Source organism: Streptococcus sp. HPH0090 (assembly GCF_000411475.1).
GTDB lineage: Bacteria > Bacillota > Bacilli > Lactobacillales > Streptococcaceae > Streptococcus.
The window spans coordinates 199357-257027 of sequence record NZ_KE150465.1 but is presented as its reverse complement, the minus strand read 5'-3'; the positions used below and the strand labels follow the sequence as shown (position 1 = coordinate 257027).

53 protein-coding genes (1 of these 53 running past the window's edge) are annotated in these 57671 nt (G+C 41.0%); 29 read left to right on the top strand and 24 right to left on the bottom strand.

From position 1 onward, the window contains the following. From HMPREF1481_RS08950 to HMPREF1481_RS08885, 14 genes are all read left to right on the top strand, one after another. A protein-coding gene (locus tag HMPREF1481_RS08950; RefSeq protein ID WP_016466340.1) for an ABC transporter ATP-binding protein crosses the window boundary here: on the top strand, positions 1-1575 show its 3' portion. It extends 195 nt beyond the left edge of the window; the window shows 1575 of its 1770 coding nt (coding positions 196-1770); the start codon falls outside the window, past its left edge; the stop codon is at positions 1573-1575. Continuing rightward, a complete protein-coding gene (locus HMPREF1481_RS08945) occupies positions 1565-3325 on the top strand; it encodes an ABC transporter ATP-binding protein (RefSeq protein WP_016466339.1) in 1761 nt (586 codons plus the stop codon). The genes HMPREF1481_RS08950 and HMPREF1481_RS08945 overlap by 11 nt, the downstream gene beginning before the upstream one ends. Positions 3326-3424: 99 nt before the next feature. Continuing rightward, on the top strand, positions 3425-3928 hold the full coding sequence (locus HMPREF1481_RS08940) for a phosphatase PAP2 family protein (RefSeq protein ID WP_016466338.1): 504 nt from the start codon (positions 3425-3427) through the stop codon (positions 3926-3928). A gap of 118 nt (positions 3929-4046) precedes the next feature. Further along, positions 4047-4493 carry a LytTR family DNA-binding domain-containing protein gene (locus HMPREF1481_RS08935; protein WP_016466337.1) on the top strand — a complete coding sequence of 149 codons (447 nt, stop codon included), beginning with the start codon at positions 4047-4049 and terminating at the stop codon, positions 4491-4493. A gap of 4 nt (positions 4494-4497) precedes the next feature. Next, positions 4498-5172: a LiaF transmembrane domain-containing protein gene (locus HMPREF1481_RS08930; protein WP_016466336.1), complete on the top strand. Its 675-nt coding sequence runs from the start codon at positions 4498-4500 to the stop codon at positions 5170-5172. A gap of 106 nt (positions 5173-5278) precedes the next feature. Next, on the top strand, positions 5279-5467 hold the full coding sequence (gene rpmB / locus HMPREF1481_RS08925) for a 50S ribosomal protein L28 (RefSeq protein WP_001140948.1): 189 nt from the start codon (positions 5279-5281) through the stop codon (positions 5465-5467). Positions 5468-5619: 152 nt separating this feature from the next. Continuing rightward, positions 5620-5985 (top strand): Asp23/Gls24 family envelope stress response protein, encoded by a 366-nt coding sequence (locus tag HMPREF1481_RS08920; RefSeq protein ID WP_000216443.1) that lies wholly within the window; start codon positions 5620-5622, stop codon positions 5983-5985. Positions 5986-5987: 2 nt separating this feature from the next. After that, positions 5988-7655 carry a DAK2 domain-containing protein gene (locus tag HMPREF1481_RS08915; protein ID WP_016466335.1) on the top strand — a complete coding sequence of 556 codons (1668 nt, stop codon included), beginning with the start codon at positions 5988-5990 and terminating at the stop codon, positions 7653-7655. 125 nt (positions 7656-7780) lie between these two features. Further along, positions 7781-7987, top strand: a complete 207-nt coding sequence (locus HMPREF1481_RS08910) for a hypothetical protein (protein WP_025170070.1) — start codon at positions 7781-7783, stop codon at positions 7985-7987. Continuing rightward, a complete protein-coding gene (locus tag HMPREF1481_RS08905; RefSeq protein WP_000709296.1) occupies positions 7984-8178 on the top strand; it encodes a hypothetical protein in 195 nt (64 codons plus the stop codon). Before HMPREF1481_RS08910 ends, HMPREF1481_RS08905 begins: the two co-directional genes overlap by 4 nt. After that, positions 8165-9049 carry an ABC transporter ATP-binding protein gene (locus tag HMPREF1481_RS08900; RefSeq protein WP_016466334.1) on the top strand — a complete coding sequence of 295 codons (885 nt, stop codon included), beginning with the start codon at positions 8165-8167 and terminating at the stop codon, positions 9047-9049. The genes HMPREF1481_RS08905 and HMPREF1481_RS08900 overlap by 14 nt, the downstream gene beginning before the upstream one ends. A 1-nt stretch (position 9050) precedes the next feature. Beyond that, the gene (locus HMPREF1481_RS08895) at positions 9051-9788 is read left to right on the top strand and encodes an ABC transporter permease (protein ID WP_016466333.1); all 738 of its coding nucleotides are present in this window, start codon (positions 9051-9053) and stop codon (positions 9786-9788) included. Beyond that, entirely contained in the window at positions 9788-10885 is a 1098-nt protein-coding gene (locus HMPREF1481_RS08890; RefSeq protein ID WP_016466332.1) for a sensor histidine kinase, read from the top strand. The genes HMPREF1481_RS08895 and HMPREF1481_RS08890 overlap by 1 nt, the downstream gene beginning before the upstream one ends. Next, a complete protein-coding gene (locus HMPREF1481_RS08885; protein WP_016466331.1) occupies positions 10886-11485 on the top strand; it encodes a response regulator transcription factor in 600 nt (199 codons plus the stop codon). Between the two features lie 62 nt (positions 11486-11547). Here the strand turns inward: HMPREF1481_RS08885 and HMPREF1481_RS08880 are convergent, their stop codons facing one another. The 8 genes from HMPREF1481_RS08880 to HMPREF1481_RS08845 all read right to left on the bottom strand — a co-directional run bounded on the left by HMPREF1481_RS08880 (position 11548) and on the right by HMPREF1481_RS08845 (position 21920). Then, a complete protein-coding gene (locus HMPREF1481_RS08880) occupies positions 11548-13122 on the bottom strand; it encodes a hypothetical protein (RefSeq protein WP_016466330.1) in 1575 nt (524 codons plus the stop codon). A 70-nt stretch (positions 13123-13192) separates the two neighbouring features. Next, positions 13193-14413, bottom strand: coding sequence for a DNA cytosine methyltransferase (locus HMPREF1481_RS08875; protein WP_016466329.1), 1221 nt, complete (start codon positions 14411-14413; stop codon positions 13193-13195). A gap of 23 nt (positions 14414-14436) precedes the next feature. Further along, the gene (locus HMPREF1481_RS08870) at positions 14437-16269 is read right to left on the bottom strand and encodes an AAA family ATPase (protein WP_016466328.1); all 1833 of its coding nucleotides are present in this window, start codon (positions 16267-16269) and stop codon (positions 14437-14439) included. Continuing rightward, entirely contained in the window at positions 16250-17341 is a 1092-nt protein-coding gene (locus tag HMPREF1481_RS08865; RefSeq protein WP_016466327.1) for a DNA cytosine methyltransferase, read from the bottom strand. Before HMPREF1481_RS08865 ends, HMPREF1481_RS08870 begins: the two co-directional genes overlap by 20 nt. 81 nt (positions 17342-17422) lie before the next feature. Continuing rightward, positions 17423-20074 (bottom strand): valine--tRNA ligase, encoded by a 2652-nt coding sequence (locus HMPREF1481_RS08860; RefSeq protein WP_016466326.1) that lies wholly within the window; start codon positions 20072-20074, stop codon positions 17423-17425. A 29-nt stretch (positions 20075-20103) separates the two neighbouring features. Further along, positions 20104-20673, bottom strand: coding sequence for a GNAT family N-acetyltransferase (locus HMPREF1481_RS08855; RefSeq protein WP_016466325.1), 570 nt, complete (start codon positions 20671-20673; stop codon positions 20104-20106). Continuing rightward, positions 20651-21238 carry a flavin reductase family protein gene (locus HMPREF1481_RS08850; RefSeq protein WP_016466324.1) on the bottom strand — a complete coding sequence of 196 codons (588 nt, stop codon included), beginning with the start codon at positions 21236-21238 and terminating at the stop codon, positions 20651-20653. Before HMPREF1481_RS08850 ends, HMPREF1481_RS08855 begins: the two co-directional genes overlap by 23 nt. Before the next feature lie 286 nt (positions 21239-21524). After that, on the bottom strand, positions 21525-21920 hold the full coding sequence (locus HMPREF1481_RS08845; RefSeq protein WP_004250587.1) for a helix-hairpin-helix domain-containing protein: 396 nt from the start codon (positions 21918-21920) through the stop codon (positions 21525-21527). Between the two features lie 213 nt (positions 21921-22133). On the opposite strand from HMPREF1481_RS08845, the gene HMPREF1481_RS08840 reads away from it, so the two are divergent. The 5 genes from HMPREF1481_RS08840 to HMPREF1481_RS08820 all read left to right on the top strand — a co-directional run bounded on the left by HMPREF1481_RS08840 (position 22134) and on the right by HMPREF1481_RS08820 (position 28439). After that, positions 22134-22886, top strand: a complete 753-nt coding sequence (locus HMPREF1481_RS08840) for an isoprenyl transferase (RefSeq protein WP_016466323.1) — start codon at positions 22134-22136, stop codon at positions 22884-22886. A gap of 7 nt (positions 22887-22893) precedes the next feature. Further along, positions 22894-23697 (top strand): phosphatidate cytidylyltransferase, encoded by an 804-nt coding sequence (locus tag HMPREF1481_RS08835; RefSeq protein ID WP_016466322.1) that lies wholly within the window; start codon positions 22894-22896, stop codon positions 23695-23697. Positions 23698-23718: 21 nt separating this feature from the next. Next, positions 23719-24975: an RIP metalloprotease RseP gene (rseP, locus tag HMPREF1481_RS08830; RefSeq protein ID WP_016466321.1), complete on the top strand. Its 1257-nt coding sequence runs from the start codon at positions 23719-23721 to the stop codon at positions 24973-24975. Between the two features lie 16 nt (positions 24976-24991). Further along, the gene (locus HMPREF1481_RS08825) at positions 24992-26845 is read left to right on the top strand and encodes a proline--tRNA ligase (RefSeq protein WP_016466320.1); all 1854 of its coding nucleotides are present in this window, start codon (positions 24992-24994) and stop codon (positions 26843-26845) included. A 214-nt stretch (positions 26846-27059) separates the two neighbouring features. Beyond that, the gene (locus tag HMPREF1481_RS08820; protein WP_016466319.1) at positions 27060-28439 is read left to right on the top strand and encodes a glycoside hydrolase family 1 protein; all 1380 of its coding nucleotides are present in this window, start codon (positions 27060-27062) and stop codon (positions 28437-28439) included. Between the two features lie 71 nt (positions 28440-28510). Here the strand turns inward: HMPREF1481_RS08820 and HMPREF1481_RS08815 are convergent, their stop codons facing one another. The 13 genes from HMPREF1481_RS08815 to HMPREF1481_RS08755 form a co-directional block, all read right to left on the bottom strand. Then, positions 28511-29185, bottom strand: coding sequence for a rhomboid family intramembrane serine protease (locus HMPREF1481_RS08815; protein ID WP_016466318.1), 675 nt, complete (start codon positions 29183-29185; stop codon positions 28511-28513). Next, a complete protein-coding gene (locus tag HMPREF1481_RS08810) occupies positions 29169-29708 on the bottom strand; it encodes a 5-formyltetrahydrofolate cyclo-ligase (protein ID WP_016466317.1) in 540 nt (179 codons plus the stop codon). The genes HMPREF1481_RS08815 and HMPREF1481_RS08810 overlap by 17 nt, the downstream gene beginning before the upstream one ends. 3 nt (positions 29709-29711) lie before the next feature. Beyond that, the gene (locus tag HMPREF1481_RS08805; protein ID WP_016466316.1) at positions 29712-30842 is read right to left on the bottom strand and encodes an N-acetyldiaminopimelate deacetylase; all 1131 of its coding nucleotides are present in this window, start codon (positions 30840-30842) and stop codon (positions 29712-29714) included. A 61-nt stretch (positions 30843-30903) separates the two neighbouring features. Next, the gene (gene dapD / locus HMPREF1481_RS08800; protein WP_016466315.1) at positions 30904-31602 is read right to left on the bottom strand and encodes a 2,3,4,5-tetrahydropyridine-2,6-dicarboxylate N-acetyltransferase; all 699 of its coding nucleotides are present in this window, start codon (positions 31600-31602) and stop codon (positions 30904-30906) included. A gap of 63 nt (positions 31603-31665) precedes the next feature. After that, positions 31666-32598 carry a DMT family transporter gene (locus tag HMPREF1481_RS08795; RefSeq protein ID WP_025173306.1) on the bottom strand — a complete coding sequence of 311 codons (933 nt, stop codon included), beginning with the start codon at positions 32596-32598 and terminating at the stop codon, positions 31666-31668. 9 nt (positions 32599-32607) lie between these two features. Then, complete coding sequence (gene pbp1b / locus HMPREF1481_RS08790; RefSeq protein ID WP_016466313.1) at positions 32608-35154, bottom strand: penicillin-binding protein PBP1B; 2547 nt, start codon at positions 35152-35154, stop codon at positions 32608-32610. 124 nt (positions 35155-35278) lie between these two features. Beyond that, positions 35279-36178: a UTP--glucose-1-phosphate uridylyltransferase GalU gene (galU, locus tag HMPREF1481_RS08785; RefSeq protein ID WP_016466312.1), complete on the bottom strand. Its 900-nt coding sequence runs from the start codon at positions 36176-36178 to the stop codon at positions 35279-35281. A gap of 21 nt (positions 36179-36199) precedes the next feature. Beyond that, a complete protein-coding gene (locus HMPREF1481_RS08780; RefSeq protein ID WP_016466311.1) occupies positions 36200-37216 on the bottom strand; it encodes an NAD(P)H-dependent glycerol-3-phosphate dehydrogenase in 1017 nt (338 codons plus the stop codon). A 148-nt stretch (positions 37217-37364) separates the two neighbouring features. After that, complete coding sequence (locus tag HMPREF1481_RS08775; RefSeq protein ID WP_016466310.1) at positions 37365-39023, bottom strand: ABC transporter permease; 1659 nt, start codon at positions 39021-39023, stop codon at positions 37365-37367. Next, entirely contained in the window at positions 39013-40104 is a 1092-nt protein-coding gene (locus tag HMPREF1481_RS08770; protein ID WP_016466309.1) for an ABC transporter ATP-binding protein, read from the bottom strand. Before HMPREF1481_RS08770 ends, HMPREF1481_RS08775 begins: the two co-directional genes overlap by 11 nt. Positions 40105-40116: 12 nt before the next feature. Continuing rightward, positions 40117-41163: an ABC transporter substrate-binding protein gene (locus HMPREF1481_RS08765; RefSeq protein WP_016466308.1), complete on the bottom strand. Its 1047-nt coding sequence runs from the start codon at positions 41161-41163 to the stop codon at positions 40117-40119. Between the two features lie 115 nt (positions 41164-41278). Continuing rightward, positions 41279-42049 carry a response regulator transcription factor gene (locus HMPREF1481_RS08760; protein ID WP_016466307.1) on the bottom strand — a complete coding sequence of 257 codons (771 nt, stop codon included), beginning with the start codon at positions 42047-42049 and terminating at the stop codon, positions 41279-41281. Continuing rightward, entirely contained in the window at positions 42042-43691 is a 1650-nt protein-coding gene (locus tag HMPREF1481_RS08755) for a sensor histidine kinase (RefSeq protein ID WP_016466306.1), read from the bottom strand. Before HMPREF1481_RS08755 ends, HMPREF1481_RS08760 begins: the two co-directional genes overlap by 8 nt. A gap of 150 nt (positions 43692-43841) precedes the next feature. Between HMPREF1481_RS08755 and leuS the strand changes: the two genes are divergently transcribed. From leuS to pepC, 10 genes are all read left to right on the top strand, one after another. Beyond that, a complete protein-coding gene (gene leuS / locus HMPREF1481_RS08750) occupies positions 43842-46343 on the top strand; it encodes a leucine--tRNA ligase (protein ID WP_016466305.1) in 2502 nt (833 codons plus the stop codon). Positions 46344-46537: 194 nt separating this feature from the next. Then, the gene (locus tag HMPREF1481_RS08745; RefSeq protein WP_016466304.1) at positions 46538-47230 is read left to right on the top strand and encodes a GNAT family N-acetyltransferase; all 693 of its coding nucleotides are present in this window, start codon (positions 46538-46540) and stop codon (positions 47228-47230) included. An 11-nt stretch (positions 47231-47241) separates the two neighbouring features. Continuing rightward, positions 47242-47664, top strand: a complete 423-nt coding sequence (locus HMPREF1481_RS08740; protein ID WP_016466303.1) for a GNAT family N-acetyltransferase — start codon at positions 47242-47244, stop codon at positions 47662-47664. A 277-nt stretch (positions 47665-47941) separates the two neighbouring features. Continuing rightward, complete coding sequence (locus HMPREF1481_RS08735) at positions 47942-48805, top strand: ABC transporter ATP-binding protein (protein WP_016466302.1); 864 nt, start codon at positions 47942-47944, stop codon at positions 48803-48805. Then, a complete protein-coding gene (locus HMPREF1481_RS08730; protein WP_016466301.1) occupies positions 48805-49659 on the top strand; it encodes an ABC transporter permease in 855 nt (284 codons plus the stop codon). Before HMPREF1481_RS08735 ends, HMPREF1481_RS08730 begins: the two co-directional genes overlap by 1 nt. A 166-nt stretch (positions 49660-49825) precedes the next feature. Then, a complete protein-coding gene (gene ruvB, locus HMPREF1481_RS08725) occupies positions 49826-50824 on the top strand; it encodes a Holliday junction branch migration DNA helicase RuvB (RefSeq protein ID WP_016466300.1) in 999 nt (332 codons plus the stop codon). Beyond that, a complete protein-coding gene (locus HMPREF1481_RS08720; protein ID WP_016466299.1) occupies positions 50805-51377 on the top strand; it encodes a nucleotidyltransferase family protein in 573 nt (190 codons plus the stop codon). Before ruvB ends, HMPREF1481_RS08720 begins: the two co-directional genes overlap by 20 nt. Positions 51378-52307: 930 nt before the next feature. Then, positions 52308-52508 (top strand): hypothetical protein, encoded by a 201-nt coding sequence (locus tag HMPREF1481_RS08710; RefSeq protein WP_016466297.1) that lies wholly within the window; start codon positions 52308-52310, stop codon positions 52506-52508. A 66-nt stretch (positions 52509-52574) separates the two neighbouring features. After that, the gene (locus tag HMPREF1481_RS08705; protein WP_016466296.1) at positions 52575-53297 is read left to right on the top strand and encodes a pseudouridine synthase; all 723 of its coding nucleotides are present in this window, start codon (positions 52575-52577) and stop codon (positions 53295-53297) included. Positions 53298-53404: 107 nt separating this feature from the next. Further along, positions 53405-54739, top strand: a complete 1335-nt coding sequence (gene pepC / locus HMPREF1481_RS08700) for an aminopeptidase C (protein WP_016466295.1) — start codon at positions 53405-53407, stop codon at positions 54737-54739. Positions 54740-54804: 65 nt separating this feature from the next. Here the strand turns inward: pepC and HMPREF1481_RS08695 are convergent, their stop codons facing one another. The 3 genes from HMPREF1481_RS08695 to HMPREF1481_RS08685 are packed head-to-tail and all read right to left on the bottom strand — an operon-like array spanning position 54805 to position 57562. Beyond that, positions 54805-55716 (bottom strand): PTS system mannose/fructose/sorbose family transporter subunit IID, encoded by a 912-nt coding sequence (locus HMPREF1481_RS08695; RefSeq protein WP_004250646.1) that lies wholly within the window; start codon positions 55714-55716, stop codon positions 54805-54807. Between the two features lie 14 nt (positions 55717-55730). Continuing rightward, positions 55731-56543, bottom strand: coding sequence for a PTS mannose/fructose/sorbose transporter subunit IIC (locus HMPREF1481_RS08690; RefSeq protein ID WP_016466294.1), 813 nt, complete (start codon positions 56541-56543; stop codon positions 55731-55733). A gap of 29 nt (positions 56544-56572) precedes the next feature. Continuing rightward, positions 56573-57562, bottom strand: coding sequence for a PTS sugar transporter subunit IIB (locus HMPREF1481_RS08685; RefSeq protein WP_016466293.1), 990 nt, complete (start codon positions 57560-57562; stop codon positions 56573-56575). Positions 57563-57671 lie beyond the last annotated feature (109 nt).

Here is a 57671-nt window from a genome sequence, read left to right as displayed (position 1 = left end):
CTTTTAGCCTTTCTATCATCTGTCACAGTTGGATTTTTTGCAGCTCGCGTTGCAGCATCCTACACGGCTCATCTGCGTAGTGATATTTTTAATCGTGTCTTGGATTATTCTCAGACAGAAATCAAACGGTTCTCTATTCCTAGTCTGTTGACTCGGACGACCAATGACATTACGCAGATTCAAATGCTCTTTACGATGGGGCTCCAAGTGGTCACTCGTGGTCCTATCATGGCTATCTGGGCCATTGGTAAAATCCTTGGCAAGTCTGAGTACTGGCTCTGGGCAGTAGTGGTGGCTGTTATCGTCAATGTTCTGATGACAACAGTTCTCATGACGCTTGCCTTTCCAAAACAATCTGTCATCCAGAAATTGACAGATAAACTCAATAGTATCACTCGTGAAAGCTTGACAGGGATTCGAGTAGTTCGTGCTTACAATGCTGAAGATTATCAAGATGAAAAATTCGAAGCAGCCAACGATGAAGTCACTCGCCTCAATCTCTTTGTCAATCGATTGATGGCGATTATGAATCCAATTATGATGGCGATTTCGAGTGGCTTGAGTCTAGCCATTTACTGGATTGGTGCCTATATCATCAATGATGCTAGCCTGACAGACCGTCTACCACTCTTTAGTGATATGGTGGTCTTCATGTCTTATGCTATGCAGGTCGTGATGGGCTTCTTGCTTATGGGTGCTCTCTTTATCGTGCTTCCTCGTACCTTGGTTTCTGCAGGACGTATCAATCAAGTGCTAGACTTGCATTCTTCTATTGAAAATCCTAGTCAACCACAGACGGCAGATTCTTCTATTCAAGGTCAAGTGGAATTCCGTGATGTCACCTTCCGCTATTCTAAAAACTCAGAAGCAGTTGTGGAACATGTTAGCTTCAAGGCAGAAGCTGGTCAAACAGTTGCCTTTATCGGATCAACTGGTTCTGGTAAATCTACGCTTGTGAACCTCTTGCCTCGTTTTTATGATGTATCAGATGGGGAAATTCTAGTAGACGGCGTCAATGTACAGAATTATGATTTGGAAGACTTGCGGAATAAAGTCGGCTATATCCCACAAAAAGCTGTTCTCTTCTCAGGAGATGTCAAGGGGAATCTAGACTTTGGTAAGAGTCCAGAAACTCCGCTAAGCGAGACTGCTATGTGGCAAGCTCTGGAGTTGGCCCAGTCTAAAAACTTTATCGAAGATAAGGAAGCAGGTCTAGCTTCAGAAGTGGCTCAAGGTGGGACTAACTTCTCAGGAGGTCAAAGACAACGTTTGGCCATTGCGCGTGCCTTGACTCGTAAACCAGAAATTCTCATTTTTGATGATTCGTTCTCAGCTTTGGACTACAAGACTGACCGTATCTTGCGCCAAGAACTAGCTGAAAAAACCCAATCTATGACCAAGTTGATCGTTGCCCAACGCATCTCAACCATCATGGATGCAGACTTGATCTTAGTCTTAGATCAGGGTAAAGTCGTGGGACAAGGCACTCACAAAGAACTTCTTGCTACTAATGAAGTTTACCAAGAAATTGCCTATTCACAACTATCGAAGGAGGAATTGGAACATGGAAAATAAAAAAATGTCCTTTTGGAAACAATACAAACCTTTTCTAGCAGGTCTCCAACTTCCTCTACTAGTTGCAGTTGTGGCTGCTGTATGTTCAAGTATCATCACTGTTTATGGACCAACTAAGATTAAGGAAATCACCAACTTGATTTCAGATGGTTTGGCTACAGAAATCGATTTGGTAGCTGTGTCAAGTATCGCCAGCTTTTTAGCTGTTTTGTATGTGCTTGGTGCCATTCTCAACTATACGCAAGCCTATATCTTTTCAACGAGTATCCAACATTTTTCAAAACGCTTACGGACGGCTATCGCTGAAAAAATTAACCGTCTGCCACTTGCTTATTTTGACCGTCATTCTCAAGGAGATACTCTCTCTCGTGTAACCAATGACGTCGATACGGCGTCTCAGTCCCTCAACCAAAGTCTGGGAACGGTTCTCTCAGCTAGCTTTCTACTGATCGCTGTTTTGATTACCATGTTTGGCATGAACTGGATTTTGGCATTGGTAACCGTTGTTTCAACACTTGTAGGTTTTGCTGCGATTTCAGTGATTATGGCTAAGTCACAAGGTTATTTTAAAGCCCAACAAAACAACCTAGCAGCTGTCAATGGTTATGTGGAAGAAATGTACTCAGGTCACAATGTGGTGACCAGCTATAACGCTGTGGATACTACTAAAGAAACATTCGCAGGATTGAATCAAGACCTACATGATAGTATTTGGAAATCTCAATTTATTTCTGGAATCATGATGCCAGCAATGATCTTTGTTGGGAACTTTAGCTATGTTTTGGTAATCATCGTCGGTGCAGTCCTAGCTCTTGAAGGACATATCAGTATTGGTATCATCGTAGCCTTCATGGTTTATGTTCGTACCTTCTCACAACCCTTATCACAAATTGCTCAAGGGATTACCAGCTTGCAACAGGCTGGTGCAGCTATGACCCGTGTCTTTGAGTTTCTAGGAGAAGCTGAGATGGAAGATGAATCTCATAAGGAAACACAATTGTCTGGTATGAAGGGTGAAGTAGTCTTTGACCAAGTTGCCTTTGGCTATACACCTGAGAAAACCATTATCCATGACTTTTCTGCGACAGCTCATGCAGGGCAAAAGGTTGCCATTGTTGGTCCGACTGGAGCTGGGAAGACGACTATTGTTAATCTTTTGATGAAATTTTATGAGATTGATAAGGGAAGCATTCGCATTGATGGTGTGGATACCAAGAAGATGAAACGTTCAGAAGTGCACGATGCCTTTTCAATGGTCTTGCAGGATACTTGGCTCTTTGAAGGAACCATTCGTGATAATCTCATCTACAACCAAACAGGGATTAGTGATGAACGAATGATTGAAGCAGCAAAAGCAGTAGGAATCCACCACTTTATCATGACTCTACCAGATGGCTACGATACTGTTTTAGATGATACAGTGACCTTGTCAGTCGGACAGAAACAGCTCTTAACCATTGCTCGTGCCCTTCTCAAGGATGCACCGCTCTTGATTCTGGATGAAGCGACATCTTCAGTCGATACACGTACAGAGGAGTTGATTCAGAAAGCCATGGACCGTTTGATGGAGGGACGTACGTCCTTTGTCATTGCCCATCGCTTGTCAACTATCCGTAATGCTGATTTGATTCTTGTCATGAAAGATGGAAATATCATCGAGCAAGGCAATCATGAGGAGCTTATGGCTCAGGGTGGTTTCTATGCTGACCTCTACAATAGTCAATTTACAGAAGATGAAGTAGAAGAATAAACTAAAAGAAGGCTTGACGGCCTTCTTTTTCTACACTATACTAGAGTAGGAGAAGCTAACAGGCTTCTTGTGTAAAATCTAAAAATAACGAGAAAATATATGAAAAACTATCAAGAGTGGTATGACAAGAGGAAATCAAGTCTTCTTCGACATCCACAAGGATTACAATTGATGCGAGTCTTTAATCGCATGATGACAGTTCTGATGCCCTTGGCATACTTGACCTTACTGGGAACAAGTTTTATAAGTAAGGGATTGGGGAACGACCTTTATACTTATATCTTAGTGCCGGCTTCTGGCTTTGTCCTATTGACGCTTGTTCGTAAGTGGATCAATCAACCCCGTCCTTATGAAGCTTGGGAAATTATCCCGCTACTGGACAAGGACAGTTCTGGCAATTCAATGCCTAGTCGCCACGTCTTTTCAGCCACCATCATTTCCATGGCTTGTCTGCACACAAATCTGCCTGTGGGCTTGATTTTATTGGTATTATCAGCTCTTCTCGGTCTGGTGCGAGTTTTAGGGGGTGTTCATTATCCCAAGGATGTTTTAGTTGGCTACGCCTGTGGACTCCTCTGGGGAATTCTCTTCTTTATTTTGTAAAAAGCAAAGCAAGTGGGCTTGGGCTCGTAACCACTTACGGGTCAAAAGTGACCACTTGCTTTTTTGCCCTTGTAAAGTCTTCTGGCCTTTGGTATAGTAGATGCAGAAAGGAGATAGGATGAAGTTACGAATCGAGATTGATAGTGAATTAACTGAGACAGAGATTGTCATCAAGGCTGCAGCCCTGACAGATGAAATAGCTGATTTGCAAAGACTCTTGCAAGAAACCAAGGCTCCTAGGTTGATCTTTTATAAGGGGACGGGTGAGTACTACTTAGACTTGTCAGAAATTCTCTTTTTTGAGACAGAAGGTAGCAAGATTTACGCCCACACCCAGAAAGAAGCCTACGAGGTTCGGCTCAAGCTTTATGAGTTAGAGTCCATCCTGCCTCGCTATTTCAGTCGGGTATCCAAGTCGACCATTGCCAATCTTCGGCAGGTCTACTCGGTGGACAAGTCCTTCTCAGGGACAGGCACTATTTCCTTTTATCAGACCCACAAGGAGGTTCATGTGTCACGGCACTACCAATCCCTCCTAAAAGAAAATCTAAGAAACATGAGGTAAGAACATGAAAAAGAAAGTATTTGGTATTGTGTTGCTAGTATTGGCAGCCTTAGTATTGTTGCAGGGGAATTTTGGGATTCCTTCACTTGAAGGGAAAATTTGGCCCTTGATTGGTATTGGATTTTTTGCCTACCAATCAATTGAAGCTTTGCTTCGCCGTCGTTTGACATCAGCAGTTTTTACAGCTTTCATAGCCCTCATGATTGCTAATCATTTTTATGACATTTTGCCAATTCCAAATCAGTCACTGTTTTGGGCTGGAGTGCTAATCGTTCTCGGGGTTGGTATGCTAACTAATTCTAGTAAAACATGGAACGGGAAAAAATGGTGGTATGACGGTGAAAAGACCATTCTTACAGAAAAGGAAGTTGCCTTCGGTAGCGGCACCTTTTACAAGCAGGACCAAGATTTGGTAGAAGACGAGTTTGAAGTCGGCTTTGGGAATGCCAAGATTTATTATGACAATGCAGAGATGTTAGGGGATAGCGCAACCTTGAAGATTGAAGTCGGTTTTGGGAATGCAGTTGTCTATGTTCCCCAACACTGGAGAGTGGATCTGAAGGTGGAGACTTTCTGTGGAGCAGCCAAGGCAGATGCTCCTGTAGCCCCAACTAGCAAAACCTTGATTATCCGTGGAGACGTTGCGTTTGGGAAACTCGGTATTGTCTACGTCAAATAAAAAAAGTCTTCCAATTCCCTTGCCAAAAATAAGAAAGTGTGATAACATAGTACGGTATGTGGTGCTAGCACATCCGCTATATTAGATCTAATAGGAGGAAAACACAATGGCTAAAGTATGTTACTTTACAGGTCGTAAGACTGTATCAGGAAACAACCGTTCACACGCGATGAACCAAACTAAACGTGCCGTAAAACCAAACCTTCAAAAAGTTACTGTTCTTATCGATGGTAAACCTAAAAAAGTTTGGGCTTCAGCTCGTGCTTTGAAATCAGGAAAAGTAGAACGCGTTTAATAAACATGAAAAGACCTACAGGGTCTTTTTCTTTTGCTCGAAAGCTAAAATCATTTGAAAAATCAAGCAAAAATCCGATGATACATCATTCTGCTTTTACAGTTGCGCTGAAATATGATAAAATAGAGTATCAACTAGTTGAGGTAAAAAAAATGACTGTAAAAATTAATACAAAAGATGGTCAAGTCGAACTAACAGATGATGTGATCGCTACTGTTGTAGGTGGTGCAGCAACTGAAATTTTTGGTGTAGTCGGTATGGCTAGTAAAAATGCCCTCAAAGATAATTTCCAAGCCCTTCTAGGTAAAGAAAATTATTCAAAAGGTGTAGTCGTGAAAGCAGCTGAAGACGGTAGCATTGCAGTTGATGTATATACTGTTTTGAGCTACGGTACAAAAATCAGCGAAGTTTCAAAAAACATCCAAGAGCGTGTTCGCTTTAGTTTGGAAAATCAACTTGGAATCACTGCTCAAACTGTGAATGTCTACATTCAAAATATCAAAGTTGTAGGAGAATAATCGTGTCAAATATTACTACAAGCTTATTTCAAGAAATGGTACAGGCTGCTTCAACTCGTTTGAACAAGCAAGCCGAATATGTCAATTCATTGAACGTCTTCCCAGTTCCAGATGGAGATACAGGAACAAACATGGGAATGACCATCGAAAATGGAGCTAAAGAAGTAGCTGACAAACCAGCATCAACAGTTGGAGAAGCAGCAAGCATCTTGGCTAAAGGTCTTTTGATGGGTGCGCGTGGAAACTCAGGAGTTATCACTTCTCAACTTTTCCGTGGATTCTCACAAGCTATCAAGGAAAAAGATGAACTTACAGGTCAAGATTTGGCCCTTGCCTTCCAATCTGGTGTAGAAGTAGCCTACAAGGCTGTTATGAAGCCAGTTGAAGGAACTATCTTGACTGTATCACGTGGAGCTGCCATCGGTGCTAAGAAAAAAGCAGAGCAAACAGATGACGCAGTTGAAGTTATGCGTGCAGCCTTAGAAGGAGCTAAAGCAGCTCTTGCTAAAACTCCTGAAATGCTTCCAGTCTTGAAGGAAGTTGGAGTTGTGGACTCAGGTGGTCAAGGTTTGGTCTTCATCTATGAAGGTTTCCTTTCAGCTCTTACTGGTGAATACAGCGCGTCTGAGGACTTTGTTGCGACTCCGGCAAACATGAGTGAAATGATCAATGCAGAACACCACAAGTCTGTAGCTGGACATGTGGCAACAGAAGACATTACCTTTGGTTACTGTACTGAAATCATGGTTGCCCTCAAACAAGGCCCAACTTATGCTAAAGACTTTGACTACGAAGAATTCCGTAACTACTTGAACGATCTTGGAGATTCTCTACTTGTTGTCAATGACGATGAAATCGTTAAAGTTCACGTCCATACAGAAGATCCAGGACTTGTCTTGCAAGAAGGTCTTAAATACGGTAGCTTGGTTAAGGTTAAAGTCGATAACATGCGTAACCAACACGAAGCACAAGTAGAAAAAGAAGCAACTCAAGTTAGCAAGCCAGCTGAAGAAAAAGAATATGCCCTTATCGCAGTAGTAGCTGGACAAGGCTTGGCAGACATCTTCCGTGCCCAAGGTGTGGACTATGTCATCGAAGGTGGACAAACTATGAACCCTTCGACAGAAGACTTCGTCAAGGCTGTTGAGCAAGTTAATGCTCGCAACATCATCTTCTTGCCAAATAACAAAAACATCTTCATGGCAGCTCAATCTGCAGCTGAAGTTTTAGAGCAACCAGCTGTTGTAGTAGAAGCTCGTACAATTCCTCAAGGCTTGACTAGTCTTCTTGCCTTTGACCCAAGCAAATCAATCGAAGAAAACAAAGAACGCATGACTGCAGCCCTTGGCGATGTCATCAGTGGTAGTGTAACAACAGCCGTTCGTGATACAACTATCGATGGTTTGGAAATCCATGAAAATGACAATCTTGGTATGGTTGATGGTAAGATCCTCGTATCAAACCCTGATATGCACCAAACCTTGACTGAAACATTGAAACATATGTTGGATGAAGATAGTGAAATCGTAACCTTCTATGTCGGAGAAGACGGAAGTGAAGAATTGGCAAATGAAATTGCTCAAGAAATCGCAGAAGAGTTCGAAGATGTTGAAGTAGAAATTCACCAAGGTCAACAACCAGTTTACCCATATCTTTTCAGTGTGGAATAAAGATTAAATAATAGAAAAAAGAAAGTTGAGAAATCAACTTTCTTTTTTTGTGACATTTGTCATATTTCCTAATGACAGAAGCTTCTAGTGATTCTACCTTCAAAGAATTATACTAGATGTATCAAATGGAGGAAGAAAAAATGAAACATAAAGTAATTGTCGCAATGAGTTTAGTAGCAGCAGGAGTCATGACTTATCTCATGTTTTCAGGATTGGACGAAGGCTTCTATCATTTTCCTTGGGAGTTATTTGCAGGATTTGGTATGATGTCTTGGTTGATCCGAGAAGGTTTGAAATTGGTCTCAGATGTGAAAAAGGAGTTTGAAAAATGAAAAAAGCGATTCTCTATCTCTTTATTGCACTATCACTAGTGGTATGGTTGGTCGAAATGTTTACAGGGTGGTTTGACCAAGCCTTCCTTCACCAAGTCATTCGCGGTGCTTGGGGTCTAGGATTTATGATTTTTATCGCCTTTCCGATGGGGAAGGAGTGGTTGAAAGGAGAATATCATGAACATGATTAAGGTAGAAAGCCTAAATAAGAACATCAAGGGCAAGGCTATATTGAAGGATATTTCCTTTGAGGTAGCAGAAGGCGAATGTGTTGCCTTGATTGGTCCAAATGGTGCCGGTAAGACAACACTCTTGGACTGTTTGCTTGGAGATAAACTAGTCACCAGCGGTCAAGTATCCATCCAAGGCTTGCCAGTGAAGAGTTCTCAGTTAGACTACACCAGAGCCTACCTCCCTCAAGAAAATGTCATTGTTCAGAAATTAAAGGTTAAAGAGTTGATTGCTTTCTTTCAAAGCATTTATCCAAATCCCTTGAACAACCAGGAAATCGATCAACTATTGCAGTTTGACAAGCAACAAAAAGAGCAGTTGGCGGAAAAATTGTCAGGTGGACAAAAGCGTCTCTTTTCATTTGTCTTGACCTTGATTGGCCGACCAAAGCTTGTCTTTTTAGATGAGCCAACTGCGGCCATGGATACTTCAACCCGTCAACGTTTTTGGGAAATTGTCCAAGACTTAAAAGCGCAGGGAGTCACCATTCTCTATTCGTCTCATTATATTGAGGAAGTAGAGCATACAGCGGACCGGATTTTGGTCTTAAATAAGGGAGAGTTGATTCGTGATACGACACCTCTAGCCATGCGCAGTGAGGAGATTGAAAAGCACTTCATCCTACCTCTAGCTTACAAAGAAGTCGTCGAACAGTCTAACTTGGTTGAAAACTGGTCACAAAAACAAGATGCCTTGCAAGTAGTCACACGCGAAGCAGATGCTTTCTGGGAACTGTTAGTCCAGGCAGGCTGTAGGATACAAGAAATTGAAGTCAATAACCGTAGCTTGCTAGATACAATCTTTGAAGAAACACAAAAGGGAGATGACTAAGATGAAACGATGGATCGCACTAAACAAGATAGAATTTCTATTGACCAAACGACAATTAGTCTATTATCTATTATCCGTAGGGATGCCGACGGCCTTCTATTTATTCTTTTCAGGCATGTACCAGGATACACCAGATGGGCCAGCTAATTTTATGCGAGACTACCTTATCTCTATGACGGCCTTTTCCATGATGTCGACAGCTATGTTTTCATTCCCAGCTGTTTTACATACCGATAAAATCAACAACTGGCAGAAAACATTACGCCATACTCCAGTAAATATGGTAGAATATTATCTATCAAAGATAACAAGTATGATGGTTGATTATTTGGTTTCAATCCTGGTTGTTTTCTCAGTTGGGCACTTGGTCAGAGGTGTGGATATGCCTCTAGGAAGCTGGATTGGGGCTGCGCTCTTGCTGATTGCGGGAAGTATAGCCTTTGTAGCGCTTGGCTTGATCCTGACACTCTTACCGTCTAGTCAGCTGATGTCTGTCGTGGGCAATCTCCTCTATCTAGGATTGGCTGTTTTAGGCGGACTCTGGATGCCCATCTCTTTATTTCCAGACTGGATGCAAGCAATCGGTAAGTGCCTGCCAACTTATCAGTTGATGGAGTTGCTCAAGACCTTCTTAAACGAGGGTGGCATCAATTTATCAGCCACAGTTTATCTACTTGTTTTTTCAGCAGTTTTATTTGGTTTGACTATTTATCTTCAAGGTCATAAGGAGAATGCTTAATGCTTGAAAGACTGAAAAGCATACACTATATGTTTTGGGCCAGTTTGATTTTTATGGTTTTCCCCATCCTACCTGTAGTGACTGGGTGGCTTTCTGCCTGGCATTTATTGATTGATATTCTATTTGTAGTGGCATATTTGGGTATTTTAACAACTAAGAGCCAGCGCCTATCTTGGCTATATTGGGGCCTCATGCTGACTTATGTAGTTGGGAATACTGCCTTTGTTGCTGTTAATTATATCTGGTTTTTCTTTTACCTTTCTAATCTCTTAATTTATCATTTCAGGGTGCGGAGTCTTCGTTCTCTGCATGTCTGGACTTTTCTCCTTGCTCAAGTTCTTGTTGTTGGACAACTCATGATGTTTCAGTCAGTCGAAACTGAGGCTGTAGCCTTTGAGCTTGGGATTCTTACTTTTGTCGATTTGATGACATTGGGCTTGGTTCGGATTCGCATTGTGGAGGATTTGAAAGAAGCTCAGGCCAAGCAAAATGCCCAGATAAATCTATTGCTTGCTGAAAATGAACGCAGTCGTATCGGTCAGGATTTGCATGATAGTCTGGGGCATACCTTTGCCATGCTGAGTGTCAAGACAGATCTGGCCTTGCAGTTATTTCAGATGCAGGCCTATCCACAGGTGGAGAAGGAATTAAAAGAAATTCACCAGATCAGCAAAGATTCCATGAATGAAGTGCGTACCATCGTGGAAAATCTGAAATCAAGGACCCTAGTATCAGAGCTTGAGACTGTCAAAAAGATGCTAGAGATTGCTGGGATTGAGGTTGAGGTTGATAATCAGTTGGACAAGGCTAGCTTGACCCAGGATGTAGAGTCGACAGCTGCCATGATTTTGCTAGAACTGGCGACCAATATTATCAAGCATGCCAGAGCTGAAAAAGCCTATCTAAAACTGGAACGTACAGATCAGGAATTGGTCCTGACAGTTAGAGATGACGGGAAAGGTTTTGCAACTGTAAAAGGAAATGAACTCCATACAGTCCGTGACCGTGCAGCAGCCTTCTCAGGTCAAGTAGAGCTGGTCAGTTTGAAAGATCCCACAGAGGTGCGCGTGCATCTGCCTTATAAGGAGAGAAAGTAGATGAAAGTATTAGTCGCAGAAGATCAAAGTATGCTGAGAGACGCCATGTGCCAGCTCTTAAGCTTTCAACCAGATGTGGAGACCGTCTTGCAGGCGAAAAATGGAGCCGAGGCTATCGAGGTTTTGGAGAAAGAAGCAGTAGATATTGCCATCCTTGACGTGGAAATGCCAGTCAAGACGGGACTAGAAGCGCTCGAGTGGATCAAAGAAGAAGTGCCTGAAACCAAGGTGGTTATCGTTACGACCTTTAAACGCCCAGGTTATTTTGAACGAGCGGTCAAAGCAGGAGTCGATGCCTATGTCTTGAAAGAGCGGAGCATTGCCCAGCTTATGCAAACCCTACATACGGTGTTAGAGGGACGCAAGGAATATTCCCCAGAGCTGATGGAAGTCATGATGACCCATCCCAATCCCTTGACCGAACAAGAAGTCGCTGTTTTACGTGGAGTTGCCCAAGGCCTCTCCAACCAAGAAATTGCGGACAAGCTCTACCTCTCAAACGGCACCGTCCGTAATTACATGACCAATATCCTCTCCAAGCTAGGCGCCAGCAACCGAACCGAAGCAGCCAAAACTGCCGAAGAAGAAGGCTGGTTGTGAGGGAGAAGAAAGAAAAAATCTCTTAGAAATAGATCTAAGAGATTTTTTTATGTAGTTCAGGTCTATTTTGCTACCCAGCCAATGGCATCGTGTGGTGGGTTTTTGGTATCAATCCAGATGAATTCAATCCCGATTTCTCCGTTTTTAAACTTGGTCAATCGAATTCCGTTGATTTCTAGCTCATTGAGTCGTTGACCTGTCAAGACTTCTCGCTCTTTCAACTGAAAAACACCACGCAAGATCCAATTCCCAAGAATTTCTTGCTTATCAGTTGACTGAATCGCCTTACCAGCTTCTTGGTTGATATAGGCATTGATGACATCTCCAGAAGGTAAGAAGCGTAGTTTAAAGGTTCTTTCTTCTTTAGACAGAGCCAGTTTTTTAGAGTCAGGTTCAAAGGTTCCAAATCCTGGTCCGAAGAAGTCTGGTCTTTCATCATGGAAGTTCTTGGAGTCAGGCAGGGGAATGTAAACCTCGCTAACTGGACGATAGACGAGTTGTTCAATTTCTTTAATGAGTTTTTCATTGCCAGTATTGTGGACGAAGTTAATCAAGTCCTCACGAATCGCCTTCATCTGAGCTTTTTCATCCTTGCTAGTCCATTTTTTCAAGAGGATTTCTTCTAGGGAGAAGGTCACAAAAGCTAGTTCTTCTGGAGCCAGACTGTCCTTAAATTTATCCTGAATCTTTAGAATCCGTGGCAGACGATCTTTTTTGGCTAGTTTTGAACCACCGTTAAAAGCATTGAAACCAGAGTTTTCTTCCACATTTCCATATTTGTCTGTGATAACCCAAGACACCGTTTCTAGGATATGGGATTGTTCCTTTTCAGCGGTCAGTAAATGAAGGTTTTCAAAGAGAGAAAAAGGATCTTCGATGTAATGAACGTCCCAAGTATCTACCACAATGTCTTTATTATTAAAAGTCATGTGGAGCTGGCTGTCAGCTGCTGTGTACTTGTAATGATGTTGCCCATCCGTAAATCGAAAATTGGTCGGATTGTTTTTGGTAGTTGAGCCCTCAATGACTAGATTATCAATATCGACTGGTAAATAAGTCGTTTCTCCGACAAAAATCTTTGGATTTTCTCCCTTTGGTGTTGGCATCAGAACGTGGTAAACAGCTTCAACATTGACCGAGTCAGAGTTGAAACCCTTGATTTGTGCCTTAGAAGACTCGATTCTCTGATTTCTCAAAGTCGCAATCTTTCTAGCTAACTCTTCATAGCGTTGATAGTTTTCCTTGTCTGCAGCTTCTTTATCTGCTGAAATATCTGCATGAAATTTGATGTCACCTAATAAGTCCGTCCAAGATTGAGAATCTTTTTTGAACTGAGCGATTTTTTGGTCTCCTGAATTAATCCCAAAAGACTTGATACCCACTAAGTATTTATGATTTTCATCCACAACGACGGAAGCATCATAGGAAGTATTGGCGATATCTTCCCCTACGGCATTAAAGGCTTTTTGAAAAACAGTCTCCTGGAATTTGGAGTTAACTATCGGAGCAACATACTGTTCTGTTTGTCTCTCGTCTTCGGATTCTGCCTTTTGAGAGAAAGCTTGGCTCAAGCTAGCGAAGTTGGTAATTAAGGTTTTGTATTTGTCTTTTTGTTCAGACTTTAGATGTTCCCACATAAGCACCCTCTTTTCTATTTTCAGTATATCAAAAGAAGATTAGTTTTTCACTAATCCTCTTATATATTCGTTAATTAATACTGTAAAATTCGAGTTTGCCTTGTTTTTTGACAAATCTCAAATACTCTTCGTCTGACAGAAGGGCTAAACCATCGTCATAAGCCTTGATTTTTTCAAGAGCTTGGTCATAGTTATCCGCAAAGTCTTTGACATAGGACTGCCCTTCAAACTGGCCGTTCATCTTGGTATAGATGATGGCAAATTTTCCTGAGCGGGCAAGTTGAGATTGACCTTGGCTTTCATTTAAAGCCTTAGCAACATTCTCCGCGATGCGTTTAATCACGGGTACGACCACACTGTTTCCAGCCTGCTTGTATAGCTGACCGTTAGAAACCCCTTCTGGGATTTTAAAGGATTTAGGATATCCTTGAACATTAAAGGTTTCTTTGGGAGTCAACTTCCGAATCTCGCCACTGTCCGTCAAAATCAATGGAACGTTATGTCCACCTGTTCCCATATTGGCTGTTAGGGTAGGGACAACACCGTTTTTGTTTTCACGGACATACTGACGGCGCCACTGGTAAACTGTATCTTGACTGGTGACTTCAAACTTCAACTGGTCATAGAAATTTTGCTTGCCTTCGCGGTAGTAGTAGACCTCGTCTAGCTGATCACCAAAGTTAATCACATCCTGAAGACTCGTAGTCAGCTTGATTTCCTCGGGGAACTCAAACAAGTCATAGGCTTCCTTGGTATCAAAGCCAACAATGTAAATACGCTCACGGTTTTGAGGGATATTTCCATAGTCTTTCCCATTGAGAACTTTCCACTTGATGAAGTAGTTGTTCTCAGTCAAGGCTTCACGAATAACCTTGAAGGTATTGCCATGGTCATGACCGACCATGTTTTTGACGTTTTCAATAAAAATAGCACGAGGTTTACATCCCTCAATCATGCGAAGCAATTCAAAGAAAAGATCCCCACGATCATCATCAAAGCCCTTGCGATAACCCGCAATACTAAAGGCTTGGCAAGGGAAACCTCCCATAATCACATCCACTCGCTCAGCTGGAATGTCCTCTGGCTGAACATCGTGAATATCACGACCATCCAAATAGGTATCTGGATGGTTTAACTGATAAGTCTGCCGCGCATACTTATCAAATTCATTGGCATACACCACTCTGAACTCGTTGGTCTGTTCAAATCCCAACTCAATTCCCCCAACACCTGAGAAGAAAGCTGCAATATTGTACTTCTCAGGTCGGTTCGAACTTACAGAATTTGTCATGTAGTAACCTGCTTTCTAAAATGTTAAAATAGTTTTTCTAATTGGTCTTTAATTTTTGAAAACATATCAGAATCTTTTAGTATCTTTGAGGTAGCTCTTCTCTGTTCTTGAAAGATATCATCTGATTTTATGTCTTCTAATCCCAATTCTTTTTGAGCTCTCTTTTTAAAGTATTCTTTCCCATTTTGATCATTAGAAAAGTCATAATTGTCTTTTTCAATTTTATCGCATAATCTAGCCAAATAAGCTTCTGGGGTTATGAATGGAAGATAAGAGACATATTTAGACCAAAAATTTATAAAATTTCTTTGTTTATCAATTAATTCAGTATCATTTATTTTACCTTTGTTTCCTGAAACTTTGAATTTAATTGAACATCCTGTTATCTCTCGGATAATTTTATCAAGATTTCCATTGTCTGCTTCAGGAATTTTATCTGATATAACAACACCATTTTTAAGATAACTCTTTAAAACATCTGATTCACTTACCTTAGTATTTTGATCTCCATCAAGCCAAAAATAATGATTATTGGAATCCAGAAATGATGAATTCAAAATATGATTGCTAATTATTTGATTTGCTCCACCTGGGATATATCTTACAATTAAATTCTTTTTAAGATTCTCACTACCTGAATGAGAAATAACAAAATCTAAAATATATTTAGCTAATCTATCCTCAACATAAATCATCTTTTTATCATCATACACATCACCTAATTCAAAGAATGCATCTTGATAGTCAATGTTTTCGATAATATCTACCTTTCCTCCATTTCTCACTAAAAGCTTCACAGCTTCTCTAGGAAAATCCTTAATAAGTTGTGTGGAATGTGTAGTAATAATGATTTGATGTTTTTTCTCTGAACATTCTTGAAGTAAAAATTCTTTAAATTTATAAATTGCACTCGGATGAAGTGAGATTTCAGGTTCATCTATTAAAATTAATGAATTTGATTTAGCATTGATAATATCATTTACTAATAAAATTATTCTAGCCTCACCCGTTCCTGCAAACGCTTCAGAGTATTCCCGCCCAGATTTTTTCATCCAGATTGTTTTAGAAGCTTTTATACCATCGCCTTTTGAATATAACCTATGAGTTAAGATTTGAATATCAGTATAAGACTCATCCATTATTTCACTAATGATTTCACAAACTTTATCATTAACTTTGACATTATCTATAACCATTTCCTTCTTATACCTTGTATAGCTAGTTGTGTTATTCTTTAAAATATCAGCAACTGGTTTAGATCTTAATCTAATAAAGTCTTGTTTACTGCGTTGTGTAGAAATTTTTTTAAAATTATAATGATAGAAAAACAAATCAAAAGCAGAAACATATTCTTTACAGTCACAAAAGACCACATTTTTTTCAATTCCATCCCATCTATCTGTCGAAGAACTTCCTATATATTCATTTTTTAGTAATTTTTCCATACCGTATTGTTTTTGAGGAGCATATGGTTCCCAATAATCTAATCCCTTTGCTGTACCAGAGCGTCCCTTAAGCACCTCTACACTTCTGGATGCCTTTTCATTGAAATATGAATAGATTAAACATTGTTTTCCTTCCCCTTCATCGATATAATCAACATTTGTACTAAACCAATATTCAGACACACTTTTATTGGCTGGAGAGCCGTATAGGGCTTGTAGAATTGAAGTTTTATTCACTCCATTTTTACCAACCAATAAAGTAATAGGGAAGTCAAAATTTATTTTTGAATTTAATGATAAACTCTTGTAATGAGGAAATCGTATATAATCAATATAAGGATAAAATTCATTTTTATTATTAGAAAATTTTTTAGCTATTCCTTCTAAATTCTTAATTATCTGATTGTCCATTTGCTATCTCCCTATAAACTGACATAAAATAATTTCCACTAGCTTGAGCTAATTTCACTGGAACTGCATTACCAATTTGCTTAGCTAATTGACCTCTATTTCCAACAAAAATATAGTCATCATCAAAAGACTGTAATCTTGCTGCCTCTCTTGCACTTAAAGCTCTATTTTGAGTTGGGTGCCCAAATCTACCTTTTGAATATGACATGCATCCTCCCGTAATAGTAATGGAAGGTTTGTTGATATCTAATATTCCATATACGTCACTATGACCCGAACGATTTTTATGACAATTTAATTCTAAAGATTCTGGCAAAGAGGTTCTACTTCCTCCGTTATTTCTAATATGAATAATTCTCTCAATATTTAAATTAGATAGTTTATTTGCAACATGATTATAGATGCCTTCTCCAATATATTCTTCACCACCTTCAATTGGAGGTAAGTCCATTATTATATCTGCATTAATCCATGGAAGAAGGCCTAATTCTGGTATATTTGAATGAGTTTTGCAAGGTAGCCCCAAAGTTAAACTTGAGTTATCAAGAATTTCTTTTCTAAATCCATGTAGTACTAATCTTTTTCTTGTTTGTGGTACTCCGTAATCAGCTGTATTTAAAATATCATAGATAACACAATAATTATTATCAATTGATTTCAAAAACTTTTTAAATATTTTTTCATTTCTTGTTCTAGTCATACCCACAACATTTTCCATTAATAAAAAATCAGGATTCAATTCATTAATCAATCTAAGAAATTGAAAAACAAGTTGATTTCTCTCATCATTTTCATTATTGGTACCAATAGTCGAAAATCCTTGACATGGTGGACATGCTACTAGCATTAATTTATCGCCTAAACCAACATTAAGATGCTGTTTTATTTCATCTCCTGATACTAATTTGATATCTTTATCTATAACATAGACTTCAGGATTATTTAGTTTATAAGTTTTAACTGCTACAGAATCAATTTCAACAGCAACTTGAACATTTATACCTGATTTTTTAAGTCCGCTGGTAGTGCCACCTGCACCGCTAAATAAATCAATAGCAACAATTTTCCCCATAATATTCTCCTAAAGTTTCTTATTTTCATTATAACATTATCAAATGTAAAACCCAACCCGATAGGGTTAGGTTTTTTAACATTATTTCACTAACTTCTTCATCTCATCAATACGTGCGACTGTCGCATCGTATTTCGCTTGGTAGTCGGCTTGTTTATCGCGTTCTTTTTGGACGACTTCTGGTTTGGCGTTGGCTACGAAACGTTCGTTAGAGAGTTTCTTGCCGACCATGTCCAGTTCTTTTTGCCATTTAGCTAATTCCTTGTCGAGACGAGTCAGTTCTTCTTCGACATTGAGGAGGTCTGCGAGTGGCAAGTAGATTTCTGCTCCAGTGATGACGCTTGACATAGCGAGTTCAGGTGCAGGGATATTTGATGAGATTTCCAGGTGTTCTGGATTTGTGAAGCGTTTGATGTAGTTGACATTGCTGTTAAAGAAGGCTTCCAAGTCGCTATCGCTAGTTTTAACAAGGATGGTGATTGGCTTGCTAGGTGCTACGTTTACTTCTGCACGCGCATTACGAACAGCACGAATCAAGTCTTTAAGGCTTTCTACACCCGTGTGAGCAGCAAGGTCTTCAAAGGCTGGGTTAACAGTAGGGTATTCTGCTGTAACGATAGAGCCTTCTGAGATTTGACCAAAAATTTCCTCTGTCACAAATGGCATGATTGGGTGAAGGAGACGAAGGATCTTGTCCAAAGTATAAAGGAGAACAGAACGTGTGATGACTTTCTCTTCTTCGTTATCGCTATAAAGGACTTCCTTAGTCAACTCAACGTACCAGTCCGCAAACTCATCCCAGATGAAGTTGTAGAGGATGTGGCCAGCGACACCAAACTCAAATTTGTCAAAGTTTTCAGTGACCTTACCAATCGTTTCGTTGAGGTTGTGGAGAATCCAGCGGTCTGTGACATTTCCAGCTTCCTTGTTAACAACTTTTTCCACATTGGCAGTTGCTTGCTCAAGGGTCAAGCCTTCATTGTTCATGAGGATGTAGCGAGAGATGTTCCAGATCTTGTTAATGAAGTTCCATGAAGCATCCATTTTCTCATAAGAGAAGCGTACGTCTTGCCCTGGTGCAGAACCGTTTGAAAGGAACCAACGAAGGGCATCGGCACCGTATTTCTCGATGACATCCATCGGGTCAATTCCGTTACCGAGGGATTTCGACATCTTGCGTCCTTGCTCGTCACGAATAAGACCGTGGATAAGGACGTTTTGGAATGGCTGACGGCCAGTGAATTCCAAGGATTGGAAGATCATACGAGACACCCAGAAGAAGATGATGTCGTAACCTGTTACCAAGGTTGAAGTTGGGAAGTAGCGCTTGAAGTCTTCTGAGTCGACATCCGGCCAGCCCATAGTTGAGAATGGCCAAAGGGCAGAACTGAACCAAGTGTCCAAGACGTCTTCGTCCTGAGTCCATCCGTCACCTTCAGGAGCTTCTTCACCGACGTACATTTCACCCTCAGCATTGTACCAAGCAGGGATTTGGTGACCCCACCAGAGCTGACGAGAGATTACCCAGTCGTGAACATTTTCCATCCATTGGAGGAAGGTATCGTTGAAACGAGGTGGGTAGAATTCTACCTTGTCGTCTGTATCTTGGTTGGCAATCGCATTTTTAGCCAATTGGTCCATCTTCACAAACCATTGAGTAGACAAGCGTGGCTCAACCACGACACCTGTACGTTCTGAGTGACCAACACTGTGGACACGTTTTTCGATTTTGACGAGAGCACCGATTTCTTCCAATTTAGCAACGACTGCCTTACGAGCTTCAAAACGGTCCATGCCTGCAAATTCGAAGGCCAAGTCATTCATAGTTCCGTCATCGTTCATAACGTTTACTTGTGGCAAGTTGTGGCGTTGACCAACCAAGAAGTCGTTTGGATCGTGGGCAGGCGTGATTTTCACGACACCAGTCCCAAACTCAGGATCCGCGTGCTCATCTCCAACGATAGGGATGAGTTTATTAGCGATAGGAAGGACGACGTTTTTACCAATCAAGTCTTTGTAGCGTGGGTCTTCTGGATTGACTGCAACCGCAACGTCCCCAAACATGGTCTCAGGACGAGTTGTCGCAACTTCAAGAGCGCGTGAGCCGTCTTCCAGCATGTAGTTCATGTGGTAGAAGGCACCTTCAACATCCTTGTGAATCACCTCGATATCAGAAAGGGCTGTGCGAGCTGCTGGGTCCCAGTTGATGATAAATTCACCACGGTAGATCCAGCCTTTCTTGTAAAGGTCCACAAAGACCTTACGAACGGCTTTTGACAAACCTTCGTCAAGGGTGAAACGCTCGCGAGAGTAGTCTACAGAAAGCCCCATCTTGCCCCATTGTTCCTTGATGGTAGTGGCATATTCGTCTTTCCATTCCCAGACTTTCTCGAGGAATTTTTCACGACCGAGGTCATAACGGCTGATGCCCTCACCACGCAAGCGCTCCTCAACCTTAGCCTGAGTCGCAATCCCTGCGTGGTCCATCCCTGGAAGCCAAAGCGTATCAAAGCCTTGCATACGTTTTTGACGGATGATGATATCTTGGAGAGTCGTATCCCAAGCGTGACCGAGGTGGAGTTTTCCAGTTACGTTTGGTGGTGGAATAACGATTGAATAAGGCTTAGCCTTTTTATCGCCTGAAGGCTTGAAAACATCTTCGTCAAGCCATTTTTGGTAACGACCAGCCTCAACCTCGGCTGGATTGTATTTAGGTGAAAGTTCTTTAGACATGTGTGTGTCCTTTCTAGTTATTTCTATTTTTAATGTTGACCTTTAGTTTCCCACTCACTCTTCAGCAAGCCATATCTCAAATCATCACAGCGATTGCCTTGGGCATCTTTGCGGTCTCTTATGCGAGCTTCTAGAGTGAAGCCAAGCTTCTCTGCGACTCGTTGACTTTGGACATTGTAGCCAAAGCAAGACAGTTCTACCTTGTGAAGCCTCAATTCTTTAAAAGCTAGGTCAATCAAGGTACGTGCCGCTTCGGGTACATAGCCTCGACCCCAATAGTCTGGGTGCAAGGTATAGCCAATCTCCAGCACATCGTCTTCGTGGCGATGGTTGAAATCAACAGAGCCGATGATTGTATCAGTTCCTTTAACCACAATGCCGTAACCTGCTGGAAGATTGTCCTTTTCATTGCGCTCAGGAAGGATATGCTCTAGGTAATAAATCTCATCTTCCAAGGTCTTGACGGGTGGAAAGCCTGCTGGGTAAGAAACTTCTGGGAGACTAGCGTAGGTGTAAATATCCTCAGCATCCGCTACTGTACGGACTCGTAAGATCAGTCGCTCCGTTTCGGTTCGTTCAGGTAATGTTGCTCTTGTCATCTTTTTTCCTCGCTTTCTTAATGAAGCTTCCCATAGGATCGACTCGGTCGTCCAGATAACGATAAACACGCTGGTGGCCGTCCCCCATAAAGTAAGTCGGTGCAAAACGGTCATTTTTAAAATGCCCCTTGTCATCTAAGAGCTCTGGATCAGCTAGTCGCTCGAGAATCTTAGCAAAGATATGGCAGATGCCATCTTCTTCGATAATCCGATCTACCTGGCAATCCAATACGACTGGACAGGCCTCCAAAATCGGAGCCTGAGTCCGTTCAGAAATCTCATAGTCAAGCCCCAGGTGTTTCAATTTCTCCCGATGACTGATAAAGCCAGCCTGCTCCATCTCAAGCATGAGGTTTTCGTCAGGGATGTTCACAGTGAACTGTTGATAATGCTTAATCTGGTCTGCCGCATTTTCCTCAGCACCAACACCGATGACCAGCCAATCTCCTAGACTATAGGAGGAACTGCAAGTCGTAATATTGTGCCCAAAGTTCTGGTCCTGATATCCTAAGATGAAGATAGGAAAACCAAAGTAAAGTTTGCTGGTGTTAAAAGATTGTTTCATGACAACTTCCTTTTGCTAGGCCGCAATAAAAAAATCGCCCCTGTCATCAATCTGACAGGGACGAATGTGTTTAATCCGCGGTACCACCCAATTTCGGGCAGATGCCCGCATCTCTCGTCTTTAAAACAAAAAGACATTATTATTTCATTGTTATCCATTAGCAACCAGTTTTGACACATTTGTGGACTTCTCAGCACCGCCACTTTCTGTAAAATGTGGGACTCAAAACACCTCTAATGGCTTTATTTTAACAAGTTTTTGACGGAAATGCAAGGGACAAGAAAGATTACTTGAACTTGATGCCGTTTTCTTTTAATTTCTTGATAGTAGCTGGACCGATTCCTTTCAAGGCAAGGAGTTCTTTTTCTGTCCAGTTTTTGAAGTCAGCAGCAGACTTGATCCCTTCATCGTAGAAAGTTTTAGCACGGTCAAGTGGAAGTCCACCTAGGTCAGCTGCGAAATCTTCAACAGAAGTTGTAAGCTTGTGGGCTTGCTCTTTAGTTGCTTCTACAGCTTTTTCTACTTGCTTAGAGACAGCTTTTCCTGCTTCACTTGCTGCTTTTTCAGCATGCTTCACAACTTTTTTTGTTTCTTCGACAACCTTGTTTACAGCATTTGAAAGTGCACCTGAACGACGAAGGCTGTTTCTTAATTGTTTTTTACGTTGTAGTTTTTTTGACATGATAAGATCCTTTCAATAAAAAACCCCTGTGACTGAACAAGGATAAATCTTTATGTTTTATTGTATCAACTTTCTTTAGGAAATGCAAGGCTTGTTAGTTTAGAAAGATAGGAGTTATATAGGAAATTCCGCCTTAGAATAAGAAAAGATGTTAGAAGAAATGCGAAAAATATGGTATAATGAAACGATAGATTTTTGAATAGGAATACAATCATGTTTGGATTTTTAAAAAAAGATAAAGTTACAGAAACACCAGCGGTAGTGCCAGCTCACATCGGAGTTATCATGGATGGGAATGGTCGTTGGGCTAAAAAACGCATGCAGCCACGTGTCTTTGGGCATAAGGCTGGGATGGATGCTCTGAGAACAGTAGCCATTGCTGCTAGTGATATGGGTGTCAAGGCTATGACAGTTTATGCCTTTTCAACTGAAAACTGGACTCGTCCAGACCAGGAAGTTAAGTTTATTATGAACCTTCCGGTTGAATTTTATGATAAGTATGTCCCTGAGTTGCACCAAAAGAACATGAAGATTCAAATGATTGGGGAGACTGATCGTTTGCCTAAACAGACTTTTGAAGCTTTGAAAAAGGCAGAAGAGTTGACCAAGTTAAACACAGGTTTGATTCTCAATTTTGCCCTTAATTACGGTGGACGAGCTGAAATTACACAAGCAGTCAAGTTGATTGCGCAGGATGTTTTGGATGCCAAGGTGAATCCAGGCGATATTACAGAAGAGTTGATTGGGGAATATCTCTTTACGGGACATTTGCCGAAAACCTTGCGTGATCCAGATTTAATCATCCGAACTAGTGGCGAGCTTCGCTTGAGTAATTTCTTGCCTTGGCAAGCAGCTTATAGTGAACTTTATTTCACAGATGTCTTGTGGCCTGACTTTGATGAGGAAGCCTTGAAGGAGGCTATTGCAGAGTTTAACCGTCGCAATCGTCGATTTGGAGGAGTATAGGAACATTATGAAAAAGGACTTAATAAAGAGGACTATATTTGCCGCTTTGGCCCTAGCTATCTTTATCCCACTCTTGATGGTTGGAGGTCTTGGCCTACAGATTGTGATGGGAATTTTAGCCATGCTTGGAGTTCGTGAGTTGCTCCAGATGAAAGGTTTAAATACTATGACCCCTGAGGGTTTGTTGACCTTGCTAGCAACTTTCGTACTAACTATTCCCTTGGAAAACTATCTGACCTTTTTGCCCGTAGATGGAAATGTCGTCGCATACAGTGTTGTAATTTTTGTTATGCTTGGAGCGACTGTCTTCAGCAAAAACTACACGATTGAGGATGCCGCTTTCCCAATTGCTATGAGTTTCTATGTTGGCTTTGGATTCAACGCTTTAGTCGATGCTCGAATCGCTGGCTTGGATAAAGCACTCTTGGCTCTCTGTATCGTGTGGGCAACAGATAGTGGTGCTTATCTCGTTGGAATGAATTTCGGCAAGAGAAGATTGGCTCCAAGAGTTTCTCCTAACAAATCAGTTGAAGGAGCTTTTGGTGGGATTATCGCTGCTATGCTTGTCACACTCATCTTTATGTTAGTGGATAGCACAGTTGCCCTTCCTTATGGCATTTATAAAATGATGCTCTTTGCCATTTTCTTTAGTATTGCAGGTCAATTGGGTGATTTGATTGAAAGTGCCATGAAACGCCATTTTGGAGTCAAGGATTCAGGATTCTTTATCCCAGGTCATGGTGGAGTACTGGATCGTTTTGATTCTATGCTAGCAGTTTTCCCTATTATGCACCTCTTTGGCTTATTTTAAGGAAAGGTGAACAGAAATTAAATGATAGGATTACTAACCTTTATCCTTGTTTTTGGAATTATCGTGGTGGTTCACGAGTTCGGACATTTTTACTTTGCCAAGAAGTCTGGCATTCTGGTTCGTGAATTTGCCATTGGAATGGGTCCAAAAATCTTTGCCCATATCGGGAAAGACGGGACAGCTTACACGATTCGTCTCCTACCACTGGGTGGTTATGTCCGCATGGCAGGTTGGGGCGAGGATACCACAGAGATTAAGACAGGAACTCCTGTTAGTTTGACTTTGGCTGAAGATGGCAAGGTTAAGCGTATCAATATTTCTGGGAAGAAGGTCGACCAAACAGCACTTCCGATGCAGGTAACCCAATATGACTTTGAGGATAAACTCTTTATCACTGGTTTGGTTTTGGAAGAGGAAAAAACGTTCTCCGTAGACCATGACGCAACTATTGTGGAATCTGATGGAACGGAAGTTCGTATCGCTCCGCTAGACGTCCAATATCAAAATGCGACTGTCTGGGGCAAGTTAATTACCAACTTTGCAGGCCCCATGAATAACTTTATCCTAGGAGTTATCGTCTTCTGGATTTTGATTTTCATGCAAGGTGGTGTTCGTGATACACAAAGTAATAACTTTAGTATCATTCCTGATAGCGCGATAGCAAAGGTCGGCCTTGAAAATACGGCCAAAATCACTAAAGTCGGTTCACACGAAATCAGTAACTGGCAAGATTTGATTCAGGCAGTGGAAGTAGAGACCAAGGACAAAACAGCACCTGTTTTGGATGTGACAGTCTCTGAAAATGGAACTGAAAAACAAGTCAGTGTGACACCTGAGGAAAGCCAAGGGCGTTATATTCTAGGTGTTCAACCGAGACTTAAATCGGATATCTGGTCTATGTTTGTAGGTGGATTCACATCTGCAGCTGACTCAGCCTTGCGCATTCTTAATGCCTTGAAAAACTTGATTTTCCAACCGGATTTGAATAAACTGGGTGGTCCTGTGGCTATCTTTAAGGCAAGTAGCGATGCTGCTAAGAATGGACTTGAAAACGTCCTGTTCTTCTTGGCTATGATTTCTATCAATATTGGAATTTTCAACTTAATTCCTATCCCGGCACTTGATGGTGGGAAAATCGTGCTCAACATCATTGAAGCTATTCGTCGCAAACCACTGAAACAAGAAATTGAAACCTATGTTACTCTAGTCGGAGTTGTGATTATGGTTGTCTTGATGATCGCCGTTACATGGAACGACATCATGCGAACCTTCTTTTAAGAATTAGAGGAAAAATATGAAACAAAGTAAAATGCTAATCCCAACGCTTCGCGAAATGCCAAGCGATGCTCAAGTTATCAGCCACGCTCTTATGTTGCGTGCTGGTTATGTTCGTCAAGTATCAGCAGGAGTCTATTCTTACCTGCCACTTGCTAACCGTGTTATCGAAAAAGCTAAGAAAATCATGCGTCAGGAATTTGACAAGATTGGTGCGGTTGAGATGTTGGCTCCAGCCCTTCTCAGTGCCGATCTTTGGCGTGAGTCTGGCCGTTATGATACCTACGGTGAAGACTTGTACAAATTGAAAAACCGTGAAGGATCTGACTTCATCCTAGGTCCCACTCACGAAGAAACCTTCACAGCGATTGTTCGTGATTCTGTCAAGTCTTACAAGCAATTGCCACTAAACTTGTACCAAATCCAACCTAAATACCGTGATGAAAAACGTCCACGTAATGGACTTCTTCGTACGCGTGAATTCATCATGAAAGATGGTTATAGCTTCCACGCTAACTACGATAGCTTGGATGTGACCTATGATGAGTATAAGGCAGCTTATGAGCGTATCTTCACTCGCAGTGGTTTAGACTTCAAAGCCATCATCGGTGATGGTGGAGCTATGGGTGGTAAGGATAGCCAAGAATTTATGGCCATCACACCTGCTCGTACAGACCTTGACCGTTGGGTGGTGTTAGACAAGTCTGTCGCATCATTTGATGAGATTCCTGTAGAAGTGCAAGAAGAAATCAAGGCAGAATTGCTCAAATGGATGGTTTCTGGTGAAGATACTATTGCTTACTCAAGTGAATCAAGCTATGCAGCTAACTTGGAAATGGCAACGAACGAGTATAAACTAAGCAACCGTGTTGTAACTGAAGATGAAGTGGCTCGCGTGGAAACACCAGGTGTCAAATCAATTGATGAAGTCGCAGCCTTCTTGAATGTTTCTGAAGAGCAAACCATCAAGACCTTGGTTTATATCGCAGATGAGGAGCCAGTTGTGGCCCTACTCGTTGGCAATGACCAGCTCAATGAAGTCAAATTGAAAAACTACCTTGGAGCAGACTTCTTAGAACCTGCAACCGAAGCGGAAGTCAAAGAATTATTGGGAGCTGACTTTGGTTCCCTTGGCCCAGTAGACCTTCCAGAAAATGTTAAGATTATCGCTGACCGCAAGGTACAAGATAGCCGTAATGCGGTTGCTGGTGCTAACGAAGATGGTTACCACTTGACTGGTGTCAATCCAGGTCGTGACTTCACTGCCGAGTATGTGGACATCCGTGAAGTTCGTGAAGGTGAAATTTCTCCTGACGGACAAGGTGTTCTCAACTTTGCGCGTGGTATCGAGATTGGTCATATCTTCAAACTTGGAACTCGTTACTCAGCAAGTATGGGTGCAGATGTCTTGGATGAAAATGGCCGTGCTGTACCAATCATCATGGGTTGCTACGGAATCGGTGTCAGCCGTCTCCTTTCAGCAGTTATGGAGCAACACGCTCGTCTCTTTGTTAACAAAACGCCTAAAGGGGAATACCGTTACGCTTGGGGCATCAACTTCCCTAAAGAATTGGCACCGTTTGATGTGCACTTGATTCCGGTCAATGTTAAGGACGAAGCAAGTCTTGAATTGACTAATCACATCGAAGAAGCCTTAGTCAACAAAGGCTATGAAGTATTGACAGATGACCGTAACGAACGTGTCGGAGTTAAATTCAGCGATAGCGACTTAATCGGTCTTCCAATCCGTATCACTGTTGGTAAGAAAGCAGCCGACGGTATCGTAGAAGTGAAGATCAAGGCGACAGGAGATACAATCGAAGTTCATGCAGATAACTTGCTTGAAACCCTTGAAATCTTAACCAACAAATAAAATCTATAATCAGAAGAAAAACAAGACAAAAATGTAACTAGTTTTTGCCTTGTTTTTTCTGTATAATGAGAGAAAGTAAGACTCAATGAAAATCAAAGAGCAAACTAGGAAACTAGTCGCAGGCTGTACTTGAGTACGGCAAGGCGACGTTGACGCGGTTTGAATTTGATTTTCGAAGAGTATAAACATTAAAAGCGTAAAAAGAGGTAGTACTATGCTAAAATTTCCAAAGGATTTTGTCTGGGGTTCCTCAACTTCTGGACCACAGACAGAAGGACGAGTGCCTGGTGACGGCAAAGGAGATAATCTCTGGGATTATTGGTACCAAGTAGAGCCAAATCGCTACTACAATGGGATTGGCCCTGACAAAACGTCTACCTTCTATGAAAATTGGGAGAAGGACATTGAACTTTTGTTAGAAACAGGTCATACAGCCTTTCGAACTTCTATCCAGTGGTCTCGTATTTTTCCACAGGGCCGTGGAGCAGTCAATCCTCAAGGGGTGGCTTTCTATCGTCAGGTTTTTGAAGCCATCAAGGCCAAGGGGATACGTCTTTTAGTCAATCTTTATCACTTTGACCTGCCTTTTACCCTTCAAGAAGATGGAGATGGTTGGGAAAATAAGGCGACTATCAATGCTTATGAAGACTATGCTCGTTTCTGTTTTGAGACTTACGGTGACCTTGTGGACCAATGGATTACCTTCAATGAGCCTATCGTTCCTGTAGAGTTTGGCTATTTTTATGATGCCCATTATCCACATAAGGTGGATGCCAAAGCAGCGGTTAAGGTTGCCTATCATACACAACTGGCGAGCACTCTTGCAGTTAAGGCTTGTCATGAAGTCTTATCAGGCTCTAAGATTGGGATAGTCCTCAACTTGACACCAGCCTATCCACGTAGCCAACATCCTGCCGACGTGAAAGCTGCTCGTATTGCGGACCTCTTCCAGGCACAATCTTTCCTAGATCCATCTGTTTTAGGAGCTTATCCAGAAGAGTTAGTGGAAATTTTGTCTGAGCATGACTTGTTACCAGAATACACAGCCGAAGAGTTGGAACTCATTCGTGAGAACACCGTTGACTTCCTAGGAGTCAACTATTATCAGCCTTTGCGTGTTATGGCGCCGCGTTTTGCTAAGCATCCTGACAGCCCACTCTTGCCTGAGCATTTTTATGAACCTTACGTTATGCCAGGTCGTAAGATTAATCCACACCGCGGTTGGGAAATCTACGAGCAAGGAATTTATGACATTGCCCAAAACATCAAGGAAAACTACGGCAATATCGAGTGGATGCTGACCGAGAATGGGATGGGTGTTGAAGGTGAAGATAAGTTCCGTGAAAATGGGATGATCCAGGATGACTACCGTATCGACTTTGTCAAAGGTCACCTTAGTGAACTACATCGCGCTATTGAAGATGGTGCCAACTGTAAAGGCTACTTGATCTGGACATTTATCGATTGCTGGTCATGGCTCAATAGCTATAAAAACCGTTATGGTTTAGTCGAGCTTGACCTTGAAACGCAAGAACGCCGCTTGAAAAAATCAGGCCACTGGTTCAAAGAGCTCAGTGACAACAATGGGTTTTAAGCAACTTTTTATATAGATTCAAAAAACCATTGGAACTTCTCAATTTGAGAACTTCTAATGGTTTTCTTGTTTTATAATAGTCCGATAAAAAGTAGTAGAGCTGACAGAGTGATAAAGGCTAGGGTTGCTAGACCACGTTGGCCTGGATTGTATATCTTTCGTTCTCCTCGAACTGGGAATACGATAGCTAGTAATGCGCCACCGACAGCCCCACCTACGTGTCCAGCAAGGCTGATTCCTGGCATTAAAACGCTACCTACTAGGTTGATAACTAAGAGGGAGAGGTAGGATTGCCCGAGCTGTTGGAGATAGGGATTGCGTGAAGCATAACGAAGAACGACAATAGAGGCGAACATCCCGTAGAGGGCAGTTGAAGCACCCGCGGTAATAGCATTAGGGCTAAAAACGAGGACAAAGAGATTTCCCATCATACCTGATAGAAGATAGATAAAGAAAAACTGTTTAGAGCCAAAGATCTGCTCCATCTGACGTCCCAAAAAGTAGAGCGACAGCATATTAACAAAAAAGTGCTGCAAGCCAATGTGAACAAAGGTGGCCGAGAATAAGCGCCAGATTTGTTCAGGCATAGCCTTGATTGCAGGAGGATAAACAGCTCCGAACTGGTACAAGGTAGCTGCACTTGTGTAATTGAACCCGCTAGTTAGAAACATGATGATAAAAACTAGGGTTGTCACGAGGAGAAAGAAGCTCGTGGTTGGATAACGACGATCAAAAATCTCTTTCATAGATGAGTACCTCCTCAACTGGAATATCGTAGTAATCCGGTTGAAAATCCTGAATCTGGCATGGATAAATCGTACTAATGGTATGGCCTGGGAAATGCTCCAAGTAGCGGTCGTAATAGCCACCACCGTAGCCAACCCGATAACCAGAAGTATTGAAAGCTAAACCAGGAACATGGATCAAGTCAATCTGAGAGGGCTCAAAGACAATAGCTTTCCCCTGTGGTTCAAGGAGACCAAAAGAGTTTCTTTCGAGTTTCTCTGGTTCATATAGAACCAAGTCCATTTTCCCATGTGGATAGGTTTTGGGAGTGAGGATAGTCTTTCCATCTTTTTGAGCTTGTTCGATGAGTTCAGCTGTCTGAAATTCATGGGGAAAAGACAGATAAGTGGCGATAGTTTTTGCTTCCTTATAGAATGGATGTTGAAGGAGCTGCTCTGTGAGCCAATCGTTCATGCTCTGCTTTTCTTCCTTGGATAGAGACTTAAGTCCTTGCAAGACCTGCTTGCGTAAGCTTTTTTTCATAGTTTACTCCGCAGCTTTCTTTGCTAAAAAGCTTGATACAGCTTCGACACCGATAGCTAGAGCTTCTTCCTTAGGGCTCATCTTTGGATGATGAAGGGCGTAGGGACTATCAATACCTAGCCAGAACATGACACCAGGAACCTTGGAGAGAAGGTAACCGAAGTCTTCCCCTGTCATGGCAGGTTCAATATCGATTAGTTCAATCCCCTCTTTTTCATCAAAGAAAGTCATCAACTCCCGGGCTAATTCAGGGTTGTTTTCGACTGGCAAATAACCTCCCTGCTTGAGTTCAATCTCTACATCCATATCAAAAGCAGCTGCTACACCTTCAGCGATAGCTTTGACACGTTTTTGAACTAAGAGACTCATATTGTGTGTAAGAGCTCGAATGGTTCCATGCAGGAAGGCTGTATCAGCGATGACATTGTTGGTTGTCCCAGCTTGAAAGGCACCGAAAGTGACAACAGCTCCCTCGATAGGATCGACATTACGGCTGACAACCGACTGAACTTGAGTCACAAAATAGCTAGCTGCAACCAGAGCATCGTTGGCTTCATGTGGAAAAGCAGCGTGACCACCTTTACCCTTGAAACGAATCTTGACTTCGCAAGTTCCTGCAAAGAGTGTATGCGTATTGGTCGCAATTTGTCCAACTTTTAAGTCTGGACGAACATGAAGTCCATAGAATTGATCAGGCAACCAGTCACCAAAGGCATCATCTTCATACATGAGCATACCACCTGCTTCATTTTCTTCTGCAGGTTGGAAGAGAAAGAGGAGATTGTTTTTGGGTTGGTTTTCTAGAGCACGTTCGAGAGTTCCAAGGGCAATGGTCATGTGAAAATCGTGCCCACAAGCATGCATGCGATCTGGATGTTGAGAGGCAAAAGGAAGGCCTGTTTGTTCAACGATTGGGAGGCCATCAATGTCTGTCCGCCAACCAATGGTACGTTCTGGCTGACTTCCTTGTAAGTATACTAAAATACCTGTTCGCCAGGTACGAATCTGAACAAAATCCTTGTCAGCTGTTAATTTCTCAATGACATTAAGTAAATAAGCATGAGTCTTGAATTCTTCTAAACCAATCTCAGGAATTTGGTGAAGATCGCGTCGAATTTGAATCAAATCTAACATATCTATTTTCCTTTTACTAATACGATAAAGAGGCTGGAAAAGTTTCCGCCTCTGTTACTAATTACAAGGTGCGAAGCGCATCTTCTAGCGCTGTTTTTTGTTGGGTTTTGCTATCGATTTCTTTGATAATACGAGCTGGAACGCCTGCTACCACAACATTTTCTGGAACATCTTGAGTAACGATGGCACCTGCTGCAACAACAGAACCACTACCGATTTGAACACCTTCGATAACCACAGCGTTAGCACCGATGAGGACATTGTCACCGACACGAACAGGCTCAGCACTAGCTGGCTCGATGACACCTGCAAGAACAGCTCCGGCACCGACGTGACTGTTTTTACCGACAATAGCACGTCCACCTAAAATAGCTCCCATATCAATCATAGTGCCAGCACCGATTTCTGCACCGATGTTGATAACAGCTCCCATCATGATAACAGCGTTGTCGCCAATCTCAACCTGGTCACGGATGATAGCGCCTGGCTCGATACGAGCATTGATGTCGCGTTTATCAAGGAGAGGTACAGCAGAGTTGCGAGCATCTTGTTCAACAACATAGTCCTTGTTTTCTGTTAGTCCATCGAGAAGTGGAGCGATATCTTTCCAGTCTCCAAAAAGAACATTTCCAAGCTTGATAACAGAAGCAGGGATGACTCCAGCAAGTTGCCCTTCAAAGGTCACTTTTACACTTGTCTTTTTCTCAGCATTAGCGATAAATTGGATAATTTCTTGTGCATTCATTTTTGTAGCAGTCATAGGTGTCTCCTCACTCTTTGTAATGCTTACTATTCTACCAAAAAAGGCTTCAATTTTGAAGCCTTAAGTGTTAAAAGAAGATTCTTTCATTTTGTTTTTTGATTCTTCAACGGATAAGAAGATCATGGGAATAATAATCAAGATCATAGCCAGAAGCAGATACCCATCTAGGACCAGACCTAGAAATAGAACGCTTAGAATAGCTGATGACAAAGGTTCGCTTGCACTGACGACTGACACCACCAAAGGAGAAACGAGCGAGACAGCTTTCATGGATAGGAAGAAAGCAAAGGCTGTTCCCAAAAAGGCAATGGTCAAACAAATCAAGATACTCACCCAATCAAGCTGAAAGCTAATTCTATAAATAGGGTAGAGAAAATTGCTAAAGAGCCCAGCCAGCATCATTCCCCAGCCAACAGTTGGCACAAAACCGTATTTTCGAGCGAACGGCTGAGGCAAGATGACATTAAACATAACTCCCAGAGCACTGAGAAGCCCTGTCAGCAATGCGAGGGGAGTGATGGATAGTTTAGACAGATCGCCTTTAGTAGCCATCAGAAAGACCCCGAGCATAGCAGTCAAAACATAGAAAATTGCTTTTTTAGAAGCTTTTTTCTTGTAGATAATACGGTTGTATATGAGAATGAAGACGGGACTGATAAATTGTAAGATAGTTGCCGTTGTTGCATTAGAGTATTCTACACAGAGATAGAAGAAATACTGAACGGAGAAAATTCCTAAGATAGCATAAGCCAGAAAAGGCAGATAGTTGTTGCGGTTTCTCCAAAGGTCGAATAACTGTGAACGAAACTTAAAGCCAGACAAGATGAGTACAAAACTACCTGCAAGACTTAGTCGCATAGAAGTGATCCACCCAGAGGAGACTGGATAATGCGTAAAGAAGAATTCTCCTAAAATGCCACAGATACCCCATATTAATCCGGATAGGAGGGAGTATATGGTTCCCTTGAAAATATTCTTTTGATAGTAATTCATATAGAAAGGCTAGCGTTGTAGTCTATTTGAAGAAGAGCTGTTGCTACCGCTCGTAGTATTGTTATTATTACTGCTGTTATTGTTGTTGTTGCTATTACCGTTATTATTACTTCGATTGTTATTACTGCTACTATTGTTTGAATTACTGTTATTAGAATTTGATGATCTTGGTAGACTTCCCAAAATAGTATTCCAAGCATTTTGGTAGTCAGCATCGCTACCACCGATGGCAAATTTGTAGGTAGTAGTCGGAGCACCAGCTTGGTTTGCCCAGTAGCTTGTTACCATTTCACCAGTCACATTAATCTCTTTACCATTGATGGTAACCTTACCTGGTTTTTGACCAGTTGATTTGAGGACTTGAGATGAAGTGACGCTTGAGTCGAGACTAAAGCGCTCAGAACCCCAAGCAGAAGGAGAAGCTTGTTGAATAGCGTTTACGAGGTAAGCCATATATTTAGCATTACGGTAGTGTCCTGCACCTTTACCAAGCGGTCGGTTATCATCGTGACCAAGCCAACCACCAAGGGTCAATCTTGGAGTTGAAAGCATGAGCCACATGTCACCATCTTCATTGGTCGTACCAGTTTTACCAATCCAATCAGCACGGGCTAGACTTGGGTTGATAGAAGCAAGGTCACTCTGGAAGCTTGAAGTCACTTGAGAAGAAATAACATCTCTAAGCAAGCTTTGCATAATGGTTGCAGTTGCTTTAGAATAGACTTGTACAGGTTCGTCTTTGTGCTCGTAGATAACTTCGCCGTTGGTTTTTTCGATTTTCGAAATCATGTATTTTTTATGGTAAACACCGTTATTGGCTAAGGTTTGGTATCCATTTGTATGCTGAGCTACAGTAACTTCGATTCCCCCCCCCATAGGAAGACTTTCAATACCGTATTCTGGAATCTCATAGCCCATTTTTTCCATGTAGGAACGAACATCGACTCCCTTTTCACGGAGCGTACGATAGGTCCAGTAGGCAGGAATGTTCCATGAATAATTGAGAGCTTCTTTCAGACTCATCATAGCAGTACCCGAACTATTGACATACATGATAGGATTTCCGTTAGAGAAGTTAGTTGGGTAGTTAGATAAGATGCTTGCACTTCCCATCAAACCTTGGTCAATCGCAATACTGTAGGCTAGGATTGGTTTAGTAGTTGAAGCAGGAGACCGTTTAGTATTAAAGGCGTGGTTGTTTTGGTTGCTTTGATAATCACGACCACCGACAAATCCTAAAATGGCCCCTGTTTGGTTATCCATCAAGACATTTCCGACTTCTGGTTGACCAGTATTATCATCGACAAGGTAGCCATAGTTTGCAACAGCATCTTGCATGGCAGAATGGATAGCTTTATCGATTGTAGTTGTGATACGGTAACCGCCATTTTGAATCTCTTTTTCAGCCAATTCATGATAAGATTTTTGGATAGATTCATTTTTGAGCTCTTGTTCAGAAACGTTATCTTTTTTGACCAGATAATCGTACATGAGGTTCGTCGCCTCATCAAGCGCAGTGAAGTAGAGAAAGCCTTTAGCTGTTACATTGACACTTTCTGCTGGCAAGAAGTCTTGCTTAATATCGTACGCTTTATAGGTTTCGTAGTCTTCTTGGCTGAGAACTCCAGTTCGGTACATATTGTAGAGAACATCTTTGGAGCGCTTGATTCCAAGTTCCATATCTTCTTCACTCTTCATTTCACCAGTCGCTTCATAAGGAGAGTAGGAGATAGGACTTTGTGGCAATCCTGCTATAAAGGCTGCTTGAGGAATCGTTAACTGATTGGCATCAACTCCAAAAATACCTTTGGCTGCTTGTTGAGCACCTGCGATATTTTGACCTTTATTATTACGGCCAAAAGGAGCGACGTTGAGATAGGTTGTCAAGATTTCATCCTTGCTCATTGCTCGCTCTAAGGCTAAGGCATCCACGATTTCACTAGCTTTACGAGCAAGTGTAGGAGCATCACCCACTACTTGTTGTTTGATGAGCTGTTGTGTCAGAGTAGATCCACCACTAGAAGAACCAAGGCCGATAAAGTTTCCGAGGCTGGCACGAATGACCGCTTTAGGAACGACACCATTGTGCTCTGCAAAGTGTTCATCCTCGGTTGCAACGATGGCTTGCTTGAGATTATCTGAGATGGCATCGGATGCGACAGATGTTCGCAAAAGATCGCTCTCGATGGCACCAATCATGGATCCATCAGCATAGCGAATCTCAGAAATGGATGGGATATCGTTCACCTGTTTAACCAGTTCCTCCGTCTGAGGAACAGTTACTTTGTCAAATAGAGACACTGCATAACCCAAAACAACCCCAGTACCTAAAAGTCCACCAAGAAAGGCGATGATAAATAGGGTATTAAAGGTTGCCTTGATTCCCAATAAGATATTAGCAAAGATTGTCCAGATATTGGTCTTGGTTTGTTTTTTCTTCTTTTTCTTAGAATTTTTTCGACCAATTTTGCTCAAGTCTATTTTTTTTAGTTTTGTTTTGAGGGACTGAAGGAAAGTCAGTCCTTTTTCTTTAAATTCTAACAATTTATTCTTCATTTCTTTCCTCACTCCTTATTATTATACCATAAAAGCAATTATTGCAAGAAATTAGGCTTAGGCAAGATTTGGAGGTGTTTAGGCAGTAAAAAAACCAGGAACATTTTGAACCTGGTTTCATCAATTATTTATCTCCTGAAAGCTCTTTTCCAAGATCAATCAAGTAGTCTTTCAAGTGATCTTTGACTTGAGGATGTTTGAGGGCGTACTCGATGGATGTCTTCATAAATCCAAACTTGTCCCCGACGTCGTAACGAGAGCCTTTAAATTCGCGAGCAAATACACGTTGAGTTTTGTTAAGTGTATCGATAGCGTCTGTTAGTTGGATTTCATTTCCGGCACCTGGTTTTTGATTTTCAAGAATACCGAAAATTTCAGGTGTGAGAAGGTAACGACCGATGATGGCTAAATCACTTGGTGCATCCTCAGGTGCTGGTTTTTCAACGAAGGTTTCAACACTGTAAAGTCCATCTTTTCCTTCGCCTTGAGGGGCGATGACACCATAGGCAGAAACTTCATCATGTGGGACAGGCATTACGGCGATAGTAGAGGCATGAGTTTCCTCGTAATCATTCATGAGTTGCTTGGTCAATGAAACAGCGTTGTCATCTGTGATATCCATGAGATCATCCCCTAGCATAACCACAAAAGGTTCGTTCCCGACGAAAGCTTTGGCTTGTAAAACGGCATCTCCGAGGCCACGTGGATGTGTTTGACGGATGAAGTGAAGACGCATACCAGTTGTTTCGTCAACTAGTCTCAAAAGATCAGTTTTTCCTTTTTCCTTGAGGTTGTATTCTAGTTCAAAGTTTGAATCAAAATGGTCTTCGATAGAGCGTTTTGATTTCCCTGTTACAACTAGAATGTCCTCAATACCAGATTTGAGAGCTTCTTCAACGATGAACTGGATTGTTGGTTTATCCACGATTGGCAACATTTCTTTGGCCAAGGCTTTGGTTGCGGGCAGGAAACGAGTTCCAAGTCCCGCAGCAGGGATAACAGCTTTTCTAACTTTTTGCTTCATGAGCATCCTTTCTAACGGTGATTATGACCACTCGTTTTCCGCTTTGAACTCAGTACTCATGAGTTCAGTAACGGCATCCTTAATATTAACATTTTCATAAATAACTTGGTAGATGGCTTGGGTGATTGGCATATAAACTCCAAGTTCTTGCGCCAATTCGTAAGCAGCTTTGGTTGTTGAAATTCCTTCAATGACCATTCCCATATTTGCTTCGATATCTGCCAAGGCTTCACCACGACCAAGAGCATCTCCAGCTCGCCAGTTACGTGAGTGGACAGATGTTCCGGTAACAATCAAATCCCCAACTCCAGAAAGTCCGCTATAAGTCAGTGGATTTGCTCCAAGTTTAACCCCTAGACGAGTGATTTCCGCAAGCCCGCGCGTGATAATGGCAGCCTTTGCATTGTCTCCAAAGCCAAGTCCATGAAGGGCACCTGCACCAACAGCGATGATATTTTTAAGAGCACCAGCTGTTTCCACTCCAATCACATCTGTATTGGTATAAAGACGGAAGTAATGGTTGCTAAAGAGAGCCTGAACATACTGAGCAGTTTGTAAATCTTTGGATGCAGCCGTGATCAAGGTAATATCACGGACGATTGTTTCTTCTGCATGGCTAGGACCAGATACAACTACAATTTCACTGCGGAACTCTTGAGGGATTTCTTCTTCAAGAATGGTTGAAAGACGTTTGTGACTATTTGGCTCGAGACCTTTTGAAGCATGCATAATAACCACTTTATGGTCCAAAACAGCAGCTACCTGTTGAGCTACCAATCTTGTCACCTTAGTAGGTACCACAAACAAGACAGCATCAACACCCTTCAAGGCTTCTGCCAAATCATGATAGGCCACAATTTTATCGTCTAATACAATATCCTTAAAATAGCGTTTGTTAGTATGTTGTGTATTAATTTCATCAATTTGGTCAGGAATATTACCCCAGATACGCACTTCGTGTCCGTTGTCATTAAGAACTTGTGACAGTGCAGTACCCCAAGAACCAGGCCCTAAGACAGCGATGGTTTGTTTGTTCATATTTTCCTCCTTCTGAGAAAGCACTTTCCTATATTCTACCATAAAAAGCACTAACTTGCATTAATATTATTTATTAAGAATTAACTTAGTAAGAGAGTATAAATAAAAAAACAGCCAATAAGAAATTTGGCTGTTTTTAGGAGAAAAACTAGAGTGTAATACTATTGTTTTTAGAAATTTTCATAAATAGTAACAATGAAGTAACTGTCAAGACAGTGAGGATAGTTGACAAAGCAGCTGCCACGCCATAATTTCCACGAAGTACTTCAGTGTAGATAGCTACGGTCATTGTTCTAGTCTTCACATTGTACAAGAGAATCGAAGTAGAAAGTTCTGAAATCATTGTTACCCATGATAGGATTGCACCTGAGATGATACCTGAAAGCATCATTGGGGTAGTGATTTTAGTAAAGGTATTGAGACGACTACTTCCTAAACTTTCTGCAGCTTCTTCAATGCTCGGAGAAATCTGTTGCAAACTAGCAACTGAAGAGCGAATAGTATAAGGAAGTCTTCTTACAGATAGGGACATAATTAAGATGAAGGCTGTTCCTGTGATCATAAGGAAACCACTTCCGAAGATACCTGTATTGAATGAAGAAATAAAGGCAATACCGAGAACTGTTCCTGGTACGATATAAGGTACCATACTAAGACTATCGATTAGATTCGTAAATAGGTTGCGCTTACGAACTGCAAGGTATGAGATGAAGGTCGCAAAGACAACAACTAGAATCAAGGCAAGTAGAGGAATGCGAATGGTATTGAAAATAGCAGATCCCATACGGTTAAAGGCTGTCTTATAGCTATTTAATGAATATCCTTTGACAAAAACCATACCTGATGTCTTAAGGAATGATGTGTAAATCAAGTAAACTTGAGGCAATACAGAGAATAAGATAATGCCATAAACAGTCACATAAATAGCAGCCATCTTTCCTTTTGTCGTTTTCTTAGGTTCGATTGGATGAAGCGAGTTCATACTGAAGCTGAAACGATTTGAAATGTACTTTTGAATGAGGAAGATAGCAAGTGCGATTGTAATAGCCATGATTGCTAGAGCAGATGCGAAAGCTGAGTTGCCTCCAACCTCACTGATAAACTGAGTATAGATTAATACCGGGAAGGTACGATATCCCTCACCAATCAGCATCGGAGTACCGAAGTCTGAGAAAGCTCTCATAAAGACTAGGAGTGCTGCTGCTAGTAAAGTTGGGACCAAGAGAGGTAAAATGACTTTTACAATACGTCTAAAGCCGAAAGATCCCATGCTTTCCGCAGCTTCCAAGAGGGAATTGTCAATACTCTTCATAGTTCCAGCTACATAAAGGAAGACGAGAGGGAAAAGTTGAAGAGTGAAGACAAGTACAATACCTTGGAAACCATAAATGTCAAAACTTGGCAGGTGTAGTGTGTTGGTTAAAAATTTTGTGATTACTCCGTTTCTACCAAGAAGTAGAATCCAAGAGTATGCACCAACAAAAGGAGCTGACATAGATGCAATGATAATCAAAATTTGCAAAAACTTCTTACCTTTGAAGTCGTACATTGAAAAGAGATAAGCTAGTAAGGTACCAACAACGACAGAAGTAATTGTGGCGGTTACGGAAACCTTAAAACTATTAATGAGTGTCTCAGAATAATAAGATTTGCTAAAGAATGTAACAAAATTTTCTAAAGAGAATCTACCTTCATGTACCAGTGCTTGCTTTAATACAGTCACAATAGGGTAGACCAAGAAAACCAAGTATGTAAGGAAAATGAAGAAGGAAGATGCAGTCCAGATGTTTAGTTTTTTACGCTCCATGGCTGGCTCCTTTTATGAGATTACGCAAACCGTCTTCAGAGAAGACATTGAGTTTTTGAGTATTAATTCGTAAACGAACACAATCTCCTTTTTCTAAATCTTCTTCGAAAGTTGATTCTTCACTTACTTGAAGTTTTGGAGCAAATCCTGTTTCAATGAAGTATTCAGTGTTAAGTCCAAGGTAAACACTATCGGTGATTGTTCCATCGATTGGGCCATTTTCATCACGGATAAATTCTTCAGGACGAATGCTGACACGGATGTTTTGTTCGTCAACTTGGTCAAGAGCTGGCATACGAAGAGAATAGCCATCTTCGAAAACTATATAAGCTCCGTCAGCTTGTTTTTCTAAACGAGCAGGAATTATATTTGTTCTACCAATAAATGTTGCAACAAATTCATTTGCTGGTTTATGGTAAAGCTCTTTTGGACGACCGATTTGTTGAATAACACCATCCTTCATAACAGCAATTTGGTCAGAAATTGCCATGGCTTCTTCTTGGTCATGAGTTACGTAGACAGTTGTAATACCAACTTCGTGTTGGATTTCTCGAATAGCTTGACGCATATCTAAACGAAGTTTGGCATCTAGGTTACTTAGGGGTTCATCCATGAGGAGAACGCTAGGATTAACAGCTAAAGCACGTGCTAAGGCAACCCGTTGTTGTTGACCACCACTAAGTTTATCTGGTCTACGATCAGCGTACTGAGCAATTTGCATCAACTCAAGGTATTTATTCGTTTGTTTGATGAGTTCCTCTTTTGGAACTTTCTTTTGCTTGAGACCGAACGCTACGTTATCACGTACTGTCAAATGTGGGAAAATCGCATAGTTTTGGAATACCATTCCGATGTTACGTTTGCTAGGCTCCATGTTATTAATTTTGGTATCATCGAAGTAGAATTCTCCTCCTTCGATACTATTGAATCCAGCAATCATACGAAGCAAAGTTGTTTTCCCGCATCCTGAAGGCCCAAGGAGAGTGAAAAGGCTCCCCTTAGGAATTGTAACATTTAAATTTTCGATAACGGGTACGTCATTGTAAATTTTCTTAGCATTAATAATTTTAATCTCGCTCATAGTCAACCCCTATTATTGTTTAGATTGGATATCTGTAAAGATTTCGTTGTATTTCTTAACAATGTCTGATTTGTTTTTGATGACATAGTCATAGTCTTCAGTTAGTACTTTGATTTGTTCGATTGGTTTCATATTTTCGCTAGTTTTAGCATTTTTACGAACAGGACGATTAGTAGTTGTAGTACCTAGAGTATCTTGTACGTCCTGAGAAATGATGAAATCGATAAATTTCTTAGCGTTTTCTTTATTTTTTGCGTTTTTGATAATAGCAGCACTTGCTGGTAAGAAAACAGTTCCTTCTTTTGGATAAACAACTTTAATGTTAGCACCGTCGTTTAGAAGTTTAACTGCAGGATCTTCATATGAAAGACCAACAGCCATTTCTCCATCTGCCACTGCCTTATAAACACCAGATGAACTTGATCCGATTTTACCATCGATTAGGGTAAAGAGATCTTTGACATAAGTCCAAGCTTTGTCATCTGTATAGCCACCCTCAGCTTGTAGCATGTTTGTTAGTTGAGCAAAAGCACTAGAAGAGTTAGCAGGGTCAGCTGTTGCAATTTTCCCTTTGAGCTCTGGTTTGATAAGATCGCTATATCCTTCGATATTCATACCCTTAGTTAAGTCAGGATTTACAATCAACACACTACCATCCAATGTATAAGGAGTTGAGTAGCCGGTTGTATTTTGATATTCTTTTATCACATTTTCATTTTCTGGAGAAACGTAATTTTCAAAGAGTTCTCCGTGAGTGGCATATTGAGTATAGGAACCACCAAAGATGACATCTGCTACAGGCGCTTCTTTTTCAGACTCTAGCTTTTTAAAGAGTTCACCAGTTCCTGCTTGAATGAGTTCAACTTTAATGCCATATTTTTCTTCAAAAGCAGGAATTGTTGCACCAATTAACCCTTCTGAGTTTGGTGAATAGACTACAAGAGTATCGCTTCCTCCATTTTCAGTTGCTTTATCCCCTGAAGAATCGTCAGAAGAGCAGGCAGTCAGCCCTAAAATAGCAAGTCCACAAGCAGCAAAATACATCCATTTCTTTTTCATGATGGATACCTCCAAAGTTTTTGTTATATCTATTTTAAATAAATGTAAGCGTTTTTAAAACTCAAAATTCTATCCTATTAGGGGAAAATTCTCTACAAAAAAAGAAGAATAGTTTCTATACTATTCTTCCAATAGTTTTTAATTCTTTTGGAGAAATATGAAAATATTTTTTAAAAACTTTTCCAAAATACTTATAATCTGAGAACCCCACTTGTTCAGAAATTTGGCTAAGAGGATAGTCAGGCTGTTGGATCATTTTTTCAACCGCTTGTTTTAAACGATATTGCAAAATATATTCGTTCAAGGTAATAGGAAAATCTTCTTTGATAACTTTATATAGATAACTTTCACTATAGCCTAAATTATCTGCAATGGTAGAAATGGTAAAGTGTTCGGAGTAGTGCTGGTGTATAAATTCGAGAATTTGTTGAATCAATTGGTTTTGAGGATTAATTTTTTGAAGAGTGGTGACAAAGGTCTGATAATCTTGTGAAAATGGATTGTTTTGATGTTGATTCATCTGAAGACGCAGTGTAATTTTTTCTAGACACTCTGTTAATTCAGTGACGTTTATAGGTTTTGATAGAAAATCTACAGCTCCAAATTGCATAGCCTTTTTTGCATTTTGGAAATCATCGTAGCCAGATAGAATTACTTTTTCATAGGAAATAGACTGTGTGGCTTCAAACATCATGAAAGCATCCATGATTGGCATGGTGATGTCTGTTAGCACAATATGTGGTTTTAGTTTTTGAATCAGTTCCATTCCTTCTTGTCCATGACTAGCGGTTCCTACAACTTGAATACCTAAAGTAGAGTAGTCTACAGCAATCTCAAGCCATTTTCGAATTAGATGTTCGTCTTCGACAATGATAAGTTTAAACATGTGTTCTTCCTTTCGTTACAAATTTTACCCAGGTTTCACCTTTGGAGTTGACTCCCAAATCTAATTCGACATTATCAAAAAAGTTATTCAATCGTTTATAACTATTGACAATACCGTGTTGTGTATGTGGGCTATTCAGAGATTCTAAGATATGTAGACGTTCTTGTTTAGTCAACCCCCCGGCGTTATCACTGACGATAAAGGTTAGTTTTTCCTGATCTTGAGTGATTTTTATAGAGATGGCGAGATCTATACGATACTGCCTTCCGTATTTTAGAGCATTTTCTACAAGGGGTAATAGGAAAAGTTTTGGGATGACTTGGGAATATAGTGTCTGAGAACAGTCAATATGATAAGAAAATTGTTCAAAGCGGATTTGATGAATCTTTAGATAAGCTTCGATAATTTCTAAGTCTTTCCCAAGAGTCGTTTCTTTCTCTAATTCAGTCACGCTGTATCGCAGGATGCGTGTGAGATTTTGAATAAGGTCTTGTGTAATACTGGCATCAATCATACTTGTGATTTTAATAGTTTCCAAGGTATTGTATAGGAAGTGAGGATTAAACTGAGCTTCTAGCATTTTTCTTTCAAAAACCCACTTTTCCTTTTCAATGGTCAACATCTTTTGATGAAGCTCGTCCAACTCTTGTAGCATATCGTTAATTTTCTCAGCTATCAGTTCAAATTCATCCTCAGTATGGAGAGTAAGTTTCTTTTCTTTTTTCTTAGGAATTTCATGTAATTGAAAGACTAAACTTTCAATAGGACCAGCATTATGGGTTGCGATTTTATGGGCGATTCTCCTAGCCTGCCAAAAATATAATAGAAAGATACAAAGTGTTAGTATGGAAGCAAGGCTAAGTAAGCTAGGAATAGGAAAGAATGATTGGAAAGTGTAAATTGAAAAAATTGAATCAACTTTACGTTTTTCAATCAAGATTGGATTCTCAACGAACCAATGTGTTTTTGAACGGAGCGATTTCTCATCAAATTTTTCTAGAGTTGATTGTGTAAATTGATTAGTATTACTAGAGTATATATTACCAAAGGAATCTGTGATGATGTATTTTGAATTAATTAAGGGGATGCTTGATACGAAATCATTCTCATTCACAAAGGAAATACTATATGCTATTGCTCGTTGATTTTGAATTATAGGCATAATAAAGACAGCATAATGTTGCTTGTCCATCGATAGAGCAACTTTCTCTGAAATGGACCCTTGGGTAGTGTTTTGAATTAATAATTTTAAATAATAGGGAGCTAAAAGAGTTTCTTTATGATTGCGATTGGTGCTAAATAAAAGTTCACCAGTCTCATCGAGAATGACAAAATCAGAACTGAGTTTTAGTTGAGCTTTTGTTTCATAAAATAGACTAAATAATTCTCTATCAGTGTGTTTACCTTCTATAAATTCTGGAACCATTTTTTTATTCATGGTTTCCAATAATTCATAATTTGCTTGTTTCATGTCTTGAACATGTTGAGTAATTTGTTGAGTATCCTTAGCTAGTTGCTGCTTTTGAAGGAAATAGGAAAATCCAAATAGAAGGATAAGGAGTAAGAGAGAAGTCGCTAGGGCAGCTAAAGAACTACGGTGAAGAATCTCTTTTTGGAGAGAATTTTTGAAGGAATGGGGCATAATTCACCTCTTTGGGAAGAGTCTGTTAAAGTAAGTATAGCAGTATTAAAAATGGAAGGCAAGGTCAAAAAAGAAAAGAGTTAAGAATAAAGAGGCTAATTCCCTCTAAAAATGGTATAATAGGAGCATCACGAAAATTGGAGAGACAGCATGAGTTTTTACAATCATAAAGAAATCGAGCCTAAGTGGCAAAAGTACTGGGCTGACCATCACACATTTAAGACAGGAACAGATGCTTCAAAACCGAAGTTTTATGCGCTTGACATGTTCCCTTACCCATCCGGAGCTGGTCTTCACGTAGGACACCCAGAAGGATATACAGCAACAGATATCCTTAGTCGTTTCAAACGTGCGCAAGGCTATAACGTCCTTCACCCAATGGGATGGGATGCCTTTGGTTTGCCTGCAGAGCAATACGCTATGGATACAGGAAATGACCCAGCGGAATTCACAGCAGAAAACATTGCCAACTTCAAACGTCAAATCAATGCGCTTGGCTTCTCTTACGACTGGGACCGTGAAGTCAATACTACAGATCCGAACTACTACAAGTGGACGCAATGGATTTTCACCAAGCTTTACGAAAAAGGTCTGGCTTATGAAGCTGAAGTGCCAGTAAACTGGGTTGAGGAACTAGGAACAGCTATCGCCAACGAAGAAGTTCTTCCAGATGGGACATCTGAGCGTGGTGGCTATCCAGTTGTCCGCAAACCAATGCGCCAATGGATGCTTAAAATCACTGCCTATGCGGAACGCTTGCTCAATGACTTGGATGACCTTGACTGGCCAGAGTCTATCAAGGACATGCAACGCAACTGGATTGGTAAATCAACTGGTGCCAATGTCACTTTCAAAGTAAAAGGAACAGACAAGGAATTCACCGTCTTTACGACACGTCCTGATACCCTTTTCGGTGCGACCTTCACTGTCTTGGCGCCTGAGCATGAACTAGTAGATGCTATCACAAGTCCGGAACAAGCTGAGGCTGTAGCGGACTACAAACACCAAGCCAGCCTTAAATCAGACTTGGCTCGTACAGACCTTGCCAAGGAAAAAACAGGGGTTTGGACTGGTGCCTATGCCATCAACCCTGTCAATGGCAAAGAAATCCCAATCTGGATTGCCGACTATGTCCTTGCTAGCTATGGAACAGGTGCTGTTATGGCCGTACCTGCCCACGATGAGCGTGACTGGGAATTTGCTAAACAGTTTGGTCTTCCAATCGTAGAAGTCTTGGAAGGTGGAAACGTAGCAGAAGCTGCTTACACAGAAGATGGCCTTCACGTCAACTCTGACTTCTTGAACGGTCTCAACAAAGAAGAAGCGATTGCCAAGATTGTAGCTTGGCTAGAAGAAAAAGGCTTTGGTCAAGAAAAGGTTACCTACCGTCTCCGCGACTGGCTCTTTAGCCGTCAACGTTACTGGGGTGAACCAATCCCAATCATTCATTGGGAAGATGGAACTTCAACAGCTGTTCCAGAAAGTGAACTCCCACTTGTCTTGCCAGTAACCAAGGACATTCGCCCTTCAGGTACTGGTGAAAGCCCATTGGCTAACTTGACAGACTGGCTTGAAGTGACTCGTGAGGATGGTGTCAAAGGTCGTCGTGAGACTAATACTATGCCACAATGGGCAGGTTCAAGCTGGTACTACCTCCGCTATATCGATCCACACAACACTGAGAAATTGGCTGACGAGGATCTCCTCAAACAATGGTTGCCAGTCGATATCTACGTAGGTGGTGCAGAACACGCCGTGCTCCACTTGCTTTACGCTCGTTTCTGGCATAAATTCCTCTATGACCTTGGTGTTGTACCTACTAAGGAGCCATTCCAAAAACTCTTTAACCAAGGAATGATTTTGGGAACTAGCTACCGTGACCACCGTGGAGCTCTTGTAGCGACTGACAGGGTTGAAAAACGTGACGGTTCCTTCTTCCATGTGGAAACAGGGGAAGAGTTGGAGCAAGCACCAGCCAAGATGTCTAAATCTCTCAAGAACGTTGTCAATCCAGACGATGTGGTGGAACAATACGGTGCGGATACCCTTCGTGTCTATGAAATGTTCATGGGACCACTTGATGCTTCCATCGCTTGGTCTGAAGAAGGCTTGGAAGGAAGCCGTAAGTTCCTTGACCGTGTTTACCGTTTGATTACAAGTAAAGAAATCGTTGCGGAAAACAATGGTGCTCTTGACAAGGTCTATAACGAAACTGTTAAAGCTGTCACTGAGCAAATCGAGTCGATGAAGTTCAACACAGCTATTGCCCAACTCATGGTCTTTGTCAATGCTGCCAACAAGGAAGACAAACTTTATGTAGACTACGCCAAAGGCTTTATCCAATTGATTGCTCCATTTGCGCCTCACTTGGCAGAAGAACTCTGGCAAACAGTCGCAGCAACAGGTGAGTCTATCTCTTACGTAGCTTGGCCAACATGGGATGAAAGCAAATTGGTTGAAGACGAAATTGAAATCGTCGTCCAAATCAAAGGTAAAGTCCGTGCTAAACTCATGGTTGCGAAGGATCTTTCACGCGAAGAATTACAAGAAATCGCTCTAGCTGACGAAAAAGTCAAAGCAGAGATTGATGGCAAAGAAATCGTGAAAGTAATTAGTGTCCCTAATAAACTCGTGAATATTGTCGTTAAATAACGAGTTTATTAGTCCTATCTGCCACCTTCAATAGTCCACTGGACTATTGAAGCCAACTAAATTGGTTAATATCGTTATTAAATAAGAAATGAATCCTTCAGAGTAGAATCTGGAGGATTTTTTGTAGATTACCTGTGAGATGTGATATACTATTCACATCTTTAAACTTATAAGATTGAGACAAGGAGAAAACTATGCCTGTGAATGAATATGGTCAGATGATTGGTGAACCTGTAGACGACACACCTGGAGTTTTGCCTTCACTTGTACGGATAGAAGGGCGATATACGATTATAGAAGCTCTATCGGTGGAAAAGCACGCGGAGGATTTATTAGCTGTCTATGGTCCAGATAGCCCTCGTGAGATGTGGACCTACCTTTTTCAACCACCTGTGGCTAATCTAGAAGAGTTAATGGTAGCTTTAAAGCAGATGATTGAGCAAAAGGATCGCTTTTACTACGCGATTATCGATAAAGCGACTGGTAAAGCACTGGGTACTTTTTCGCTCATGCGTATTGACCAAGCCAATCGCACCATTGAAGTTGGCTCGGTGACTTTTTCTCCGGCTCTCAAACAGACCAGGATGGGAACAGAAGCTCACTGTTTGCTAGCCCGTTATGTCTTTGAAGAACTCAACTACCGCCGCTACGAGTGGAAATGCGATGCTCTAAATCTGCCATCAAGACGAGCAGCAGAACGTTTGGGCTTTGTCTATGAAGGCACCTTCCGCCAAGCTGTTATCTATAAAGGTCGTACTAGAGACACGGATTGGATGTCTATGATCGATAAGGACTGGCCAAAGGTTAAAGCACGATTTGAAGCGTGGTTAAAATCTGAGAATTTTGATGAAAATGGGCAACAGTTGAAATCTCTTAGAGAATGTTAGAAAGGTTTGTTATGATTAAGATTACAAATGAAAGATCTGTTTCAATTAATGACGTTTTGCATCTCTATCAGGCAGTTGGTTGGACAAACTATACCAATCAGCCACAGATGTTGGAGCAGGCCTTGTCTCATTCGCTAACGACTTATCTTGCGCGTGATGGTGAGGAAATCGTTGGTTTAGTGCGTCTGGTTGGAGACGGTTTTTCATCCGTTTTTGTCCAGGATTTGATTGTTTTGCCTAGCTATCAGCGCCAAGGAATTGGTAGTAACTTGATGAAAGAAGCCTTAGCTGACTATAAAGATGCCTACCAAATACAACTAGCGACTGAACAGACAGAAAAAAACTTGGATTTTTACCGTTCTCTGGGGTTTGAAACCTTATCTACTTATGATTGTACAGGAATGATTTGGGTAGATCGAAAAAAATTTAAATAATTCTTTTATCTTAAGTTAACTTTAAGTTTACTCATGTATCATGTAATCATTAAGTAAAGACCTCCTAACTTTATTTAATAGAAATCCTAAACTTTTCTTTTTCATAATAATCTCCCTAAAGAAGCCACCAAATCAGGTGGCTTTTTTTATGTTCAAATGCAGAAGTTTTAAGGTAGAATTGACCACATAATCATCCATTTCGACCACATAGCACCAAACTATATTTTTTCTTTTTCCTTTTTGTTAGACTGAAGGTGTAAAAAAGGGGGAAGGAAATATGATTTTACAAGCAAAAGACCTCACTAAGAACTATGGAGACCATACAGCAGTAAAAGATATAAATTTAGAGTTTAAAAAAGGAAGTTTTAACGCAATCTTAGGACCTAATGGGGCTGGCAAATCGACCACGATTTCAATGTTAATCGGACTTAAAAGAGCAACTAATGGTCAAATCATCTATGCGCCCAATACTCGGATTGGAGTTGTTTTTCAAGCAAGTGTATTGGATGAAAAGTTGACGGTCAAAGAAAACCTAGCCATTCGCGCTCAGCAGTATAAGGGGATTAAAGGTGGTCGTGTGGAAGATTTAATCAATCAACTAGGGTTGACTGCTTTTCAGAAACAACTTTATGGAACTTTATCAGGAGGACAGAAACGTCGAGTTGACATTGCTCGGGCTCTCCTAGCCAATCCCGAAATTTTATTTCTAGATGAGCCTACGACTGGACTAGATATTCAGACTCGCAAATCCATTTGGGATTTATTGTATCGTCTACAAAGAGATGAAGGGATGACTATTATCTTAACGACTCATTATCTGGATGAAGCAGATGAGGCAGATCAACTTTATATTATAGATCATGGAAAGGTTATTGCCCAAGGTTCTGCTGCTGAAATTAAAAGTGAGTACGCTTCCAATCTTTTAAAAATTTGTTTTAAAGACAAGCAGGTGGAGAAATTCTTACCTAAAAATATGCCTGTGGAAAAGGAAAATGAGTTTGAGTATAGTCTTTATCCTAAGAGCCAATTGGAAGCTATTGATTATTTGACCCAAGTTCGTGAGAAGATTGCTAGCTTTGAATTTCGTCCAGGAACTATGGATGATGCCTTCATAGCCCTTACAGGAAGAGAGGTGCGCTAATGTTAGCCTTATTAAAACGTGATTTTTTGTTGTATTTTCGTAATCGTTCAGGAGTCTTTTTCTCATTACTGGGAGCTTTGATTTCCTTTCTACTCTATATCATTTTTTTGCAGAAAAATTTGATGGATGCCTGGTCCCAACTTCCTGATAATAAGAGCCTTTTAAATAACTGGCTGATGGGTGGAACCTTGGCTGTGACTGGGATTACAACCAGTTTTACAGCTTTGACCCAGATGGTACAAGACCGTGAAAATCAAGTGGATCAGGATCTCTTTTTGACAGATTTAGGGAGCTGGGGCTTGCAACTGTCTTATCTTATTAGTAGCCTTATCATTTCCTTTGTTATGCAAGCCTTTATGCTTATTGTTATGAGCCTTTATTTTCAAGAAATTCCAGCTATGAGTAAGCTATTTGAAATAAGTTTAATCATGCTGCTAAGTAGTCTCCTTTCAACATTGGTAAATGTACTCTTGATTTATCATTTCCAGTCAGTAGATAGTCTGGGTAAATTGGCTACAATTGTAGGTACAGCTTCAGGATTTTTAGTAGGAACTTATGTACCAATGGGAATTCTTCCTAACTTCGCTCAAGTTCTCATGAAGTGCACACCAGCTACCTATCTTGCTTCTCTCTATAGACAGGTCTTAATGAAGGAGCAATTAGAAACTACATTTATGGGGAATAGTAGCTTATTAGAAGAGTTTCAAGAAAAATTAGGAATCCGGCTTAATTGGCAGAACCTTTTAACAAAGGAAGAAACATACTTAATAGTGGTGAGTATCTGCCTCCTAACTTTTCTGCTTTGGCTGCTAGTAGTTAAAATCTCTAGCAAAAAAATAAAATTTATAGGTTAAGCTAACTTTAAGTCTTCTCTTGTATCATATAGTTATTAAGTAAAGGCCTCCTAACTTTATTTAATAGAAATCCTAAACTTTTCTTTTTCATAATAATCTCCCTAAAGAAGCCACCAAATCAGGTGGCTTTTTTGTTTGTAGGCTGGATTTTTGCTATAATAGGAACATGAGTAGAATTTTAGATAATGAAATCATGGGTGATGAGGAGTTGGTAGAACGTACCCTCCGTCCCCAATATTTACGTGAATATATCGGACAAGACAAGGTCAAGGATCAGCTTCAAATCTTTATCGAGGCAGCAAAAATGCGTGATGAGGCGCTGGATCATGTTCTTTTATTTGGCCCTCCAGGTCTCGGGAAAACAACCATGGCTTTTGTCATTGCCAATGAATTGGGAGTTAATCTCAAGCAGACATCTGGTCCCGTTATCGAAAAAGCCGGTGATTTGGTAGCGATTTTGAATGACTTGGAGCCAGGAGATGTTCTTTTTATTGATGAGATTCATCGCTTGCCCATGTCGGTAGAAGAGGTACTTTACAGTGCCATGGAAGACTTCTACATTGACATCATGATTGGTGCTGGAGAAGCTAGTCGTAGTGTCCATCTAGATTTGCCACCATTTACCTTGATTGGGGCAACGACACGAGCTGGGATGCTTTCAAATCCTCTTCGTGCCCGTTTTGGGATTACAGGTCACATGGAATATTATACCCATTCTGACTTGACAGAGATTGTCGAGCGGACGGCAGATATCTTTGAGATGGAAATCACCCATGAAGCTGCTTCCGAGTTAGCTTTACGCAGTCGTGGAACTCCTCGTATTGCTAATCGTCTTCTCAAGCGCGTGCGTGACTTTGCCCAGATTATGGGCGATGGCTTGATTGATGATGTCATTACGGATAAGGCCTTGACTATGCTGGATGTAGACCATGAAGGTTTGGACTATGTAGACCAAAAAATCCTTCGCACCATGATTGAGATGTATGGCGGCGGACCTGTCGGTCTAGGAACTCTTTCGGTTAATATCGCCGAAGAGCGTGAGACAGTAGAGGATATGTATGAACCTTACCTGATCCAGAAAGGATTTATCATGCGAACTCGTTCAGGACGGGTCGCGACAGCTAAGGCTTATGAACATTTAGGGTATGAATATATTGAAAAATAAGACTGAAATCTTAGACTCTTTCAGAGAAAATCCTGACATGATGGCTATTCTGACTATCATCTGTGACTTGGAGTTGAAAGATTCTTGGTTGGCGGCTGGTTCAGTTCGAAATTTTATTTGGAATCTCTTGTCAGATAAACCAGCCTTTGACCGTGAAACGGATGTGGATGTCATTTTCTTTGACCCAGAGGTGAGTTATGAAGAAACGCTGGCAATAGAAAACAAGTTGAGAGAGGATTTTCCCGAGTATCAATGGGAGCTGAAGAATCAAGCCTATATGCATCAGCATAGTCCCCATACGGAACCGTATGTGAATTCCTGTGACGCTATGAGTAAATATCCCGAACGTTGTACAGCGATAGGACTTCGCTTGCATGCTGATGCAACTTTAGAGCTCTTTGCTCCTTATGGTTTAGAGGATATTTTGAACTTTCAGGTTTCTCCAACTCCCCATTTTTTAGAAAATGACGACCGGATGAAGCTTTATCAACAGCGTTTATCTAAGAAAAACTGGCAAGTAAAATGGAAAAATCTCACATTTAAAAATACTTAAGGAAACTTTAAGATAGGAGCTGTATACTTATCTCATAAGTTAAGAAGACCTTAACTTATACTCCTAAAACTTTTTCATAATAATCTCCCTATAAAAAAATTAAGTCGCCCAATCAGGCGGCTTTTTTTTGTTGCGAACTCGAAGTGAGAATGGTTTCTAATAAAGGGCAAACACCGGCGAAATGTTGACAAAGGGGAAAGATTTCTCTAGTATAAGAAGTGAGCTAGAGATTTTCTGAGATTAGAGTAAATGGAAGTCCAGTGGTTTGAGAAAGAGATGTTGAACAATGACTAAAAGAATGAAAAACAATAGGAAACTAGTTAATCTAGGATTGTATCAAAACAAAATAGTCTATTATGACTTAAAAGAAAAGAGACTTTACTTTTCCATTCTCGAAAGAACCTCTAAGAATCAACACTATTACACTCTTGGACTCACTTTGCTATCTCTCCCCATTATTAGATTGCTGAATGGTTTAACCATTTTTGATATCCCTACTATCAAATATTCTAGCTTCATTCTATGTTCCTGTCTTTCCTTGCTCATAGGGAAATTTGTAGTTGACTATTATGACAAAGACTTGGATTTATATCCGGCATTGTTTACAGATATTGAGTACTCAGAGTTCTTAGAAATAGCAAAGAAAAATGGAAATCTTGCTTTCTTATTTATTTGTATTAGTAGTATCAGTTTGATAGGTTCCTTGATAGTTTACCTGGTCTATGCAAAGTTTTTAGGATTGCTGATTTATTCGGTTCTCTTATTCATTCTCTACATTTGTGTGGTCAATAATGTACATAAAAGGAATAAAGTGATTAAAAAACTTAACTAGTGAAAATCTTCCATATGATTTGGTTGCGGAAGGTGAGAATGAATAGTAAGTCTCGTGGAGTACTATGAATAAAATTCTTAAAAAAGATTGGAGTAAATATGAGTAACAAAGTATCAATTATGCAAGAAATGTTTAAAAAAGAAGGTTCAGATGAACTCGTTCCTGCTGTAACCATTATCTTAGATGGTCAAATTAGAAATATCATCGACGCCCTTTCAGAACAGAATGGCTATGAAGGCTATCCAAAAGCTATATCAGAAATTCTTTTCAAAGGGATAGAAGGTATGATTAAAAAATAAATTGGAGAAAGATAATCCGAGAAAAAGAGAGCGAAAACCGCTCTCTTTTTATGATATAATAGCCCTATGAGATTAGATAAATTTTTAGTTGCCTGTGCAGTAGGAAGCCGGACGGAAGTCAAAAACTTTCTAAAGGCTGGGCGCGTGACGGTCAATGGCAAGAAAGAAAAATCTGCAAAGCTACAAATTGATGAAGAGACAGACGAGATCTGTTTTGACGGTAAAAAATTAGACTACGAGGAGTTTGTTTACTATATGATGAACAAGCCCCAGGGTGTTATTTCAGCAACTGAAGATCCTAAACACAAGACAGTCTTGGATTTGTTGGATGACTATGCACGTGCCAAGGAAGTTTTCCCTGTAGGACGTTTGGATATCGATACGCATGGACTCTTGCTCTTGACCAATGATGGCAAGCTGGCTCATGCTCTTCTTTCACCAAAACGCCATGTGGATAAGACCTATCTGGCGCAGGTCAAGGGAATGATGACAGATGCAGATGTTGAGACATTTGCGCAAGGCATTCCGCTCAAGGACTTTACCTGTCAGCCTGCCAAACTGGAGCTTTTGTCTATTGATAGGGAAAAGGCTGAAAGTCTGGTTCGAGTGACTATTGCAGAAGGGAAATTCCACCAGGTCAAACGGATGGTGGCCTACTGTGGTAAGGAAGTTGTGGACTTGCAACGTTTAACCATGGGAACTTTGACCTTGGATGAGGATTTGAAACGTGGAGAATGGCGTCGTTTAACCAAGGAAGAACTAGAAGGGTTGCTTGAGAGTGTTCAATAAACTGGATAATCGGAAAAGGTAGGGGAAATATCCCTACCTTTTTCAGTTTTTGGTTGCTTCCTTTGTGAAAAGCGTTATAATAGACAGTAAGAAAAAAGGAGGATTTTATGAACGCGATTCAAGAATCATTTACAGATAAATTATTTGCCAACTATGAAGCAAATGTAAAATACCAAGCTATCGAAAATGCTGCCAGTCACAATGGAATTTTTGCAGCCCTAGAGCGTCGCCAAAGCCATGTAGACAACACACCTGTTTTCTCACTTGACTTGACTAAGGACAAGGTCACTAACCAGAAAGCATCTGGTCGTTGCTGGATGTTTGCGGCACTTAATACTTTCCGCCACAAACTCATCTCTCAATACAAACTAGAAAACTTTGAATTGTCACAAGCCCACACCTTCTTCTGGGACAAGTATGAAAAATCTAACTGGTTCTTGGAGCAAGTCATTGCGACTGCTGACCAAGAATTGACAAGCCGCAAGGTTAGCTTCCTACTCCAAACCCCACAACAAGATGGTGGTCAGTGGGATATGGTAGTTTCTCTCTTTGAGAAATACGGTGTCGTTCCTAAGTCTGTTTATCCAGAGTCTGTTTCATCTAGCAGTAGCCGTGAGCTCAATGCAATCCTTAACAAATTGCTTCGTCAAGATGCTCAAATCTTGCGTGACCTCTTGGCTTCTGGCGCTGACCAAGCGACTGTTCAAGCTAAGAAAGAAGACCTCTTGCAAGAAATCTTTAATTTCCTTGCCATGTCACTAGGTCTCCCACCACGTCAGTTTAACTTTGCTTATCGCGATAAGGATAACAACTACCAAAGCGAAAAAGGCATCACGCCACAAGAATTTTACAAGAAATACGTTGACCTTCCACTAGAAGACTATGTTTCTGTGATCAATGCTCCAACTGCTGATAAACCTTACGGTAGATCTTACACAGTTGAGATGTTGGGAAATGTTGTTGGTAGCCGTGCAGTTCGCTACATCAACGTACCGATGGAACGCTTGAAAGAATTGGCCATTGCCCAAATGCAAACAGGAGAAACTGTCTGGTTTGGTTCAGATGTCGGCCAGCTCAGCAACCGTAAAGCAGGAATCCTTGCGACAGATGTTTATGACTTTGAATCAAGTATGGACATTCAACTCACTCAAGACAAGGCAGGACGTTTGGACTACAGCGAAAGCTTGATGACCCACGCTATGGTCTTGACAGGTGTTGATTTGGATGAAAATGGTAAATCAACTAAGTGGAAAGTTGAAAACTCATGGGGAGACAAGGTCGGTACAGATGGTTACTTTGTTGCCTCAGATGCTTGGATGGACGAATACACTTACCAAATCGTTGTACGTAAAGAATTGCTGACAGCAGAAGAACAAGCTGCCTATGAAGCAGAACCAATCGTGCTTGCACCATGGGATCCAATGGGTGCCTTGGCAGAATAATTGAAAATAAAAAAGAATCAGGTGATAAACCTGATTCTTTTTTTGTTTGTACATTCTCGCCGAGATTACATGATACCGAAGAAACGAGCTGCGATACCAACTGCAAAGAGGGCAAGGATGATTGTGATTGGAGATACTTTTTTCTTAAGCAACCACATGCAAAGGAAAGTAAGGAGAAGTCCCATCAATCCTGGAATCAATGAGTCCAACTGACCTTGAAGTGTTTGTGGTTGAACGCTATCCAAGCTCATACCACTAAGTGCTTGGCCGAGGATTCCCTTCAATTCTCCACCTGTAACAGCACCTTCTGGGAAGTTGATGTAGGCACCTTCTGACAGTTGTTTACCTGGAAGGTTGATAGTGAAGTTGATGGATACCCAACGTTGTACAAGAACGGCAAGGATGAACATACCAAGGATTGAAGCTCCTTTAGTGATGTCTTTCAAGATACCACCTGACATGTCTTTAGTGATTTCAGATCCAGCCTTGTAACCAAACTCTTGTGTGTACCAAAGGAAAGACATACGGATTGCATTCCATCCAAAGAAGAAGAGAAGTGGTCCAACGATATTACCAGTTGCAGCAAGTGAAGCACCAAGAGCACCAAGGATAGGACGAACTGTAAACCAGAAGACTGGGTCACCGATACCAGCAAGAGGTCCCATCATACCAATCTTAACACCTTGGATAGCAGCGTCATCGATTTCAGTACCGTTAGCGCGTTCTTCTTCAAGTGCAAGAGTAACCCCCATGATTGGAGCAGCTACGTATGGGTGAGTGTTGAAGAATTCAAGGTGACGCTCAAGAGCAGCTGCTTGGTCTTCTTTTTTAGTGTAAAGTTTCTTGATAGCTGGGATCAAAGAGTAAGCCCAACCCAAGTTTTGCATACGTTCGTAGTTCCATGAACCTTGAAGGAATTGTGAACGCCACCAAACTTTTTGGCGATCTGATTTTGATAATTGAATTTTTTCAGCCATGATTGTTCCCCTTTCTAGTAGTCTTCTAGGATATCACCGATTGGATCGTTAGAAGTTGCAGCTCCTCCGCCACCGTTTCCACCTTGTTTAGAAAGGTTGAGGTAGATGAAGGCAAGCGCAACACCGATGACACCAAGGGCAATCAAAGTCAATTGAGAAATTGCTGCAAGAGCAAAACCGATAGCGAAGAATGGCCATACTTCACGAGTAGCCATCATGTTGATAACCAAAGCGTAACCAACGGCAACGACCATGGCACCACCGACAGCCATACCACCGTTCAACCAGTCTGGCATTAAACCAAGAGCGTCTTGAACAGCAGAAGCTGGGATAGCAATAAGGAAGGCTGCAGGAACAGCGATACGAAGACCTTGAAGAATAAGGGCAAAGTAGTGAGCACGTTCAACAGCTGCAATGTTTCCTTCTTTAGCAGCAGCATCTGCAGTGTGAACCAAACCAACTGAGATTGTACGAACGATCATAGTCAAGAAAAGTCCAGCTACAGCAAGAGGGATTGCAGTTGCAGTTGCGACTGCGATACCTTCAGTAGTAAAGTTACCACCTTTAATCATGATAATTGCAGCAGCAACAGAAGCAAGAGCAGCGTCAGGAGCTACGGCTGCTCCGATGTTAGCCCAACCAAGGGCAATCATTTGAAGTGATCCACCAAGCATAACCCCTGCTTCGAGGTTACCAGTTACAAGACCGATGAGGGTACATGCTACGATTGGTTGATGGAATTGGAATTGGTCGAGGATACCTTCAAGACCTGCGAAGAAGGCAACAACTACAACCAAGATAGCAGAAATGATTGAAATATCTGACATGGTTTTATTCCTTTTCTATTTAATGTTAATTATTGAACGTTAGCTTTGCTAATCAAGTCAAACAAATCTTTTTTCGTGTCGTTTGGTACTTTACGTACGTCAAATTCAACACCAAGGTCACGCATTTTTTCAAATGTAGCAACGTCGTCTTTGTCCATTGACAATACGTTGTTGATCATTGTTTTACCAGTTGAGTGAGCCATTGATCCAACGTTAAGAGTCTTGATTGGTACACCGCCTTCGATAGCACGAAGGGCATCTTGAGGTGTTTCAAACAAGATAAGGGCGTGTGTGTTACCAAAACGAGGGTCTTTTGCAACCTCAATCAATTTTTTGATTGGTACAACGTTAGCTTTTACTCCGTTAGGAGCAGCTTGTTTGATCAACTCTTTACGCAATTCGTCGTTAGCAACGTTATCTGAAGCAACGATGATACGGTCTGCTTTTGAATCTGGTGTCCAAGCAGTTGCGACTTGTCCGTGAAGGAGACGTGTGTCAAGACGTGCAAGGTTGATTTTCAATTTACCGTCTCCGATAACAGTTCCTTCTGGAATAGCAGCTTGGGCAACTGGAGCGGCTGCAGCAGTTGCAACTTCCTCAGCTGGGTTTAGCTCTTCTGGAAGAGCCTTGATGCCATCCTTGGATTCTTTAATGATGTTTGCAGCAACTTTAGCCACTCCAGCATTAGCGTCCATCAGGCGTTCGGTGTAGGCTTGGATTAACATCGGCAAGTTAAGTCCTGTGATGATGGCAAATTTACGCTCAGGATTTTCTCCCATTACGCGACTAGCTTGGTTAAATGGAGAACCACTCCAAAGGTCAGCCAAGACTAGAACCTCATCTTCTGCGTCAAATGCAGCCACAGCATTGTTGAATTTTGCGTATAAATCATCTGGACCTTCGTTTGGCATAAAGGTTACAACTTGAACCTTTTCTTGTTCACCAAAGATCATAGATCCTGACTGATGAATACCCGCGGCAAATTCACCGTGACTCGCAATAATGATTCCGATACTCATTATTGTCATTCCTCCTTATAAAATGTTTGGCTTGTAGTTTAAGAAAACTTTAAGACTAACTAAGTATAAACCGTTTTCATAAAAAAATCAACAAATTAAATTAAATTAT

What these genes read in the sequence shown, in the direction of transcription:
- HMPREF1481_RS08910 (WP_025170070.1), top strand. Translation starts at nt 7,781, where the DNA reads ATGGAGGAAGAAAAAATGAAACATAAAGTAATTGTCGCAATGAGTTTA.
- HMPREF1481_RS08805 (WP_016466316.1), bottom strand. Translation starts at nt 30,842, where the DNA reads ATGTTAGATTTGATTCAAATTCGACGCGATCTTCACCAAATTCCTGAG.
- ruvB (WP_016466300.1), top strand. Translation starts at nt 49,826, where the DNA reads ATGAGTAGAATTTTAGATAATGAAATCATGGGTGATGAGGAGTTGGTA.
- rpmB (WP_001140948.1), top strand. Translation starts at nt 5,279, where the DNA reads ATGGCTAAAGTATGTTACTTTACAGGTCGTAAGACTGTATCAGGAAAC.
- HMPREF1481_RS08860 (WP_016466326.1), bottom strand. Translation starts at nt 20,074, where the DNA reads ATGTCTAAAGAACTTTCACCTAAATACAATCCAGCCGAGGTTGAGGCT.
- HMPREF1481_RS08695 (WP_004250646.1), bottom strand. Translation starts at nt 55,716, where the DNA reads ATGGCTGAAAAAATTCAATTATCAAAATCAGATCGCCAAAAAGTTTGG.
- HMPREF1481_RS08795 (WP_025173306.1), bottom strand. Translation starts at nt 32,598, where the DNA reads ATGAATTACTATCAAAAGAATATTTTCAAGGGAACCATATACTCCCTC.
- HMPREF1481_RS08895 (WP_016466333.1), top strand. Translation starts at nt 9,051, where the DNA reads ATGAAACGATGGATCGCACTAAACAAGATAGAATTTCTATTGACCAAA.
- HMPREF1481_RS08875 (WP_016466329.1), bottom strand. Translation starts at nt 14,413, where the DNA reads ATGACAAATTCTGTAAGTTCGAACCGACCTGAGAAGTACAATATTGCA.
- HMPREF1481_RS08890 (WP_016466332.1), top strand. Translation starts at nt 9,788, where the DNA reads ATGCTTGAAAGACTGAAAAGCATACACTATATGTTTTGGGCCAGTTTG.
- HMPREF1481_RS08935 (WP_016466337.1), top strand. Translation starts at nt 4,047, where the DNA reads ATGAAGTTACGAATCGAGATTGATAGTGAATTAACTGAGACAGAGATT.
- HMPREF1481_RS08945 (WP_016466339.1), top strand. Translation starts at nt 1,565, where the DNA reads ATGGAAAATAAAAAAATGTCCTTTTGGAAACAATACAAACCTTTTCTA.
- HMPREF1481_RS08815 (WP_016466318.1), bottom strand. Translation starts at nt 29,185, where the DNA reads ATGAAAGAGATTTTTGATCGTCGTTATCCAACCACGAGCTTCTTTCTC.
- HMPREF1481_RS08820 (WP_016466319.1), top strand. Translation starts at nt 27,060, where the DNA reads ATGCTAAAATTTCCAAAGGATTTTGTCTGGGGTTCCTCAACTTCTGGA.
- galU (WP_016466312.1), bottom strand. Translation starts at nt 36,178, where the DNA reads ATGAAGCAAAAAGTTAGAAAAGCTGTTATCCCTGCTGCGGGACTTGGA.
- HMPREF1481_RS08835 (WP_016466322.1), top strand. Translation starts at nt 22,894, where the DNA reads ATGAAAAAGGACTTAATAAAGAGGACTATATTTGCCGCTTTGGCCCTA.
- HMPREF1481_RS08705 (WP_016466296.1), top strand. Translation starts at nt 52,575, where the DNA reads ATGAGATTAGATAAATTTTTAGTTGCCTGTGCAGTAGGAAGCCGGACG.
- HMPREF1481_RS08775 (WP_016466310.1), bottom strand. Translation starts at nt 39,023, where the DNA reads ATGGAGCGTAAAAAACTAAACATCTGGACTGCATCTTCCTTCTTCATT.
- HMPREF1481_RS08870 (WP_016466328.1), bottom strand. Translation starts at nt 16,269, where the DNA reads ATGGACAATCAGATAATTAAGAATTTAGAAGGAATAGCTAAAAAATTT.
- pbp1b (WP_016466313.1), bottom strand. Translation starts at nt 35,154, where the DNA reads ATGAAGAATAAATTGTTAGAATTTAAAGAAAAAGGACTGACTTTCCTT.
- HMPREF1481_RS08690 (WP_016466294.1), bottom strand. Translation starts at nt 56,543, where the DNA reads ATGTCAGATATTTCAATCATTTCTGCTATCTTGGTTGTAGTTGTTGCC.
- leuS (WP_016466305.1), top strand. Translation starts at nt 43,842, where the DNA reads ATGAGTTTTTACAATCATAAAGAAATCGAGCCTAAGTGGCAAAAGTAC.
- HMPREF1481_RS08865 (WP_016466327.1), bottom strand. Translation starts at nt 17,341, where the DNA reads ATGGGGAAAATTGTTGCTATTGATTTATTTAGCGGTGCAGGTGGCACT.
- HMPREF1481_RS08880 (WP_016466330.1), bottom strand. Translation starts at nt 13,122, where the DNA reads ATGTGGGAACATCTAAAGTCTGAACAAAAAGACAAATACAAAACCTTA.
- HMPREF1481_RS08810 (WP_016466317.1), bottom strand. Translation starts at nt 29,708, where the DNA reads ATGAAAAAAAGCTTACGCAAGCAGGTCTTGCAAGGACTTAAGTCTCTA.
- dapD (WP_016466315.1), bottom strand. Translation starts at nt 31,602, where the DNA reads ATGACTGCTACAAAAATGAATGCACAAGAAATTATCCAATTTATCGCT.
- HMPREF1481_RS08900 (WP_016466334.1), top strand. Translation starts at nt 8,165, where the DNA reads ATGAACATGATTAAGGTAGAAAGCCTAAATAAGAACATCAAGGGCAAG.
- HMPREF1481_RS08745 (WP_016466304.1), top strand. Translation starts at nt 46,538, where the DNA reads ATGCCTGTGAATGAATATGGTCAGATGATTGGTGAACCTGTAGACGAC.
- HMPREF1481_RS08845 (WP_004250587.1), bottom strand. Translation starts at nt 21,920, where the DNA reads ATGTCAAAAAAACTACAACGTAAAAAACAATTAAGAAACAGCCTTCGT.
- HMPREF1481_RS08740 (WP_016466303.1), top strand. Translation starts at nt 47,242, where the DNA reads ATGATTAAGATTACAAATGAAAGATCTGTTTCAATTAATGACGTTTTG.
- HMPREF1481_RS08685 (WP_016466293.1), bottom strand. Translation starts at nt 57,562, where the DNA reads ATGAGTATCGGAATCATTATTGCGAGTCACGGTGAATTTGCCGCGGGT.
- HMPREF1481_RS08825 (WP_016466320.1), top strand. Translation starts at nt 24,992, where the DNA reads ATGAAACAAAGTAAAATGCTAATCCCAACGCTTCGCGAAATGCCAAGC.
- HMPREF1481_RS08840 (WP_016466323.1), top strand. Translation starts at nt 22,134, where the DNA reads ATGTTTGGATTTTTAAAAAAAGATAAAGTTACAGAAACACCAGCGGTA.
- HMPREF1481_RS08770 (WP_016466309.1), bottom strand. Translation starts at nt 40,104, where the DNA reads ATGAGCGAGATTAAAATTATTAATGCTAAGAAAATTTACAATGACGTA.
- HMPREF1481_RS08765 (WP_016466308.1), bottom strand. Translation starts at nt 41,163, where the DNA reads ATGAAAAAGAAATGGATGTATTTTGCTGCTTGTGGACTTGCTATTTTA.
- HMPREF1481_RS08940 (WP_016466338.1), top strand. Translation starts at nt 3,425, where the DNA reads ATGAAAAACTATCAAGAGTGGTATGACAAGAGGAAATCAAGTCTTCTT.
- HMPREF1481_RS08735 (WP_016466302.1), top strand. Translation starts at nt 47,942, where the DNA reads ATGATTTTACAAGCAAAAGACCTCACTAAGAACTATGGAGACCATACA.
- HMPREF1481_RS08730 (WP_016466301.1), top strand. Translation starts at nt 48,805, where the DNA reads ATGTTAGCCTTATTAAAACGTGATTTTTTGTTGTATTTTCGTAATCGT.
- rseP (WP_016466321.1), top strand. Translation starts at nt 23,719, where the DNA reads ATGATAGGATTACTAACCTTTATCCTTGTTTTTGGAATTATCGTGGTG.
- HMPREF1481_RS08855 (WP_016466325.1), bottom strand. Translation starts at nt 20,673, where the DNA reads ATGACAAGAGCAACATTACCTGAACGAACCGAAACGGAGCGACTGATC.
- HMPREF1481_RS08850 (WP_016466324.1), bottom strand. Translation starts at nt 21,238, where the DNA reads ATGAAACAATCTTTTAACACCAGCAAACTTTACTTTGGTTTTCCTATC.
- HMPREF1481_RS08905 (WP_000709296.1), top strand. Translation starts at nt 7,984, where the DNA reads ATGAAAAAAGCGATTCTCTATCTCTTTATTGCACTATCACTAGTGGTA.
- HMPREF1481_RS08720 (WP_016466299.1), top strand. Translation starts at nt 50,805, where the DNA reads ATGAATATATTGAAAAATAAGACTGAAATCTTAGACTCTTTCAGAGAA.
- HMPREF1481_RS08755 (WP_016466306.1), bottom strand. Translation starts at nt 43,691, where the DNA reads ATGCCCCATTCCTTCAAAAATTCTCTCCAAAAAGAGATTCTTCACCGT.
- HMPREF1481_RS08710 (WP_016466297.1), top strand. Translation starts at nt 52,308, where the DNA reads ATGAGTAACAAAGTATCAATTATGCAAGAAATGTTTAAAAAAGAAGGT.
- HMPREF1481_RS08930 (WP_016466336.1), top strand. Translation starts at nt 4,498, where the DNA reads ATGAAAAAGAAAGTATTTGGTATTGTGTTGCTAGTATTGGCAGCCTTA.
- HMPREF1481_RS08920 (WP_000216443.1), top strand. Translation starts at nt 5,620, where the DNA reads ATGACTGTAAAAATTAATACAAAAGATGGTCAAGTCGAACTAACAGAT.
- HMPREF1481_RS08760 (WP_016466307.1), bottom strand. Translation starts at nt 42,049, where the DNA reads ATGTTTAAACTTATCATTGTCGAAGACGAACATCTAATTCGAAAATGG.
- HMPREF1481_RS08780 (WP_016466311.1), bottom strand. Translation starts at nt 37,216, where the DNA reads ATGAACAAACAAACCATCGCTGTCTTAGGGCCTGGTTCTTGGGGTACT.
- HMPREF1481_RS08885 (WP_016466331.1), top strand. Translation starts at nt 10,886, where the DNA reads ATGAAAGTATTAGTCGCAGAAGATCAAAGTATGCTGAGAGACGCCATG.
- pepC (WP_016466295.1), top strand. Translation starts at nt 53,405, where the DNA reads ATGAACGCGATTCAAGAATCATTTACAGATAAATTATTTGCCAACTAT.